Annotated in this window: 36 protein-coding genes (2 of these 36 running past the window's edge); 17 read left to right on the top strand and 19 right to left on the bottom strand. The window is 69.3% G+C overall.

Annotated elements, in window-relative coordinates; all coding sequences use genetic code 11:
- Positions 1 to 204 carry the final stretch of a ParB/RepB/Spo0J family partition protein gene (locus tag B7P44_RS32940; protein ID WP_084910231.1) on the top strand. Its footprint begins 831 nt before the window's first position, so the window shows 204 of its 1,035 coding nt (coding positions 832–1,035); its start codon lies beyond the left edge, outside the window; it ends in the stop codon at positions 202 to 204.
- A 46-nt stretch (positions 205 to 250) separates the two neighbouring features.
- Here the strand turns inward: B7P44_RS32940 and B7P44_RS32945 are convergent, their stop codons facing one another.
- Positions 251 to 1,573, bottom strand: coding sequence for a replication initiation protein (locus B7P44_RS32945; protein WP_084910232.1), 1,323 nt, complete (start codon positions 1,571 to 1,573; stop codon positions 251 to 253).
- Positions 1,574 to 3,554: 1,981 nt separating this feature from the next.
- Here B7P44_RS32945 and B7P44_RS32950 point away from each other — a divergent pair.
- On the top strand, positions 3,555 to 3,878 hold the full coding sequence (locus B7P44_RS32950; protein WP_084910233.1) for a hypothetical protein: 324 nt from the start codon (positions 3,555 to 3,557) through the stop codon (positions 3,876 to 3,878).
- Positions 3,879 to 3,960: 82 nt separating this feature from the next.
- Here B7P44_RS32950 and gcvA read toward each other — a convergent pair whose 3' ends face one another.
- Complete coding sequence (gene gcvA, locus B7P44_RS32955; RefSeq protein WP_084910234.1) at positions 3,961 to 4,863, bottom strand: transcriptional regulator GcvA; 903 nt, start codon at positions 4,861 to 4,863, stop codon at positions 3,961 to 3,963.
- A gap of 140 nt (positions 4,864 to 5,003) precedes the next feature.
- Between gcvA and B7P44_RS32960 the strand changes: the two genes are divergently transcribed.
- Entirely contained in the window at positions 5,004 to 6,302 is a 1,299-nt protein-coding gene (locus B7P44_RS32960; protein ID WP_084910235.1) for an adenylosuccinate synthase, read from the top strand.
- Between the two features lie 310 nt (positions 6,303 to 6,612).
- Positions 6,613 to 7,554 (top strand): LysR family transcriptional regulator, encoded by a 942-nt coding sequence (locus B7P44_RS32965; protein WP_084910236.1) that lies wholly within the window; start codon positions 6,613 to 6,615, stop codon positions 7,552 to 7,554.
- Between the two features lie 158 nt (positions 7,555 to 7,712).
- On the opposite strand, the gene B7P44_RS32970 is transcribed toward B7P44_RS32965, so the two are convergent.
- Entirely contained in the window at positions 7,713 to 8,429 is a 717-nt protein-coding gene (locus tag B7P44_RS32970) for a dienelactone hydrolase family protein (protein WP_084910237.1), read from the bottom strand.
- Between B7P44_RS32970 and B7P44_RS36930 the strand changes: the two genes are divergently transcribed.
- Positions 8,428 to 8,598, top strand: coding sequence for a hypothetical protein (locus tag B7P44_RS36930; protein WP_157721133.1), 171 nt, complete (start codon positions 8,428 to 8,430; stop codon positions 8,596 to 8,598). The genes B7P44_RS32970 and B7P44_RS36930 overlap by 2 nt on opposite strands.
- Before the next feature lie 189 nt (positions 8,599 to 8,787).
- Here B7P44_RS36930 and B7P44_RS32975 read toward each other — a convergent pair whose 3' ends face one another.
- Positions 8,788 to 9,096, bottom strand: a complete 309-nt coding sequence (locus B7P44_RS32975) for a DUF4148 domain-containing protein (protein ID WP_084910238.1) — start codon at positions 9,094 to 9,096, stop codon at positions 8,788 to 8,790.
- A 307-nt stretch (positions 9,097 to 9,403) separates the two neighbouring features.
- Here B7P44_RS32975 and parS point away from each other — a divergent pair, with 307 nt between their 5' ends.
- The 5 genes from parS (at position 9,404) to B7P44_RS33000 (ending at position 15,731) form a co-directional block, all read left to right on the top strand.
- Positions 9,404 to 9,859 (top strand): Xre family toxin-antitoxin system antitoxin, encoded by a 456-nt coding sequence (gene parS / locus B7P44_RS32980; protein WP_084910239.1) that lies wholly within the window; start codon positions 9,404 to 9,406, stop codon positions 9,857 to 9,859.
- On the top strand, positions 9,856 to 10,335 hold the full coding sequence (locus B7P44_RS32985; RefSeq protein ID WP_084910240.1) for an RES family NAD+ phosphorylase: 480 nt from the start codon (positions 9,856 to 9,858) through the stop codon (positions 10,333 to 10,335). Before parS ends, B7P44_RS32985 begins: the two co-directional genes overlap by 4 nt.
- A gap of 198 nt (positions 10,336 to 10,533) precedes the next feature.
- The gene (locus B7P44_RS32990) at positions 10,534 to 13,968 is read left to right on the top strand and encodes an adenylate/guanylate cyclase domain-containing protein (protein ID WP_084910241.1); all 3,435 of its coding nucleotides are present in this window, start codon (positions 10,534 to 10,536) and stop codon (positions 13,966 to 13,968) included.
- 73 nt (positions 13,969 to 14,041) lie between these two features.
- Positions 14,042 to 15,091, top strand: coding sequence for a patatin-like phospholipase family protein (locus B7P44_RS32995; RefSeq protein WP_084910667.1), 1,050 nt, complete (start codon positions 14,042 to 14,044; stop codon positions 15,089 to 15,091).
- Between the two features lie 28 nt (positions 15,092 to 15,119).
- Entirely contained in the window at positions 15,120 to 15,731 is a 612-nt protein-coding gene (locus B7P44_RS33000) for an HD domain-containing protein (protein WP_084910669.1), read from the top strand.
- 35 nt (positions 15,732 to 15,766) lie between these two features.
- Here B7P44_RS33000 and B7P44_RS33005 read toward each other — a convergent pair whose 3' ends face one another.
- A complete protein-coding gene (locus B7P44_RS33005) occupies positions 15,767 to 17,152 on the bottom strand; it encodes a GSCFA domain-containing protein (protein ID WP_231716870.1) in 1,386 nt (461 codons plus the stop codon).
- A gap of 336 nt (positions 17,153 to 17,488) precedes the next feature.
- Between B7P44_RS33005 and B7P44_RS33010 the strand changes: the two genes are divergently transcribed.
- The 7 genes from B7P44_RS33010 to B7P44_RS33040 all read left to right on the top strand — a co-directional run bounded on the left by B7P44_RS33010 (position 17,489) and on the right by B7P44_RS33040 (position 25,372).
- Positions 17,489 to 18,253 (top strand): hypothetical protein, encoded by a 765-nt coding sequence (locus B7P44_RS33010; protein WP_084910243.1) that lies wholly within the window; start codon positions 17,489 to 17,491, stop codon positions 18,251 to 18,253.
- A 22-nt stretch (positions 18,254 to 18,275) separates the two neighbouring features.
- Entirely contained in the window at positions 18,276 to 18,539 is a 264-nt protein-coding gene (locus tag B7P44_RS33015; protein WP_084910671.1) for a CbrC family protein, read from the top strand.
- A gap of 120 nt (positions 18,540 to 18,659) precedes the next feature.
- Positions 18,660 to 19,910: a metallophosphoesterase family protein gene (locus B7P44_RS33020; RefSeq protein WP_084910244.1), complete on the top strand. Its 1,251-nt coding sequence runs from the start codon at positions 18,660 to 18,662 to the stop codon at positions 19,908 to 19,910.
- A 3-nt stretch (positions 19,911 to 19,913) separates the two neighbouring features.
- A complete protein-coding gene (locus B7P44_RS33025; RefSeq protein ID WP_084910245.1) occupies positions 19,914 to 23,384 on the top strand; it encodes a YhaN family protein in 3,471 nt (1,156 codons plus the stop codon).
- An 85-nt stretch (positions 23,385 to 23,469) separates the two neighbouring features.
- Positions 23,470 to 23,994 (top strand): HD domain-containing protein, encoded by a 525-nt coding sequence (locus tag B7P44_RS33030; RefSeq protein WP_084910246.1) that lies wholly within the window; start codon positions 23,470 to 23,472, stop codon positions 23,992 to 23,994.
- Complete coding sequence (locus tag B7P44_RS33035) at positions 23,991 to 24,641, top strand: DUF429 domain-containing protein (protein ID WP_084910247.1); 651 nt, start codon at positions 23,991 to 23,993, stop codon at positions 24,639 to 24,641. Before B7P44_RS33030 ends, B7P44_RS33035 begins: the two co-directional genes overlap by 4 nt.
- A gap of 92 nt (positions 24,642 to 24,733) precedes the next feature.
- A complete protein-coding gene (locus tag B7P44_RS33040) occupies positions 24,734 to 25,372 on the top strand; it encodes a LuxR C-terminal-related transcriptional regulator (RefSeq protein ID WP_162296940.1) in 639 nt (212 codons plus the stop codon).
- 11 nt (positions 25,373 to 25,383) lie between these two features.
- On the opposite strand, the gene B7P44_RS33045 is transcribed toward B7P44_RS33040, so the two are convergent.
- The 14 genes from B7P44_RS33045 to B7P44_RS33110 all read right to left on the bottom strand — a co-directional run.
- Positions 25,384 to 26,277: an AEC family transporter gene (locus tag B7P44_RS33045; protein ID WP_084910249.1), complete on the bottom strand. Its 894-nt coding sequence runs from the start codon at positions 26,275 to 26,277 to the stop codon at positions 25,384 to 25,386.
- A gap of 158 nt (positions 26,278 to 26,435) precedes the next feature.
- Complete coding sequence (locus B7P44_RS33050) at positions 26,436 to 28,274, bottom strand: fatty acyl-AMP ligase (protein WP_084910250.1); 1,839 nt, start codon at positions 28,272 to 28,274, stop codon at positions 26,436 to 26,438.
- A gap of 16 nt (positions 28,275 to 28,290) precedes the next feature.
- Positions 28,291 to 29,181: an ACP S-malonyltransferase gene (fabD, locus tag B7P44_RS33055; protein WP_084910251.1), complete on the bottom strand. Its 891-nt coding sequence runs from the start codon at positions 29,179 to 29,181 to the stop codon at positions 28,291 to 28,293.
- Positions 29,182 to 29,616 (bottom strand): hypothetical protein, encoded by a 435-nt coding sequence (locus tag B7P44_RS33060; RefSeq protein ID WP_084910252.1) that lies wholly within the window; start codon positions 29,614 to 29,616, stop codon positions 29,182 to 29,184.
- A gap of 10 nt (positions 29,617 to 29,626) precedes the next feature.
- Positions 29,627 to 31,516, bottom strand: a complete 1,890-nt coding sequence (locus B7P44_RS33065) for an AMP-binding protein (protein ID WP_084910253.1) — start codon at positions 31,514 to 31,516, stop codon at positions 29,627 to 29,629.
- Between the two features lie 29 nt (positions 31,517 to 31,545).
- Positions 31,546 to 32,802 (bottom strand): type III PLP-dependent enzyme domain-containing protein, encoded by a 1,257-nt coding sequence (locus tag B7P44_RS33070; protein ID WP_084910254.1) that lies wholly within the window; start codon positions 32,800 to 32,802, stop codon positions 31,546 to 31,548.
- Positions 32,799 to 34,055 (bottom strand): fkbH domain protein, encoded by a 1,257-nt coding sequence (locus B7P44_RS33075; protein WP_084910255.1) that lies wholly within the window; start codon positions 34,053 to 34,055, stop codon positions 32,799 to 32,801. Before B7P44_RS33075 ends, B7P44_RS33070 begins: the two co-directional genes overlap by 4 nt.
- Positions 34,052 to 35,113 (bottom strand): NAD(P)-binding domain-containing protein, encoded by a 1,062-nt coding sequence (locus B7P44_RS33080; RefSeq protein ID WP_084910256.1) that lies wholly within the window; start codon positions 35,111 to 35,113, stop codon positions 34,052 to 34,054. Before B7P44_RS33080 ends, B7P44_RS33075 begins: the two co-directional genes overlap by 4 nt.
- A 5-nt stretch (positions 35,114 to 35,118) precedes the next feature.
- The gene (locus tag B7P44_RS33085) at positions 35,119 to 46,842 is read right to left on the bottom strand and encodes a thioester reductase domain-containing protein (protein ID WP_084910257.1); all 11,724 of its coding nucleotides are present in this window, start codon (positions 46,840 to 46,842) and stop codon (positions 35,119 to 35,121) included.
- A gap of 56 nt (positions 46,843 to 46,898) precedes the next feature.
- Positions 46,899 to 48,311, bottom strand: a complete 1,413-nt coding sequence (locus tag B7P44_RS33090; protein ID WP_084910258.1) for a gamma-aminobutyraldehyde dehydrogenase — start codon at positions 48,309 to 48,311, stop codon at positions 46,899 to 46,901.
- Positions 48,305 to 49,726, bottom strand: a complete 1,422-nt coding sequence (locus B7P44_RS33095; RefSeq protein ID WP_084910259.1) for an aminotransferase — start codon at positions 49,724 to 49,726, stop codon at positions 48,305 to 48,307. Before B7P44_RS33095 ends, B7P44_RS33090 begins: the two co-directional genes overlap by 7 nt.
- 8 nt (positions 49,727 to 49,734) lie before the next feature.
- A complete protein-coding gene (locus B7P44_RS33100; RefSeq protein WP_084910260.1) occupies positions 49,735 to 50,760 on the bottom strand; it encodes a TauD/TfdA family dioxygenase in 1,026 nt (341 codons plus the stop codon).
- Positions 50,761 to 50,810: 50 nt separating this feature from the next.
- Positions 50,811 to 51,329: an SET domain-containing protein-lysine N-methyltransferase gene (locus B7P44_RS33105; RefSeq protein ID WP_084910261.1), complete on the bottom strand. Its 519-nt coding sequence runs from the start codon at positions 51,327 to 51,329 to the stop codon at positions 50,811 to 50,813.
- 98 nt (positions 51,330 to 51,427) lie between these two features.
- Positions 51,428 to 57,671, bottom strand: partial view of a type I polyketide synthase gene (locus B7P44_RS33110; RefSeq protein WP_084910262.1) — the 3' portion only. It continues 1,769 nt past the right edge of the window; 6,244 of the gene's 8,013 nt are visible here — the last part of the coding sequence; its start codon lies off the right edge, out of view; it ends in the stop codon at positions 51,428 to 51,430.

A 57,671-nucleotide genomic window follows, 5' to 3' on the forward strand; every position in this document is an offset into this window, starting at 1 on the left:
AAGAAGGCGGGACGGACGCGGTACAGCGTGCGCCACGATTTCGCGGTCGAATCGCGAGCGATCGGGCAGTTGAAGACCTATCCCGACGGACGTGTCGACCTGCAGCTCAAGGGCGTCGACACCACTCATCAGGAAGCGCTCGCCGACAAGCTCAAGGCCGTCATCGACGCCTACGTCGCCGAGCTGTCCACCGCACAAAAGTAAGCTGCCCAAATAAAAAGACCTCGCAGTGAAGCTGCGAGGTCTTTTATCAGTTTGCTGCGAGGCTGCTTCTGAGCAGGAACTCCAGCAGGTCGTCCGAAGTCGGTTCGCCCCAGGTATCCAGCGCCAGCCATCTGAAGAAGCTGGTTTGCGCAAGCTTGCTCGCCTTCTTCTTCGGCGACAACGTCAGATCCTTCGAGCCGGTCACCGTCTCGTTGTAGCGCTCGATGAGCTTGGTCTGGTCGTCGATTTCCAGCTCGCGGAAGTATGCGCCCGCCTCGTCGATCTTGGCGGCAAGATACTTGTCGCGGATCTGCTCCTGCTTGCTCTGCGCCGTCTCTTTCGCCGACGTCGCCGTCGCCGTCTCCGTCGCCTGGCCGTCCGACAACGTATAGCCGTGCGTCAGCGCCTTGCGGAAATACGCGCCGACGTTGTCGATCGGCGCCGCATTCTTTTTCGTAGTCCGATTGAGCGTGTAGGCAATCGCGGCCTTGATGCGCTGCACGCCGTACTGGGAAATCAACCGGCGAGCCTCCGAGCGCGGAACGCCGAATTTGGCAACTTCCTCGACGAGCGCTTCGTTCTTGACGTCGCCGTCCTCCACGGTATCCGCGCTCGGCTTGCGCGTCACCTTGAACTGGACCGCCTCCACACTGCGTCCGGACTTGTGCTCGATCAGCTCGAGCGTGTGGTCCGATACTTCGTTGACCTCCTGAATGCACGGCACCAGGACCTTGCTCTTGAACAGCTTGTATTCCTTGTACGACTGCGACGCCTTGTCCTGCCCCAGGATGAGATCCCGGAATTTCGGCAACGGGATCTTCGCGGTGATGCCGATCCCTTCGTAGCGCACCGTGTTTTCCCACAGCGCGAGCGAATGCGAGCGCCGGAACTCGCGCGCGATCCGCATATCGATGAGCGCGTAGATCTCGGGATTGAGCAGTTCGCTGCGAATCTGGTCCGAGAAGCTGTACTTCAGCACCGATTGCTCGAGTTCCGCACCGGCCAGCAGGCCCGACGCCTTCCAGACGGTCGAGCGGTCCCCGGCCAGATAGTCCCAGTTGACGACGGTGCTGATGAGCGAGTTCACCGTGTCCTTCACGTACTTCGTGTTGTTGCTGTTCAGTCCGCTTTCGTGCGAGAGCGCGGCGATCGAGATCGAGAAGCTCGTGCGGCCCGGCTCGAACGCTTCCTGCCGAAGCGCGTTCTTGATCAGCGAGCTGAACATCTTCCGCTGCTGCAGACCGATCTTTCCCGACTTGGGTGCGATGTGAATCGCTTGAACCGCCTTGCGCAGCAAGTCGGGAGGCTCGGGCGTCTGGAACAGCGAGACCTGTTTGTCGGAGCCTTTGCTTGCTGGCTTTCGCGGCATCGTGGTGTCCGGATAAGGTGACCTTGTTGAGGCCGGAATTTATACCTTTTCGCCGCCGCCGGCAACGTCCCTGCTCGCAGGTCACTTGCACAATCGTGGCTAACCTTGCGAGCACAAAGGATTTTTTTCACGAGGCAGTGTTCCGCGGCCCCCATAAGCATCTACCTTGCTGCAGAAACCCCTCCCAAAAGCAGCTACCTGTCGCTTGCTGCGACCGAATCGTGCCCGGCCTGGGCCTCGCCGAAGGTTACCCTTTATGGGAATCAAACGACCTGAACCACGATCGGACGCCGGATTCGTGATGCCATGCAGCAGCGCTTCGTATTAGTCCCATATCTTGCTACCTTGACAGTTCCCCATGAATGGGTACCTTTCGATTCACGTGCGTGTCTATGATCGCGCGGCTCAGGTCGAAACGTACCCGGATCGATCCCATAACTGGCAACCTTTGAAATTCCCCACAAAAGGTTACCTTTCCGTCGAACCGATCCTTTTTATGGGAACGCCGGACTCGCCCGGCATCCGAACCCTGCTCGGCACACGTCGCCGTCACTCCCATAAACGGATACCTTCAAAACGTCCCATAAACGGCTACCGAAGATCATCCTTGTGGACATCCATCGCGCGACAGCGTGTCCAGATCCCCCATAAGTAGCTACCATCTTGGCTTCCCATAGACGGCTACCCATTGCGTTCCACCGCCAAATTCCCATAACCGGGCACCCTCACACCATATCCACAACCCTGATTCCCCATTCCGTGGTACCCAAATCCCCAAATCCACAGACCTGAGACCCCAAACCCTTCTACCTTCGCTCCCATAAATGGGTACCGAACACCGGTCAAACCCTTGTCAGGCAAGCCTGTGGAGCGTCTAAAAGTAGTTAAAGAAGTAAACGTTGCTTTCTAAAGATGTAAACACACTGTGTGCTTCCGGAAAAAACCACCCCCCATAACCCGCTACCAGACGACCTTCAACCGTGCACGCACGTGAATTCCTTCGAAGGTTCGTACCGATCAGACACGCGCATCGCACCGTCTGGCAAGCCTTCCAGCACAGAAGAGGTCATTTCGACGTGAGCACGTACTTACATGCATCGAAACGTATAAAGCTATGGGACAGAATCAGAAGAAAACGCCGTTTTCTGTCGATAGGTTCCCGTCTATGGTGCGCTGTGCCGTAAGCCAACGGAGACACTTCGACGTCCGCCTCAGTCTGCCGGCCCCTGTGTCGATGCCCTGTGGAAGTGCGAGCGATTCCACGGAACGTCGCCCCCGGCAACCTGACGACACCGAGCGATCTGTGGATAAGGCGGCACGACGATGCTCACCCACGACGATCCGCCGACGAGGGCCGAGGGTACCGCGCCTTCGATCCGCGATTACGTCACCGCAATTTTCTACCTTTGTGCCACTGGAATCCGTTGCGCGATGCGGGGCGTTCTACGTGACTATCGGTTCGTGACTACGCTCGACGCGACGCGTCCATCAACGAGCCGGGAAATGCGGTCTAACGTGAACACAAAGGCGCTTCCTTGACTCACCGCAGTCGATCCAGCAGGTGGCTCCCGAAAAGGCTCACCACTTCTGTGCCCTGGATCCCGTAAAAGCTCACCATTTTCGCGATACGGACGGACAGGCCAGCCACGTTTGCACTGTGACTGCGATGCAGAAGACGGGACGAGAGCCTCAGCGCGAGGTGTACTCGAAGACGAGCAACCGTCGCAAGGCGTTGGGTGGTCGTTTATGGGAAGACGTCAATCGCAGGAACGTGTCCATGATCATCGTCCCCGGACGCTGCCGACGACAAACGATGCCGTTCCACCCTGCACGGTGCGCCATTCAGCGGTATCCATATCGCCACTGGCGCAGCGACACGGTTATGATGCACAAGCCCCGAGCGACGTATCCCCGCTTCGGAGGCAGGGGTGGTATCTCGACGTACTTCAATCTGTAATCAATCAGAAGAAGGAGTTCACTGATGCATATCCAAACCAGAAGGTTCACGCTCGTCGCTGCCGCTGCAGCGCTCCTGATCGGCGGCACGGCACCGGCGTTTGCCCAGGCGTCGGCCAGCGAACCCGCGGCGCAAGCACAGGATGCCAAGGCAGCGAAGGCACAGGCGCGCAAGGAAGCCCGTGCGAAACACAAGGCCGAGCGCAAGGCCGCGCGCGCGAAGAACAACGCCGAGCTGAAGAAACTCGAAGACGCGGGATACAAGCCTTCAGCCAATGATCCGAATTATCCGCAGAACCTGCAGGACGCAGAGAAGAAGGCAGGGGCTGCTGCCGGCGCAAGCCAGTAAACGTTCTCCCGGCGTGTGCGCCGTGCGATGACGGCGTGGCGCACCGCTTGTCCTCACCATGTGAGATGGGAGCGTCTCTCCGTCACGCGTCGCGCGAAGCCGACGCACTGCCAGCCAGTTTCAGCCAATCCATGAATGCACGCACCGCGCGGTCTTCCGCGCGCGCCGCGGCCACATAAATGAAATAGCGCCACGGCGGCAGCACGGGCGCATCGAACGGCTGCACGAGCCGGCCTTCGGCGATATCGTCCGCGACGAGCGCGATCGGGCCCATCGCGACGCCGAGCCCGTCGAGCGCGCCCTGCAACGTCAGGTAGAAGTGCTCGAGCGTAAGCGAATGCCGCGGCACGAGATGCGGGTGCCCTGCCGCCGCGAGCCATTCCGGCCACATGCCCGGATAGGTCGCCGAATGCAGCAGCGTGAAGTGCGCGAGATCCGCGGGTTTCCTGAGCGGCTTTTTCTCGAGGAGCCGTGGCGCACAGACGGGCAGGCGAACCTCGGAGAGAAACTCCTCGGCCACATAGCCTTCGATCGACTGCGGGCCGCCGCGAATGATCACGTCCACGACGTCGCGGAGCTTGTCGATCGGCTCGTTCGACGTCGAAAGCCGCACCTCGATGTGCGGATGGGCGACCTGGAACGACGACAGCCTCGGCACCAGCCAGCGCAGCGAGAAGGTGGCCGGCGCGCTGACGCGCAGCACGCCCTGGTGTCCTCGCTGAAGCTGCTGCGCGGTCGCGAGCGCGATACGGTCGAACGACGCGCCGACTTCGGCCAGGTAGACCCGCCCGGCCTCCGTCAATTCGACCCGCCGGTTGTACCGCTCGAACAGCGCCTGCCCCAGCCACGCCTCCAGTTGCTGCACGTGCCGGCTGATCGCGCCGTGCGTGACGCACAGCTCGTCGGCGGCCAGCGTAAAGCTGCCGAGCCGGGCGGCGGCTTCGAACGCCCGCAGCGAGTTCAGAGGAGGGAGGGTTCGGCGCATCGCATCGTTTCGCGTGAATTTATATCACGCGATATCTCAGGTTTAATCGTTTGATCGTCAAAAGTAGCTGCGCCAATATGCCATACGAGCGGCTCGTGGAGTCCGCCAAGTGTCGAAATTTCTCACATGGAGATCGAAGCATGCCGAATGTCGTGGTGGTGGGCGCGCAGTGGGGCGACGAGGGCAAGGGGCGTCTGGTGGACTGGCTCGCGGGGCAGGCCGACATCGTCGCGCGGTACAACGGCGGCCACAACGCGGGACATACGCTGGTCGTCGACGGGAAGACCTACAAGCTCGCGCTGTTGCCGAGCGGGCTGGTGCGCGGCAAGCCGGGCGTGATCGGCAACGGCGTCGCGCTCGATCCTGAAGCGCTGCTCGCCGAGATTGCGCGCATGGCGGAACTCGGGGTCGCGGTGACGCCGGACAACCTGTCGATCGCCGAGAACGCCACGCTGGTCCTGCCGATTCACCGGGCCGTCGACCGCGCACAGGAGCAGTTGCGCCGCGAACCGATCGGCACGACGCTGCGCGGGATCGGCCCCGCCTACGAAGACAAGGTTGGTCGCCGGGGGCTGCGGGTTTGCGACCTGGCCGATCCGGACGGACTCGCACGCAAGCTCGACGCGCTGCTCGATCATCACAATGCGTGGTTCCGCGGCCTGGGCCTCGACACATGGTCGCGCGACGCGATGCTGCCGATGCTCGCCGACCTCGCGCCCAAGGTGCTGCCGTTCGTGCGGCCCGTATGGGCCGATCTCAACGACGCGCACGACCAGGGCAGGAAGATCCTGTTCGAAGGCTCGCAAGCCGTGATGCTGGACATCGACTGGGGCACGTATCCGTTCGTGACGTCATCAGGCACGGTCGCGTCGGCGGCCGCCGCCGGCACCGGTCTCGGCGCATCGAAGCTCGGCCGCGTGCTGGGCGTGACCAAGGCCTATGCGACCCGCGTCGGCGGCGGACCATTCGTCACCGAGCTTGCCGACGAGATCGGCGAGCGGCTGCGGGAACGCGGGCGCGAGTACGGCGTCAATACCGGCCGGCCGCGCCGCTGCGGATGGCTCGACGCCGTCCAGCTGCGCCAGGCCGTCAAGGTGTCCGGCATCGATTCGCTGGCGCTGACCAAGCTCGACGTGCTGGACGGGTTCGACGCGATCCGGCTCGGCGTCGGATACGAGCTCGACGGAACGCGCATCGATCATCTGCCCGCGAGCCTCGCTGCGCAGTCCCGCGCGAAGCCGATCTACGAGCAGTTCGACGGGTGGACCGGCACGGTCGCCGGCAAGCGGCGGCTCGGCGATCTGCCGGAAGCGGCGCGCCGCTTCGTCGAACGCGTCGAGGCGCTCGTCGGCGTGCCCGTTTCGCTGATCACGACCGGACCGGAGCGCGACGACACCATCGTGTTGCGGAGCCCGTTCGATTCGTCCGCGCGCGCATAGCCGCCGCAGGCAACCCGGTCGCCCTCGCCGGTCACACCATCAGGAGTCCGTCCGAGCGGGCGTATGTCGACATCGACGATGCGTCGTCCGGAAGCGTCGGGTTGACCGCCGCGGTCGGGATCATGCCGAACTGGACACGCCCTTGGCGCTGCTGTACTGTTCCGCACCATTCGTGCCGAAGCGGAGCGACGCCGTCATCAGCTTGCGTTGCAAGGCTCGCGCCGAGACGATACAGGCACGGTCCCGGCCTCGCGCTTCGCGATGGCCAGGGCCGCATGGCGCGAGGCGATCTCATTCCCGGGGGCTGTCGATGGACACGCTGCAGATGATGCGCATTTTTGTCCGCGTCGCGGAGGAGGGCAGCTTCACGAGCGCCGCCCAGCGCCTGGACATCACGACGGCCTACGCATCGCGTTCGGTTGCGCAACTGGAAACGCATCTGCGCACGCGCCTCCTCAATCGCAGCACGCGCCGCATCGCGCTCACCGATGCGGGGCAGCGCTACCTGGATCGCTGCCAGCGGGTGCTCGCATACATCGACGAGGCCGAGGCGGAAGCGGCGGACGCGCAGGCCAAGCCGTCGGGCCGGCTGCACGTGCACGCGACGACGAGCTTCGGCCAGGCGTACGTGGTGCCGGCGGTCGTGCGCTACCGCGAGCGCTATCCGTCGGTGGCGGTCGAGCTGACGCTGTCGCAGCACGTGCCCGACATCATCGACGAAGGCTACGACGTGTCGCTGCAATTGAGCACGACGGAGCTGCCCGATTCCGGGCTTGTGTCGCAGCGGCTCGGCACCGTGCACAGCGTGCTGTGCGCGTCGCCCGCGTACCTGCGCGAACACGGCACGCCGCAGACGATCAGGGACCTCGAGGCGCACGCCTGCCTGCAGATCGTCACGCCGGTGTTTCCGCGCGACCGCTGGCATCTCGACGGCCCCGACGGCCGCGAGACCTTCGAGCTTCCGCTACCCGACTTTCAGGTGAATGTTGCCGATGCGCTCGGCGCCGCGCTGCGCGCCGGTCTCGGCATCGGCTCGCTGCCGATGTCGACCGCGGTGCCCGCGCTGCGCAGCGGCGCGCTGGTCCGCGTGCTGCCCGAATACCGGCTGCAGAAGCTGACGGTCTATACGCTGTATCCGTCGCGGCAGTACCTCGACGCGAAGATCCGGACCTTCGTCGAGTTCCTGCGGGAATGCGTGCCCGAGATGCTGGCCGCCGACGAGGCGGCGCTGTGCGGTTCCGGTCAATCGTGAGTTGGCGCGGCGTCGCCGTGACGGCGTAACGCGCGCTTCTGTTGCACCGTTCGTTGCGAACGGATGGCGACCGGCACGATACCTTCGAGACCCCGACCATCATCCGCCGGCCGCATGCTCCCGGCCGGCAGACGACGATCACGCGTATCGCAACGCGCTTACTTCGGCTCGGTCGTCCACAGCGTGCGGCCGAGGAACGTGAGCGTCCGGTCCCATGCGATCTGCGACCATGCCGGATCGTACTGCGTGCCCGGCAGGCGGCCGGTGCCGACGGCGGTCTCGTTCGCGAATGCGTGATGCGCGAGGTAGCGATGGAACGTGAAGTCGACGTTCGCGGCGCTCAGCTTCTTTTCCAGCGCGTCCACCTGATCGATCGTAAAGAACGCATCCTGCGTCGCCCAGTGGCCCATCACGGGCGCCTTGATCTTCGACGCGTCGATGTAGTCGAGCGGGGGCAGGCCGTACCACGCGACGCCGGCCGTCACGTCGGCGTTCTGCAACGCGAGCAGGGTCAGTGCGCCACCCATGCAGAAGCCGGTGACGGCGATGCGCCCGGCGTGCGTCTTCAGGTACTGCACTGCGCCGGGAATGTCTTGAGACGCCGCGTCGCCGAAGTCGAGCGCGCTCATCAGGTGGTGCGCTTCTTCCGCCTCGACCGTTGATTTCCCGCGGTACAGGTCGGGAACGAGCGCGAAGTACCCGGCCCGGGCGAGCCGGTCCGCGACGCCGCGGATCTGGTCATTCAGGCCCCACCATTCCTGGATGACGACGACCGCGGGCGCGCCGTCGGTTTTTTCCGGCGTAGCCAGATAGGCCTGCAGTTCCTGGCCGTCCGGGCGGCGAAAGGTGATCATGGATCCGGATGCTTGAGACATGAAACCGCTCCTTTTGAAAAATGCGCATGGGTACCGCTTCAGAACAGCCGGCGAACGCGGCAGCGACCGGGATGTTCCCGGCGGTCTTCACGACCTGCGCGCGGCCGCGTCGGCCGGCTCCGTACTCGCCGGAATTCTATGCTCAAACGTGCCGGGTTTGCGCTCGTGATGATGGAGGTCGGCCGGCCCGGAACGTGGACGTCGTCGGGGCGCAAGGTGCGGACGCGCCCGATATTCAAGTATTCCTGATTATTTTCAGGGGGAAGTGCCCGAATGTGAAAACACCACGCCCCCGACGGTCGGGGGCGTGGTGTTCAGTCGTTCGATTGCGCTCGCGATGCGCGAGCGACGGGCCGGCTTAATGACCGAAGTAGACCGAGCCGGGGCCGCTCTGTGTGACCGACACGGCGTGGCCCGCGCGAACGCCGGCCGCTGACTGCGCGCCATAGCCGGTTTCGTCGGCGTTCGTGACGCGCATCTGCGCGGCCTGCAGCGCCTGCGGGTAATGGACGTCGGACACTTCCGGCTTGTACCCGGCCTGCTCGAGCTGGACCAGTTCCGCGCGAACCTGCGCGCGCGTCGGCGTCGGCTGGCTCGATTGGGCGAATGCGCCATACGACGTCGACAGGGCAGTGGCTGCGACCACGGCGTAGACGAACGATTTCATGTTGACCTCCGATTTCCTTGATTTCGCGCTTCACTGGTTGTGCTGAGCGGTTGATTGCATCGTAGCGATGGCGATACCGGTCGGAAATACCGGTTCCAGCGAAAAATTATTGCAATGGGGTTAACGATCCACGGTCGATTCCATGTCTTGTCTGATGATTGGTCGGGCGTGGATTGATCGAAGGGGAACTCCCCATTCGTATGTTCGCGCTTTGAAGAGTTGTTACGTGACAAAGCCAGGATATCCCGCATCGCCAATGGATCGGCAAAACGCCTATAATGGTTGGGCAAATTGCCGAGGAGGGCTCATGGCAACCATCGCTTTCCATCCGTCCGGCGTCGCGCATCCGCGCCAGGCCGAGTTCGCGATTCTCGAACAGCTGCTGGCAACCCGCGTCCGGTCGGGCGCGGATCTCGCCGAGCTGGCGAACGCGCGCGTCGACGTCGCGGTCATCGACCGGCTGTCGGAGCGCGGGCTCAAGTCGGACGAACTGGCGTTCATCATTCCGCGCCGGACGCTGAGCCACCGTCGCCAGGCACATGAACGCCTGTCTCCCGAAGAGTCCGACAAGGCGATCCGCCTTGCGCGGATCGTCGCGCAGGCGACCGCCACCTTCGGCGACCCGGACAAGGCGATGACGTGGTTGCGCAGCGGGCTCCAGCGCTTCGGCGGCCGGACCTCGCTCGACATGGCAAGCACCGAGCACGGCGCGCGGCTCGTCGAAGAGGCGCTCACGCAGATCGACGAAGGGTACTTCGCTTGACGACGCTGTGGCGAATCAGCAATTACGCCGACCTGAAGGGCATCGGCGGGTTGCGCGCCGGCGGCCGCTGGCACTTTGCGGGGCAGCCGGTCGTGTATCTCGCCGAGCACCCGGCGCTGGCGCTGCTCGAGACGCTCGTTCATCTGGAGATCGCCTCCGTAGCGCAACTGCCGAACGGCTACCAGCTGCTGCGCGTCGAGGTGCCCGACTCGGTTGCGGTGGCCGAGATCGTCGAGCACGACGCGCCGGCCGACTGGCGGACGAATCCCGACTGGACGAAGGGCGCGGGCACCGAGTGGCTGCAGACGAAGCCGAGCGCGTTGCTGCGCGTGCCGAGCGCGGTCGTCCCGCATGCGCACAACTTCCTGCTCAATCCTCTGCACCCGGCCACCGCCGAGATCCGCATCGCGGAGATCTTGCAAGCGCCGTACGACAGCCGGATCCTGCGGCTTATCCAGCCGAAGCCGCAGGCGTGAACAGGCCCTGGCCGCGCGGCATGCCCGCCGGCTCGCGTGAAACCGGCATCGCACCGGCAGGACGATCGACGCTGCGCGCACGACGCATATGACCGTCGGCCGGAACCGAGGGAATGCCATATCCCGATCGCCGCTTGCCGCACGCAGGTGCGGCACTAGAATGGGTAAGAGCAGGTTCCGGGCAGGGGAAGCGATCGTATGCGCTGCGCACATTGCGGATTCGACAACCCCGCCGGGGCCGGCTTCTGTGAGACCTGCGGGGCCGCGTTGACGCGCATCTGCCCACGCTGCGGCCACGAGTCGGGCGCCTCCGCGAAGTTCTGCAGCGAATGCGGCGCGCCGCTGACCGATGCGCATGACGGCCCGCGGCCGGCCGCCGGACCCGCCGGCCCGTCCCCGGCGCCGATCCATTACACGCCGCAGCACCTCGCCGAGCGCATCCTCGCCGAACAGGCGGCGATGGAAGCGCGCGGCGGAACCGCCGGCGAGCGCAAGACCGTCACCGCGCTGTTCGCGGACATGGCCGGCTCCACCGCATTGATCCACGATCTCGACCCGGAAGAGGCGCATCGGCTGATCGAGCCCGTCGTCGCGCTGATGATGGAAGCCGTCCACTACTACGAAGGCTACGTCGCGAAATCGCTCGGCGACGGCATTCTCGCGCTGTTCGGCGCGCCGATCGCCCATGAAGACCATCCGCAGCGCGCGCTGTTCGCGGCGTTGCGCATGCAGCAGGCGATGCGCCGTCACAGCGACCGGATTCGTCTGGAGAAAGGCATCCCGCTGCAGATTCGCGTCGGCGTGCATACCGGCGAAGTCGTCGTGCGCTCGATCCGCACCGACGACCTGCACACCGATTACGATCCGGTCGGGCACACGATCCATATCGCATCGCGCATGGAAGGCATCGCGACGCCGTCGTCGATCCTCGTGAGCGAGTCGACCCATCGGCTGGCCGAAGGCTATTTCGAGTTCAAGGCGCTGGGCGCTACCCAGGTCAAAGGCATTCCCGAGCCGCTGTCGGTGTACGAGGTGCTGGGTCTCGGCGCATTGCGCACGCGGTTGCAGCTGGCCGCGCATCGCGGCCTCGCGCGCTTCGTCGGCCGCGACGCCGAACTCGAGCACCTGCACGGCGCGCTGCGGCAGGCCGGCGCGGGCCGCGGGCAGGTCGTCGCGGTGGTCGGCGAGGCCGGCGTCGGCAAATCGCGGCTGTTCCTCGAGTTCAAGGAGCGTTCGCGGCGCGGCTGCCTCGTGCTGGAAACGTTCTCGGTGTCGCACGGCAAGGCCTTCGCGTACCTGCCGCTGATCGAGCTGCTGAAGAACTATTTCCAGATCGCCGCGCAGGACGACGAGCGGCGCTGCCGCGAGAAGGTGATGGGCAAGGTGCTGACGCTCGAGCGCAGTTTCGAGGAGCTGGTGCCTTACCTGCTTTATCTGCTGGGCGTCGGCGACGGCGAACCGGCGCTCGCGGAAATGGACCCGCAGATCCGGCGCGATCGCACGTTCGACGCGATCATCCGGCTGCTGGCGCGCGAGAGCCGCGACCAGCCGGTCGAGCTGCTGTTCGAGGACCTGCAATGGCTCGATCTGGAGACCGAAGCATTTCTCGCCTGCCTGATCGAGCGCGTCGAGCGCACGCGGATCCTGCTCCTCGTGAACTACCGGCCCGAATATCCGCCGGTCTGGGAACGCGCAGCGCATCGCACGCAATTGCGGCTCGAACCGCTGGGCCCGGCCGAGGCCCAGGGGCTGCTCGCCGCGCTGCTCGGCGACGATCCCACCCTCGCGCCCCTCAAGCAGCTGATCCTCGAAAACACGGAGGGCAATCCGTTCTTCATGGAGGAAGTGGTTCAGACGCTCGTCGAGGAACATGCGCTGCTCGGCGAACCGGCGCACTACCGGATCGAGCGGATTCCGGCTGCGCTGCACATTCCGACGACCGTGCAGGGCGTGCTGGCCGCCCGCATCGACCGGCTCGCGATCGATGAGAAGGAGCTGCTGCAGACGCTCGCGGTGATCGGCAAGGAGTTTCCGTTCAGCCTGATCCGCTGCATCTGCGACGGCCAGGCCGCGCGGACGGACGACGATCTGCGCCGTCTGCTGGCGCGGCTGGAGACCGCGGAATTCATTTACGAGCGGCCCGCGTTCCCCGAGGTCGAGTATTCGTTCAAGCACGCGCTGACGCAGGAAGTCGCCGGGCACTCGCTGCTCAACGAGCGGCGCAGCGCGCTGCACGAGCGCACCGCGCAGGCGATCGAGGCGCTGTTCCCGACTCGCATCGCGGACTACTGCAGCGAACTCGCGCACCACTACCGGCTGAGCGGCAACGTGCCGAAAGCCGTCGAGTACCTGTACCGCACCGGGCAACAGGCGCTCCAGCATTCCGCGCAGCCGGACGCGATGCGCCACCTCGGCGCGGCGCTGGAGCTGCTCGAGCGCCTGCCCGACACGCCCGAGCGCGCGCATCGGGAACTCGCTCTGCGAATCGCGCTGGGACCGGCGTTGATGGCGGTCCGCGGCTACGGCGCGCCGGACGTCGCGGCGAACTATACGCGCGCGCTGGCGCTGTGCGAGCAGATCGGCGAGATCTCCCAGCTCTTTTTGGTGCAGCTCGGGCTGAGGACGCATTACCACTTGCGCGCGGAGTACGCGACTGCCCGCGAGATCGGCAACAGGATGTTGCGCATGGCGCGCCAGGCGCAGCATCCTGGGCTGCTCGTGGAGGCGCATCTCGCGCTGTCGGCCAGCCTGTTCTTCGAAGGCGATCTCGTGCGCGCACTGGCTCACGGGGAGCGGGCGCTGGCGCTGCTCGACGCCGAACCGCGCCCCGGGCCAGCGTTCGCCGGCACGATCGATCCGGGCATCCGCTGCCTGAATTTCCTCGCGTGGACCCTGTGGCATCTGGGCTGCGCGGATCAGGCGAACCTGCGCTGCCAGCAGGCGCTCGCGCGGGCCCGGCAGGTCGCCCACGTCCCGACGCTGGCGCTGACGCTCGCGTACGCGGCGCAGTTTCGTCAGTTCCGGCGCGAAGCCGGCGCGGCGCGCGAGCACGCCGAGGCGCTGATGACGCTTGCGACCGAGCAGGGGCTGCCGTTCTGGCATGCGTGGGGCGCGGTCCTGCGGGGCTGGGCGCTGAGCGAGCAGGGCGACCTCGCGGACGGGATCGCGCAGATGCGCGCGGGCCTCGACGGCTACCGCGCGACCGGCGCCGCGATGGGCTGCACGTACTTTCTCGCGCTGCTCGCGGAACATTGCGCACGCGCCGGCGATCCGGCGGCGGGCCTCGGTGCGATCGACGAAGCGATGGCGTTGGCGGCGCGCACCGGCGAGCACTGCTACGAGGCCGAGCTGCATCGACTCAAGGCGTCGCTGCTGCTTGGCGCGGCGGGCGGCGCGGACGAGGCGGAAGGCTGTCTGCGCCAGGCGATCGACGTCGCGCGCCGCCAGCGCGCCCGGTCGTTCGAGCTGCGCGCGGTACTGAGCCTTGCGCGCGTGTGGCAAGGCCAGGGCCGGGCGGCCGATGCGCGGCGGATGCTGTCCGAGGTGTACGGCAACTTTGCGGAAGGTTTCGATACGGCCGACCTGCGCGATGCCGCCGCGCTGCTCGACCGGCTGGCATCGAACGGCGGGTGAGCCGCATGCGCTGAAGCGCATCGGCGACGCGCGTGCGGCCAACGCGAACCGGCATCATGACGGGAGACCGAAGATGGCCACGAAGAGCGAAAGGCATCGTGGACGCGACGCACGCAAGCCGGTCGCGCTGGCGTTGCAGGGCGGCGGCATGCACGGCGCGTTCACGTGGGGCGTGCTGGATCGCCTGCTTGAGGACGGCCGGCTGTCCATCGAGGGCGTCAGCGCGACCAGCGCCGGCGCGATGAATGCCACGGTGCTCGCGCATGGCCTGCTGCAGGGCGGCGAGGCCGCCGCTCGCGGCGCGCTGCACGACTTCTGGCGCGCGGTCGCGGCGTCGGCCGAGCAATACAATCCGCTGCGCTGGATGCCCTGGCTGAAGGGCACGCACAGCTTCGGGCTCGACCACTCGCCGCTGTATGCGTTCGCGGACATGGTGCTGCGGATCTTCTCGCCGTACCAGTTCAATCCGCACAACCTGAACCCGCTGCGCGAGGTGCTGGAGCATCACGTCGATTTCGACGGGCTGAGGAAGCGCTGCCCGATCGGCCTCTACCTGAGCGCGACCAACGTCGAGACGGGCAAGATCCGGATCTTCTCGGGCGACGACGTCTGCGCGGAAGCCGTGCTGGCGTCGGCCTGCGTGCCGACCCTGTTCCATGCGATCACGATCGACGGCCAGCACTACTGGGACGGCGGCTACATGGGCAATCCCGCGATCTTTCCGCTGATCTACCACTGCGACACGCGGGACGTCGTGATCGTGCACATCAACCCGCTGGTTCGCCCGGGCGTGCCCGTGACGGCGGCGGACATCCTCAACCGCATCAACGAGATCAGCTTCAATTCGTCGCTGATGCGCGAGATGCGCGCGATCGCGTTCGTCACCGAACTGATCCAGCAAGGCAAGCTCGCCCGCGACGAGATGAAGGAAATGCGGATTCACTCGATCCGCTCCGACGAAGCGATGTGCGCGCTCAGCGTCTCCAGCAAGTACAACGCGGACTGGGATTTCCTGTGCGGGCTGCGCGACAACGGGCGGCGCGAGGCTGACGCGTGGCTCGCGGAGAACTACCGGCATATCGGCGAGCGGTCGAGCATCGACATCCGCAAGGAATTTTTTTGAGCGCCGCGGCGAACGCAAGGGAATGGGGATGAGCCAGACGCAGGCGCGCTTCGTCGCCTTATGGACCCGCAGCGGCGGCCTCGACGCCGAAGCCGTCTACGCGGACCTTGCCCGGCGCTATGGCGAAGCGGCGCGTCACTATCACACGCTGCGCCATATCCGCCGCTGCCTGCGCGATCTCGACCGGGCGCGCGGCGTGGTGCCGCATCCCGACTCGGTGGAGCTCGCGCTGTGGTGCCACGACGTGATCTATCGGCCCGGCGCCGGCGACAACGAGGCGCGCAGCGCCGACTGGTTCCGGCAATGGGCGGCGGGGCGCATCGCAGCGGGCGAGCGCATTCGCGACATGATCCTGGCGACGCAGCACCGCGTCGTGCCGGCGGACCCGGATGTCCGCTTCGTGGTCGACATCGATCTCGCGGTGCTGGGCGCGACGCGCAGCCGTTTTCGCGAAGACGGCCTGCGGCTGCGCGCCGAGCGCACGGACCTCGACGATCACGCGTACGACCGCCATGTCCGCACGATCCTCGGCGAGCTGCTGGCGCGTCCGCGGCTCTACCACACCGATCTGTTCCACGCGCGCTGCGAAGCGCGCGCGCGCCGCAACCTGGCGTGGCGGCTCGGCTGGCTGCCGCTCTGAGGCTTCGAGCCCGCCGGGCGGCGCGCCGGACCCGGTCAGGAATAGTGTTCGATGAACAGGTCGGTGATGGCCTTGACCACGTCGTCGCCGACGTGAAGGGCGGCATCGTCGTCGTTGCCGTAGAACGGCCCGACGTGCCCGCCGAGCCAGCGCACGACCTCGAAGCTCGGCCAGTAGACGACGTCCGGATGCTTCGTGACGAACTCGTGCGCGACGACGCGCAGCGTCGACTTCGAAATGCAGTCCGCCTGCATCGCCGACTTGAATTCGAACGTGGTTTTCAGCGGCACCGGGCTCACGGTAATCATGATCTTCACGTTCGGGTTCAACGTGCGCATGTACGACGCGATGTACTCGAGATTCTCCAGGTTCTCCTGCACCGTCGTGGTCCGGAAGTCGTACATTTCCGCGAAGGCGCGCGACGCGAACGTCGAGCTCGACGGCATCACGAACTCGCCGGACTGCCTGTCGAAGAAGGCAGGCGCCACGCCGAGCGTGTAGATGAACACGTTCGCCGCGGCCCAGCGCGCCCGCAGTCCGTCCGGCGTGATCTTCAGGGATGCGAACAGCTCGTCGAGACGCTCGCGGCTCTGGCCCTGGCACTTGCCCTGCGCCCAGTCGACCATGCTCCGGTTCGCGAAGCTCGAATTGATGTGCTCGACGACTTCGAAGAAGTCGGCCTGATAGCCGCGCTCGATCAAGCGCGTGGCGATCTCGCGCGCGAAGCACGAGCCGAGCGTGAAGAACCGCGTGTCCCCGCTGATGAAGCGCTGTTTCGGCAAATCCTTGAGCAGGGTGGAACGGATGGCGCTCGTGAGGTCACCGCGCATTTCCTTCGTGGTCGGGTATTTCGCGCGGGCGATCGGTGCGCGCCGCTCGCCGGCCGACAGCACCTTGCGCGACAGCGCGAGGTCGTTGCGATTCGCGCTGTTCGGGCTGAGCGACTGCGCCTTGTCCAGCAGCGCGGCGGCTTCGTCCAGGTCGTCATCGGCGCGGATCTGCGAAAGATTCGCGTAATGCCCGGCATTGCCGGGATCGATCCGGATCAGCCAGCGATACGCGAACTCCGCATCTTCCTGCGGGCCGACGTAGCTGGCGGCCGTCGCGAGCATGTCGAGGCAAAGCTTGAGCTGCGGCCATTGCGCCGCGTCCGGCGAATTTTCGACCAGGCCGAGCGCCTGCCTGGCGTGGTCGCGCCGGACCGCCCAGCTCTTGTGGAAGCCCGGAATCTGCAGCGCGCGAAAGCAGCCGAGGAAGAAGATCGTGTCCGGATTGCGCGGATTGTGCGACGCGGACCTGTCCAGGAACTTGACCGCGTTGCCGAGATCGCGCGCCTGCCCGTAGAGGATGCCGAGGAGCATGTTGGCTTCCCAGTCCGTCTCGTCGGGTTCGCGCTCCAGCAGCGCGATGGCCTCGTGCATGCCGCCTGTCCCGGCGAGGGTTCGCTGGGCATGTTCCTTCCAATTTGTAATGTCCATGGGGATCCGGTGTCGCTTGGTGTACAAGACTTGCCGGGGCTTAACGGCAGCCCGCGCGTCGAACTTTAGGGCGGTCGCTGTCACGCGGCGGTCACGTCGCGACGGTTCGCGCCGCACGCGCCATGCTTAAATAGCGGAGCCGATCCCAACCGGCGGCCGGCTGTGCTGCGCCGGTTGCCGATGGCGGCCCCGTCCGATCGACGTCGTGACGGCAATTGACACGAAAGTGCCGCGCCCGGGCCCCGGCGCGGACCGATAACATTCCGAGAATCGATGACCATGACCGTCCTGTTCCGTCTGCTTGCGCTTGTCTGCGCGCTCTGGCTTGCTGCCTGCAGTTCGTCGCTCCCGCCGCCCGCCGGCACCGCCTCTTCCGCCGCGCCGGACGCCGGCGAGCGTCGCGGGCTCGGCACCGCGTGGGGCGAGGCGGTGCGCTCCGAGACGCGCCAGGTCGATTTCGAGCGCGCGAGCCCGACGACGCCGACCGACGTGACGTCGGTCTATTACAACGACGCGTTGCCCGGACGTCCGGCCGCCGCGACGGTGCACACGCTGCCGACGCGGGTCGCGCTCGCGAACGGCGACGTCGCGCTGTCCTTCGCGGACGAGGGCGGCGCGCCGCTGCGCCTCGCGCATACCGACGGCCGCTGGCACATGGCGGGCGTCAAGGGCGCGCGCTACGTGATCGTGCTGCGCAACCAGGGGCGCCGCACGTTCGAGGTCGTGTCGACGGTCGACGGGCTCGACGTGCTGTCCGGGCGCCCGGGCAGCTACGGGAACGGCGGCTACGTGCTCTACCCGGGCCGCACGCTGACGATCGAAGGCTTCCGCAAGAGCCGGGACGAGGTGGCGGCCTTCCGTTTCGCGTCGGTGCCGGACAGCTATGTCGCGAACGCGAAGTTCGGCGATACGGCGAACGTCGGCGTGATCGGCGTCGCGCTGTTCGCGCAGAAGCATGACGAAGACGCATTGCGCCGCAACGCGAATCCTTTCCCGGGCAACGACGATCGCTATGCGCCGCCGCCCGCGCCGCGCGGCGAATGACGACACGCCAGCGGAGTACCGCATGACGTTGCCGACTTTCCGGTATCACCCCGATCCGCTCGGGACGGGCAGCGTCGTCGAATCGGATGCGCGTTGCGTCTGTTGCGGCGTGGCGCGCGGCTACCGCTATGCCGGTCCGGTCTACGCGATCGGCGAGTTCGACCGGATTGCCGGAAGGGCCGGAATGGGATCGCTTCCTTGCCGCGCTCGACAGGGATGGGTCGCCGACGGCGTATGGGTTCCGGTGCAGGCATTGCGGCGAGCCGGGCGGCTATCAGGAGTGTGACTGACGGTGCGGCGGGCGGATTGGCCACTACAATCTGCCCGTTGACGCCGGTTCGGCGCGACGCCGCACCCGGCGGCAGCGCGCACCGGCCACTCCCCGCTACGTATCTAAGGAATCGTCGTGAAGTTCATCCACGCGGCAGACATACACCTGGACAGCCCGCTGCACGGCCTGAGCGCCTATCCCGACGCGCCGGCCGCGCAGCTGCGCAACGCGTCCCGCGACGCGCTGCGCCAGCTCGTGGATCGCGCGATCGAGGAGGAGGTGGCCTTTCTCGTCATCGCCGGCGATCTCTACGATGGCGACTGGAAGGATCACAACACCGGCATCTTCTTCGGCCAGCAGATGGGGCGCCTGCGCAAGGCGGGCATCCGCGCGTACGTGCTGTGGGGCAACCACGACGCCGAGAGCGAGATGACCAGGAAGCTCACGCTGCCGGACAACGTCACGGTGTTCAGCCACCGCAAGCCGGAAGTGCATCGCCTGCCCGAATTCAACGTGGCGCTGCACGGACAGAGCTTCAAGGACAAGGCGGTCGTCGAGAATCTCGCGCTCGGCTATCCGGAACCCGTGCCCGGCTGCTACAACATCGGCGTGCTGCATACGGCGCTCGAGGGCTACACGGCGCACGCGAGCTACGCGCCCTGCACGCTCGCGGAGCTGCACGCGAAAGGCTACGACTACTGGGCGCTCGGGCACGTCCACGAGTTCCAGCAATGGTCGGGGCCGTCGACGATCGTGTTTCCGGGGAACCTGCAGGGCCGGCACATCCGCGAGACGGGCCGGCGTGGCGCGGTGCTCGTGACGGTCGAGGGCGGCGCGACGCGCGTCGAGCGCCTGTATCTCGACGTGCTGCGCTGGGAGGCCGTCGCGGTCGATGCGGCCGATTGCGTCACGATCGCCGACCTCGCGCGGAAGATCGGGCAGTCGCTGGAAGCGCTGCTGACGGTCGACGGCCACGTGCCGCGCGCGGTGCGCGTGACGGTCACGGGCCGCACGCCCGCGCACGGGCTGTTCTTCGGCCGCGCGACGCAGCTGCGCGCGGAAGTGCTGAACCAGATCGGCATCATCGGCAACGAGCGGCTGTGGCTCGAGAAGGTCAAGGTCGCGACATCCGCGATGGACCTGTCGCATGGCGAGGCCGAGCAGCTCGAAGCGCTCGAGGACCTGAAGCAGATCCTCGCGGACGCCGCGCACGATCCGGAATTTCTCGCGCTGCTCGAACGCGACCTGAAGCCGTTCGTCGGCAAGGTGCGCAGCGAGGTGAAGGAAGAGGTGCCGCTGCTGTCGCTGGCGCGCTCCGGCGAGCTGACCGAAATGGTGCAGCAGGTCGGCCCCGCGTTGCTGGCGCGTCTGGCCCAGGGGGAATGAACGATGCGTATCAAGCGACTCGACCTGATCAAGTACGGCAAGTTCACCGACGCGGCGCTCGGCTTTCCGCGCGCGGACCATGATTTTCATGTGATCGTCGGGCCCAACGAGGCCGGCAAGTCGACGATCCGGACGGCCGTGTCGGAACTGCTGTTCGGGATGAAGCTGCAGACGCCGCTCGACTTCCTCCACAGCACGCCGGAGCTGCGGATCGGCGGCGTGCTCGAAGGCGCGGCCGGCGAGATGGCGTTCCATCGCGCGAGGGGCCGCACGCCGCTGCGCACGCCGGCCGACGAGCGGCTGCCGGACGACTATCTGGCGGCGGTCCTCGACGGCGCGAGCAAGGAATTCTTCGAGCAGATGTTCGGACTCGATCACGGGCGGCTGGTCGAGGGCGGCAGGAGCATTCTCGACGCGTCCGACAAGCTCGGCCAGGTGCTGTTCGAATCGGCGGCGGGCGTCGGCAGTCTCGGGCCGGTGCGCGAGGAGCTGGAAGCGCGCTCGGGCGAGCTGTGGGCGCCGCGGCGCAGCGGCAGCGCGTTCGCGGTGGCCGAGGCGTCCTTCAACGAAGCGGTGGGCGAACTGAAGGCGGTGCAGGTGCGCACGCGGGACTGGGTCGATCGCAAGGAGGCCCGCGAGGCCGTCGATCACGAGATCGAACAGGCGCGCGCCGACCAGCGCCGGCTCGAATCGCTGCGCTCGAAGCTCGAGCGCGTGCGGCGGCTCGCGCCGTATCTGAAGGAGCTGACGGTCAAGGACGCCGCGCTGGTCGAGCTCGGCCCGGTCGTCGAGCTGCCGCCGACCGCCCAGGCGGATCTGCTGAAGGCGCAGGGCGATCTCGCGGCGGAACGCAAGGTGCTGGAGGAGCGGCGCACCGATCTCGCCGGCAAGCGGCACGCGCGCGAAGCGATCGTCGCGGACGGCGACGCGCTCGCGCTGGCCGCCGACATCGACGCGCTCGACCGGCTGCGCAGCGCATGCGCGAATCATCCGCAGGACCTGCTGTTGCGCGACGCGGAAGTCGAGCGCCATTTGTCCGCCGCGTTCGGCGCCGCGGCGCAGCTCGGCTGGCCCGCGGACGAAGCGGCGTTGCGCGCGGCGCTGCCGAAGGCGCTGTCGCTGAAGACGGTCACCAACCTGCTGCGCGAACACGGCGCGCTGCATCAGGCGCTGATCGGCGCGCGCGAAGCGCTCGACGAGAAGGTGCGCGAGCTTGCGGAACTGAAGGACCAGCTCGACCGGCTGTCGACCGTCGAGGTGCCTGAAGCGCTGCGCACGGCGCTCGCCGACGCGCAGGCCTTCAGGAACAGCGCAGCGCGGGAGCAGGCGCTCGAGCGCGAGGTCACGTTGGCGGAACGCGCGCTGACGGACGCGCTCGATGGGCTCGGGCAGTGGCGCCAGCCCGTGGCGGCGCTGCGCACGCTCGACCTGCCGTCGACGGCGCGGCTCGTCGCGTGGCAAAAGGACGACAACGAGCATGCGGGCGCGGTCGCGGCGGCGCGCGACGCGCTGGATCATGCGCGCGAGGAGCTCGAGCGGCTCGAATTGCAGGAAAAGCATTTCGCGGAAAACCACAAGGTCGTCACGACCGCGGACGTCCTGGCGGCGCGGGTGCGCCGCGACGGCGCGTGGGACGACATCAAGCGCGGCGCGGTCGGTCTCGAAGCCGGCGCGCCGGCGGTCGACGACGCGATCCGGCTCGCGGACGAACTCGTCGATTCGCGGCTCGGCACGACGCAGGCGGCGGCGACGCTGCAGTCGCTGCGTCAGCAGGTCGAGTCCGCGCGCGCCGGCGTGACGCGCAGGCAGGCCGCGCTGGGCGAACGCGAGCAGGAACTGTCCGCGCACCGGGACGCGTGGACGCGGCTCGCGACGGCCGCCGGCGTGCCGGGCATGCCGCTCGCCGACATGAACGACTGGCTCGCGAAGCGCGAGATGGTGTTCGCCGCGCAAGCCGAGTACGAGCGTCAGGCGCACGAGTTCGAGTCGACGCGCGCCGCGCGCGTGGCGGCGCAGGCGGCGCTGCTGTCCGCATTGCGGGCGGTGTCGCGCGGGAGCGAGGCCGACGGGCTCGCGGCGCTCGTCGCTGCCGCGGAGTCGTTCGTGCAGTCGGCGGAGAAATCGAGCGCGCAGCAGGGCAGCCTGGAGGATCAGCTGCGTCAGGTCGAGCGCGCGCGTGCGGGCGCGCAGGCGAAAGCCGATCACGCGCAGGTGGCCTATGACGCGTGGCAGGCGCAATGGCGGGAGGCGCTGGCGGACGCGCGGCTCACCACGAGCGCGGTGACGCTTGCGGCGGCTGAGGGCGCGGTCGAGCTGGCGAACGCCGTCGCCGCCGAACTGGCCGCCGCGGATGCGCCGCGCAGCCGCATCGCCGCGATCCGCGCCGACCTGGCCGCGCTGGAACGCGACGCGCGCCGGCTCGCCGAAGCGCTCGATCCCGAGCTGCTGGCCGCCGGCAACTGGCCGGAAGTCGCGCGCCGGCTGACGGCGCGGCTCGCGGCCGCCACGGAAACCGCGAAAGCGATCGAACGCGCCGATGACGCGATCCGGCACGCCGAGGGCAAGGTGGCGGATGCCGTTGCCGCGGTCGCGGGCGCGGACGCCAGGATTCAGCCGCTCCTCGAGATGGCCGGCGTGGCGGCGATCGACGCGGCGCTGCCGCTCGCCGAGCGTTCCGACCGGCATCGCCAGCTGCGGCAGTCGGTCGATGCGGCGCGGGAGGCGCTCGTGCGGGATGGCGACGGACTCTCGCAGGACGCGATCGAGGCCGAGATCGCGGAGCAGGACCTCGCCGACGTGCCGGCGCGGCTCGAATCGGTGAAGCAGGAACTGGGCGATGTCGGCAAGCGCCTGAACGTGCTTGCGCAGCAACAGGTGGTCGCGGAGCAGGCGTTCGGCGTGATCGACGGCCAGGCGAATGCGGCCGTCGCCGAGGCGAAGCGGCAGGAAGCGCTGGCCGCGATGGGCGATGCCGCCGAACAGTATCTGGAGGCCGCGACGGCAAGCCGGCTGCTGAAGTGGGCGACGGATCGCTATCGCGACCAGAAGCAGGGGCCGATGCTCAAGCGCGCCGGGGAAATCTTCGCGGGGCTCACGCTGGGCGAGTTTGCGCGGCTGACGGTCGACACCGAGCGCACGCCGCCCGCGCTCCATGCGAAGCGGACGAAGGGCACGGCGGTCGAGGTGACCGGCATGAGCGAGGGGACGCGCGACCAGCTGTTCCTGGCGCTGCGGATCGCCGCGCTCGAACTGCAGCTGCGCAACCGGACCGCGCTGCCGTTCGTCGCCGACGACCTGTTCATCAACTTCGACGACGCGCGGGCGAAGGCGGGCCTCGAGGCGCTGCGCGACCTGTCGACGCGCACGCAGGTGCTGTTCCTCACGCACCACGACCATCTGCTGCCGCTGGTGAAGGCGGTGTTCGGCGAACGGGTCAACGTGGTGGCGCTGCAGCGCGAGCCGGCGCTCGCGTAGGTTCGCGCGCGAATTTAGCAAGCATGCACGAGGTTACGAATGGCCGGCGCGCTTCGCGCGTCCGGCGACTTGGGGAAGGGCAATCATGAACAAGCTGGTGGCAGCCATCGCGTTCGCGGCGGACAAGCATCGCAATCAGCGGCGCAAGGACGACGAAGCGTCGCCGTACATCAATCACCCGATCGCACTGGCCGACGTGCTGGCCAACGAGGCCGGCATCGAGGACGAGCGCGTGATCGTCGCGGCGGTGCTGCACGATACGGTCGAGGACACGGAGACGACCGAGCAGGAATTGCTGCGCCTGTTCGGCAAGGACGTCGCGGATATCGTGATGGAGGTGACGGACGACAAGTCGTTGTCGAAGGACGAGCGCAAGCGTCGGCAGATCGAACACGCGGCGCACATCAGCCGTCGCGCGAAGCTGGTCAAGCTGGCCGACAAGATCTGCAACGTGCGCGATGTCGCGCGGCATCCGCCGGCGGACTGGCCGCTCGAACGCAGGCAGGCGTATTTCGACTGGGCCAAGGCCGTCGTCGATCGGATGCGCGGCGTGCATCCGGGGCTCGAGGCGATCTTCGACGCCGCGTATGACGCGCGGCCGTCGGCGTGACCGTGCACGCGAAGCGATCCGCTTGCGTCGCCGGCGTCGACGTGGGCGGGAACCGGAAGCAATGCGATCTCGTGATCCTTCGCGGCACGTCGGTCGTGTATCGTGCCGACGGCGTTGCGCCGGAAGCGCTGCCGCCGTTGTGCGTCGAGCACGATGTCGTGGCCGTCGGCGTCGATTCGCCGTGCCGATGGTGGGCCGGGGAAGGCCATCGGCCGGCCGAGCGTGCGCTGGTGCGCGAACGGATTTCGTTGTTCTCGACTCCGGCGCGCGAGCGGGCGCTGGCCAACACCACCGGCTTCTATGACTGGATGTTCGTCGGCGAACGGGTCTATCGGGCGCTTGCCGGCGCGTACCCGCTGTTGACCGCGCCGCATTACACGGGTGGGCGCGTCAGCTTCGAGACCTATCCGCATGCGATCACGTGCGCGCTGCTGGGCAAGGACGTTGCATCCGCGAAGCAGAAGCGCGTTCAGCGCAGGCAACTGCTGGAAACGATGGGCATCGACGTCGCGACGCTGACTTCCGTCGATGCGAGAGATGCCGCGCTGTGCGCGTTGACTGCGGGATTCGTGATCGAAGGATGTGCCGACGTTTATGGGGATGCCGAAGGCGGATACATCCGGGTGCCCGCGGCGCGTGCGCCGTAGCGGCGCCGACTTCCGCGCGGGCGCGTTCGCTTCCGCGTACGCGGGTTCGCGTCGCGCGTTATCCCGCACCGGCGGCGGGTTATTTTTCCGGCATGACGCCAGACCTTATTGTTGCGGACGACCAGCCGATATTCGCGTTGGGTGTGGAGCGAGTGGTCGCGAGTCATGGCATCGGATGCGTGACGCATCGCGTGTCGGACAGCGCGACGCTGATCGCGATACTGCACGCGGACGCGTGTGACGTGCTGGTGACCAACTTCATGTTCGAAGGCGACAGGCAGGGCGGCGGATTGCGTACGCTAGGGTACGTTCGACGCAATTTCCCCGCACTTCCGATCGTGGTCTTCACCGCCGCGGAAAATTACGCGATCTATCGGGAGATCTGGCGCCTGGGCGTCGCCGCGCTAGTGAGCAAGGCCGACTCGCCAGATGAGCTGCTGTCGGCGATACGGTCGGCCACGTCGGGGCAGCGTTATCGCTCCTCGATGATCCGACGATGCCTCGAAAGCGCGCCCTGCCTTCGGGGCGCGAGCCACCTGTCGCCTCGCGAAGTGGAGATCCTGCTGCTCTTCGTGACGGGGTTGTCCGCTGCCGAGGTGGCCGAGCGCCTTAAGCGCAGCGTTAAAACGGTCAGTCGACACAAACGTTCCGGAATGGAAAAGCTCGGCGTGTCGACTGATTATGAATTGTTCAATTACATGAAGGAATTTGGTGGCGGGCGTGTCGATTGACGGCGGCCCGCTTACGTCAATTGAAACCATAGCCACGCGGCGGCGATCGACGCCGGCACGCCCAGCGTCATCAGCGCGCCCGCGAGCGGCGGATCGAGCTTCTTGTCGATGGCGATGAGTCCCGCGATGATCATCGGCGGCATCGCCGCCTGCACCAGCGCGACGGCGAGCGGTACGCCCCGCTGCGCGAACACGTAGAGCCCGCAGGCGAGCACGATCGCCGGCACGACGAGCAGCTTGAGGCCGATGCCGACCATGAAATTGCGTGCGGCGTCGCGCGCGCTGCGCAGGCTGAAGCTCGCGCCGACCGAGATCATCGCGATGGGCGTGAGGGTTGCGCCGAGCGCGGTCAGCACGTCCTCGACGACGGACGGGAACGGCACCGGCCGCAGCAGCAGCGCGAGCACCATCGCCTGAATCGGCCGGTAGCCGGCGAGCTGCCGCGCGACGCCGCGCCAGCTCATCGTGCCGCCTGCGTACAGGTCGGCGACGACGAGGCCCGCCGTGCACATCACGATGAAGTTCGCCTGGTCGACGACGAGCGCATGGCCGATCGCGGCGCTTCCGATCAGCGCCTGCACGACCGGCACGCCGACGATCGACGTGTTGCTCGTGCCGCAGACGAGCGTGAGGCAGCCGACCGTCGCCTTGTCGAGGCGCAGCAGCGCGCCCGCGGCGAGCGCGAGCGCGGCTGTCGCCGCGAACACGATCGCGGGCGTCGCGAACAGCCACAGCACGTCCGCGCCGAACGCGATCTTGTGCAGATGCTGCAGCACGAGCGCGGGCAACGAAATCTGGATCGCGAAGAAATTGAGGCTGGCCGGGAAGTTGGCCGGCAGGCGCTTGCTCCGCGCGAGCGCGGCGCCTGCGACGAGGCAGGCGAGAACGAGAATCAACGAAGCCATCGAGCGGCGTTTGAACGAATCGGATGCCGGAACGCCCGGCGGGCCACCCGTGCGGGTGGGTGTCGGAAGCCGGCGCGGGACCACGACGAAGGCGACGGACCGGGCGCGCGCCGCCGGACTATAACCCGGCAGCGCGCGCGATGCGAGGCGGCGCCGGATCAGCGTGCGGCCAACGCGCACTGTTCGACCACGGGCGCGAGCCATGCCTGCGCGGCGTCGTGCAGATACGCATCCTCGATCGTGTACGCGCCGTCCGCGAGCATCTTCGCGCAGGTCGCACGCTGGATCTTGCCGCTCGACGTCGTATGGATCTCGCCCTTCTTCACGCGGATGACGCCGCTCAGCGTCAACTGGCACGCGTCCCATACTTCGCGGCAGATTTCCGGCGCGAGCGCGGCGAGATCGAACTGGCCGATCGCCTCGAGCACGACGACGACGCCCGCCTGCTCGTCGCGCTCGACCATGATCGCAGCGAGCCGGTTCGGGCGAATCTGGTCGGACACGTTCAGCACCGCGCCTTCGATGTCCTGCGGATAGTAGTTCACGCCGTTCAGGATAAGCAGATCCTTGATCCGCCCGGCGATGAACAGGTGGCCGCGGTCGTCGACGAAGCCGAGGTCGCCCGTGCGCAGCATGCCGTTCGGAAACGCGTCGGAGCGGTATGCGCGGAACGTCGCGTCGGTCGCGTCCGGGCGGCCGAAGTAGCCGTGGCAGACGCTGTCGCTCGCGAAGCAGATCTCGCCGATCCTGGCCGCAGGCTGCGTATCGCCCGTCGACGGATCGACGATGCGCAACGTCTGGTACGCATCCGCGAGCGCGCCGACCGACACGACGTCGATCGACCTGCCGTCGCCTCCGTGCGGCTCGAAGCGTCCGTCGGCGAGCGCCGCGCAGTCCGCGCGGCGGATCACGACGGGTGCGTCGATCTGCGTCGACGTCGCGACGAGCGTCAGTTCCGCGAGACCGTAGCACGGCGCGAAAGCGTCGTAGCGAAACCCGGCGGACGCGAACGCGTCGGCAAATTTGCGCATGATCCGTGGCTGTACCGGCTCCGCACCGTTGAAAGCGCACGCCCACGTAGAGAGGTCGAGCGAGCCGACATCCATGCGATCCGCGCGTCGTTGGCAAAGGTCGTACGCAAAGCTCGGTGCGCCGCTGCAGGTCGCGCCGTATTCGGACACCGCATGCAGCCAGCGCGTGGGCCGTTGCAGGAAATCCTGCGGCGACATGAATACCGCGGGCCGCCCCGCATAGATCGGCTGCAGGATTCCGAGGATCAGCCCCATGTCGTGATAGTGCGGCAGCCACGACACGCCCAGCCAGCGCTCGCGGTCGCCGCCGAAATGCCGGTACAGCAGCCGTGAATTCGCGAGCAGGTTGTCGTGGCCGACCATCACGCCCTTCGGATCGGACGTCGAGCCGGACGTGTACTGGAGGAACGCGATGCTGTCGGGCGCGACGGCGGGCAGCGCGGGCGCGGCGTCGCCGAGGCCGCCGTTGCAGTCGGAAATCGCGCCGACTTCACGGCACGGCGGCGCGACGACGCCCGCCGCGCTCAGCTCGGCGCGCACGGGGTCCATCTCGCCGTTGCCGCAGATCGCGAACGACGGCGCGCAGTCGCGCGCGATCGAGATCAGCCGGCGGCGCTCCTTCTCGGTGCGCGGCGGTAGCGCCGGCACGGCCATGCGGCCCGCGTACAGGCAGCCGAAGAACGCTTCGATGAAGTCGGCGGCGGACGGGAAGATCAGCAGCACGGGATCGCCGGGACGGCCGTGCGCGACGATCTCGCGCGCGATCGCGCACGCGCGGCGATGAATGTTGCCGTAGCGCATCACGCGATCGGGCATGCGGCCGAAGCCGAGGTAGCCGTACGCGAACTCGTCGGGCGTCGTCTCGGCGCGAAAGCGCAGCACGTCGGCGAAATTCGCCGCCGGCGCGAGCGGCGGCGGCGCGGTCAGCGAGCGGCAGGCGGCGAGGGCGGACTGGATGGATGACATGTCGGATCGAGCCTCTTCAAAGGGGTGCGGGTTGCAACGCGGCGGGCCGCCCGGATGGTTCGCGCCGGATCGCGTCGACCAGGCGCGTGAGAATCCGGCGGCCGGGGCCGAGCTCGACCCATTCGTCGACGCCCGAGCGCAGCATGGTGCGGACGCTGTCGCGCCAGCGCACCGGCTGGTCGAGCTGCTCGACGAGATAGTCGGCGGGCGTGCCGGGCGACTGGTAGGGGTGCGCGGTCACGTTCGACACGACGGGCCGCGCGGGCTGAGCGAGCGCGAAGCGCGCGACGAACGCTTCGAACGCCGGCTTGAGCGGCGTCATGCAGCGCGAGTGAAAGGCGCCGCTCACCTTCAACGGAAGTACGGTGACGTCGCCGCATGCGTCGAGCCTGCGCGCGGCGGCGTCGACCGACGCGGCCGGACCCGCGATCACGGTCTGCTCGGCGCTGTTGAAGTTCGCGAGATCGACGTCGTCGAGGCCGGCGGCGCGCAACCGGCGGCCGAGCTCGGCGGCGGTGATGCCGACGATGGCCGCCATCGCACCGCCATTCACCGATGCGAACAGCTCGCCGCGCCGCTTGACGATCTCGAGCCCGGTGCGGAAGTCGAACGCACCTGCGGCGAGGAGCGCGCTGTATTCGCCGAGGCTGTGTCCGGCGAGCCAGACGTCGGCGTCGTCGTGCGCGTCGCGCCATGCGGCGAAGTGCAGCGCGTTGACGACGAAGATCGCGGGCTGCGCATAGCGGGTGTCGGCGAGCAGGCCGTCCGGATTCTCGATGCAAAGCCGCTCGACCGACAGGCCCATCACGTCGTCGGCCGTTTCGACGAGCGCCGGATAACGCTCGAAGAGGCCCTCGCCCATGCCCGCCGCCTGCGCGCCCTGGCCGGGAAAAATCAATGCCTTCATTTATTGGGCTCCCGCGAACATGTAGCCGCCGATGCCGAGCGCGACGAGCATCGCAACCGCGACGATCCCGCCGAGCTTGTGCTGCACGCGATCGATGCGCTCCCACGCGGCATAGTCGTCGCGCGCCGCGTAGTGCCGGCGCCGCACGACGATCCACACGCACACTGCGTTCAACGCGATCGCGAGCGTGCCGAACGCGACCTTCGTCAGCAACAGCGGCGTCGGCGCGCGATGCGCGAGCAGGATCGCACCCGTGACGAGCACGATCGTGAATGCCGGAATCTCGACGTACTTGTCGGTGGCCCAGTGCAGGTTCGAGATGAACGTACGCTGCGCCGGACTTCGATCGATCGCGTGTTCGAAGATGCCTTCGACGATCACGCAGCTCATCCAGGCGGCGACGAAAACCAGATGCAGGAACAGTACGAGCTTCATGGCGCCTCCTTCATGGCCGGACCGCGTCGCTGGACGACGCATGCTCCCGTTCGCGCAGCGTCGCGAAATGCTCCAGCAGCTTGCGGCGGAGAATCTTGCGCGTCGGGCCCTTCGGCAGCTCGGGCAGATCGTCGAGCCCGTTCAGCAGCACGACGTGCCGCGGGCACTTGTAATGCGCGATGCGGCCTTCGCACAGGCGGCGAACGTCGTCACGGCCAAGCGTCGACGACGCGCGCAGCTTCACGTACACGCACACGTCCTGCCCGAGGATCGGATCGGGCACGCCGAGCGCTGCGCATTCGACGACGTCGTCGCAGCCGTGCAGCACGTTCTCGATCTCGGCCGGGTAGATGTTCTCGCCGCCCTTGATGATGAGGTCGTCGACGCGCGTCGCGAAGAAGTAGTTGCCTGCGTCGTCGCAATAGCCGTAGTCGCCGGTATGCAGCCAGCCGTCGCGAAAGCGCTCGGCGCTCAGCTCGGCGCGCGCGTGGTAGCGCGTCGCGACGTTGTCGCCGCGAATCAGGATCTCGCCCGTTTCGCCCGCCGCAGCCTCGCGGCCGTCCGCATCGACGATCCGCAGCGTGTTGCACGGCAGCGCGACGCCGATCGAGCCGAAGCGGCGGCGCTCGGCCGGATGGCGGTTCATCGTCGCGAACGACGTCGTCTCGGTGAGCCCGAAGCCTTCGAACACCGGCACGCGGTATTCGCTCTCGAAGCGGTTGCGCACCTCGTCGAGCAATACCTGGCCGCCGCAGACGATGCCGCGCAGCGTGTCGTCGGTGCGCTTCAGCCCGTATTCGAGGAACGCGGACAGGAACGCGGGCATCACGCTTGTCCAGTTCACGCGATACGTGTCGACCAGCTTCCAGAACGACGGCAGCGCCGACTTGCCTTCGAGGATCACCGAGCTGCCGCCCGCGATCAGCGGCGACAGCAGCGTGATCACCTGGCCGTTGTTGTGGAACAGCGGCAGGATGCACATCGTCCGCGTGCCGGGCTCGAACGCGAACCAGTCGACGAGCGCGCGCGCGTCGGACAGGAGGTTGCGGTGCGACAGCACGACGCCCTTCGGGTGGCCCGTCGTGCCGGATGTGTAGAGGATGCTCGCGTCGTCGTCGGCCGCGAGATCGGGATCGGGCGAGATCGACGCATGCGCGGCCGCGAGCGCTTCGAGACCGAAGCCGGAGGCGTCGTCCGCGCTGGCGACGCGCGCGACGTTATCGCCGCCGTTGCTGCTGCCGAGCTCGGCGCGCACCGCGTCGCGCAGATGCGTCATGCGCCGGTCGAACACGACAAGCTTCGCGCCGCTGTTGTGGACGATGTACGCGCACTCGGCCGCGCTCAACGCCGGATTGACCGGCACCGACACGACGCCGAGCAGATGTGCGCCGAAGTAGTACGCGAGGAACTCGGGGCCGTTCGGCAACACGACCGACAGGCGGTCGCCGCGCCGCAGCCCGTGCTCGCGCAGCGTTTCGGCGGCCGCGCGCGCGAGTCCGTAAAACGCGCGATACGTGTAGCTGCGATCGTCGGCGGGGAAGAACAGGAACGGCTGGTCGGGCAGCGTGTCGGCGCGCGCGCGCAGCAGCGCGCCGATCGTGTCGGGCTCGGTGCCGGCCAGGCCGGCCGCCGCGTCCGGCGTCGCGGATGCCTGCGGGGCGTCGCCGCCCGGCCCGCGTTGCCGCTCGATGTATTGCAGCAGCCGCTCGAAGCTGTCGAGCCGATAGGCTTCTTCGATGTCGATGTCGACGCCGAACTCGGCGGCGACCTTGCCGAGCAGCTGGACGTGCGCGAGCGACGACCACTCGGCGAGATTCTGCATCGACACGCCGGGGCCGAACGGCGCGCTCGTGAAGATCCGGCTGCCGAGCGCGCTCAATTGTGTGGATAACGAGGACACGCTGGGGTTCCTTGTCGTTGGGGTTGAGATCAGTGCGGCGCGGCGTCGAACAGCGCGAGCTCTCGAAACTGTCCGCGCAGGCAATGGTTCGAGCTCATCGACGACGCATAGCCGCCCGCGTTCAGCAGCGCGACGAAGTCGCCCGGCTCGACGGGCGGCAGGCTCACGTCGTTGCTCCACAGATCGAGCGCTTCGTTGATGTTGCCGGCGAGACACACCGATTGCGCGGCGCCCGGCCGGCGCACGCACGGGACGGGTTCGCACGGCAGGTCGTAGAACGCCGGCTCGATCGCGAGATTGAAGCCGCCGTTCAGGCCGACGAAGCGGCGGTCGCGCTTGAGCTCGACGTAGGCGACGCGCAGCACGAGCATGCCGCCGTCCTTCGCGATGAAGTCGCCGGGCTCGATCGCGAGCGCGAGCGGCCGGGCGCCGAAGCGCGCGTGCACGGCCGCGCGCCAGCGTTCGAGGTCGAGCGGCCGGTCGGTCGCGCGATGCGGCAGGCCGAGCCCGCCGCCGAGATTGATGCCGCGCAGCCCCGGCACGCGCGTGACGAACGCGTCGAGCGCATCGAGCACGCGCTCGAACGATGCGAGCTGCGGATCGAGATAGCCGCAGCCCGCGTGGCAATGCAGCCACGTCACGGTCAGGCCGTGCCGCGCGGCGAGCGCGAGCGCCGCGCCGAACTGCTCCGCATAGATGCCGAACTTCGTGACGGTCGCGCCCGCATAGCTCAGGCGCTCGCTGTCGCCGTAGCCGATGCCGACGCCGGGGTTCACGCGAAGGCCGATCTCGCGTCCGGGCGAGCGGCTGCCGAGCAGCGCGATCGCGCTCAGCGTGTCGCAGTTCACGTGCACGTCCGGCAGCGCGGCGAGGAGCTCGGCTTCGTCCGGCATCATCCCGTGCGCGGTGTACGAGATGCGCGCCGGCGCGAAGCCGCACGCGAGCGCCTCGCGCAGCTCCTCGGGCGAACACACGTCGATGCCGAACATCGGCGAGCGCCGCAGCTCCGACAGCAGCGGGCGGAAGCGATTCGCCTTCATCGCGTAATGGATGCGGAAGTCGCCGCGTTGCAGGCCGCCGAGTGCGCATTGCAGGTGCGCGACGTTGTCGACCGCGCGCTGCGGGTCGTACAGGAACACCGGTTCGGCGAACGCGGCCGCGAGCTCGGCGACGTTGCGGCCGCAGAAGTGCAGCACGTCGTCGCGATAGTGCAGCCGGTCGCGCGCCCACCAGTCGGCGGTCGGCGCGGCGCCGGCGGGCGTGAAGGCGTCGAGGTTTGCGTTCATCGATGGGTGGCCAGGGAAGCGGTTGAGCGGGAGAAGAGCGGCGCCAGATCGAGTGCCTGCGCGGTCGCCGCGAGCGCTTGCGGCGCCTTGGCGCAAGCGAGCACCGCATCGGCGAGCGCGGACGGCGCGATGCGCAGCCGCGCGCGCGGGCCGCTTCGATCGATGGCGACGCCAGCTTGCGCGGCGATCGCGTCGATGAAGTCGACGGCAGGCTGGTTGCCGTCCGTGCGGATCGTGTCGAGCGCGACGGCCGGCAGCGCGGCGCGTTGCGCCGCATGCGCGAGCGCGAGCAGCACGCCGTGCTCGACCTGCTTGCCGAGCACCGTGCAGCTCAGCACGAATTCGGCGAGGACGGGCAGGCCAGCGTCGCTGCGCACGAGCAGGAAGCCGCTGCAGCCGTATTGGCCGAAGCGGTCGGCGACGGTCAGCGCAAGTCCGCACGCGTCGCGCGAAGTCGCATCGAGCAGGTCGGCTTCGAGATACGGGTGGCCGCTCAGGTGGAATGTCGCGGCCGTATGGCTCAGGCGCGCGCTTTTCGCGAGCGCCGCCTCGTCGTCGAGCGGGACGCTCGCGATGCGCAGTTGCAGGCGCTCGAAGAAGCGGGCGAGCGAAGGCGCGGGCGCTGTGGTACCGGGCGCCGCGGCGCCGGTCGGTGCGCCGGTCGGTGCGCCGGTCGACGCGCCGACCGTACCGGCTTCGCTATGCAGACGCTCGGCGAGCCAGCGCGCGAACGCCGCGAAGCCGTCGATCGTCAGCGGCACGTGGCCGAGCCTGTCCGCGACCGGGTCGAACGGCTGCGCGATCGCGCTCGACGCGACGAAGTCGGTCCAATCGAACGCGTGCAGGCCGGGCAGGTCGTGCAGCGCGTGTTCGAGCCGCCGGCACGTGTCGGCGAGCGCCGCACCGTGCGCGTCGAGCGCGGGCGACGGCAGCACGACGATGCGAGGCGGCGTCGCGCGGCCGGCGGCGAACGACGTGAGCGCATCGAGCCACGCATCCGCGCGTTGCGCGAGCAGTGCGGCGAGCGCGTCCGGCGATTGCGCGCGGTCGCTCACTTCGTGCCGCACGAAGTCGGCAAGCCGCACGAGCAGCAGCGTCGCGTCGTCCGCGTGCTGCGGATCGGGCGCGAGCAACGCTTGCAGCAGCTGGCCGTAACGCGTGAACGCAACCTCGTCGAAACCCTGCGCGCGCAGCAGCGGATCGAGCGGCGACGCGGTGAACGTCGCGCCGACGTAGAGACGCCGGGCGCTCATCGCGCGATCTCCGGTTCGGTGTCGGCGGCCTCGGTCGGCGCCTGGTAGAGCCCGTTCGCGGCCTCGGTCGGGAACCGGAACGCCGCGCGGACTTCCGCGTGCGCGACGTTGAGCGGCCGCTTCAGCACCGCGCGGCGCGCCTCGTCGAGCGACGCGTAGTCGTTCGCCGCGTGCTCCTTCAGGTATGTGGAAAAGTCGCCGCTGTCGATCTGGTCGAGCACGCGCGCGGCGAGCTCGCGCACGGCGGCGGGCAGCGTGCGGCCGCGCCAGCGGTGATAGCCGACCTGGCAGGTCGGCGAGCCTTGCAGCGCGACGACTTCGTCGAGCCCGATGTCCGCGCCGTCGAGCATCATCTTGCCCATCTCGCCCGAGCCGTAGACTTCGAGCAGCGCGGCCTTCGGGTTGAAGCCGCGCTCGACGAGCACCTGGAAGCCCGTCTCGACGAGATCGACGAGCGCGGGCGCGAGGAACTGCTCCTGGAACAGGTCGAGGAACGTCTCCTGCCGGTAGCTCAGCGCCATCACGCCCGCGCGCGTGAAGCCGACCGCGCGCGCGATCGCGAGCACCTTGTCGCGCGCGCGGCCGGTGTGATCCGCGACGATGTCGAAATACGCGGGCGCGCCCTGCCCGGCGAGGTAGTAGCGGCGGATCGGGTCGCCGTACATGCGCGGCGCGAGCATCGCGAGGTCGCGTCCGGCGAGCGGGCGCACTTCGCCTTGCACGAGCGAGTGCCCGTGCGCGACGCACAGCAGCGCGCCTTCGCGCAGGTTCGGCGCGATGTCGGCGTCGAACACCCCGCCGTGCGCTTCGTCCGGGATCAGCAGCAGCACGATGTCCGCGTGCGCGACCGCTTCCGCGATGCTCGTCACGCGATGGCCTTCCGCACGCGCGAGCTCGAAGTAATGGTCGTCGATGTTGCCGACGCGCACGGAGATGCCGCTGTCGCGCAGGTTCGCGGCGAACGCGCGGCCCTGGATGCCGTAGCCGATCACGCTCACGGTGAGACCTTCGAGCGGCTGCAGCGATGCATGTTCGTCTTGATAGATGAGATCGTTCATGGTTGTCACGTGTGGGAGTGAAGGGGAGAAACGCGCTCGCCGTCCGGCCGGGCGGCGGGCGCGCGCAGGTCCGCGTCGTCGTCGAACATGCCGCGCAGGTAGCGCTGCAGCAGTGCGTCGTCGAACACGGGCACGACGATGCCGGCTTCCGCGAGCTCGCGATGCGTCGCCGTGCAGTCGTAGATGAACGTCGTTTCCTCGCGCTCGCGTGCGAGCTTCACGAGCTCCGCGTCGCTCATGTTCATCATCCATTGGACGACGGGCACGATCGATTGCACGTCGCCGCGCCGGTAGCGCACGCGCAGCTCGTCGATCCACGCGCGGTGCGTGAGCATGCGCATCGGCGTCGGCAGATGCGCGTTCATCATCTCGAACACCGTGCGCATCGGCGTGACCTGCATCGTGGACAGATGGAATACGCCGCCGCCGCGCGGATGCTTCGCGCCGAGATGCGCGAGCGCGCGCGCGACGTAGTCGACCGGCGTGATCACGAGGTCGTAACGGAAATCGTCGAACGCGGCGCCCATCAGCACGCAGCTCTTCAGCAGCCGGTAGTACGCCTGCTGCTCGTCGTAATGGCCGTGCCGCACGTCGCCCGTCACGAGGCCGAGACGGAACACGTTGCACGGCACGCCGCGCGCGGCCGCGAGATGCGTGAGCTGCTCGCCGACCCATTTGCTGGTCGTGTAGCCCTGGTCGGACGGGTGCATTTCGGCGTCGATCGATGCCGATTCGGCGAACACGTGCGTGCCGGTGCGCTCGCGCATGCTGAACACCGCGAGCGTCGACACGTAGTTGAACGTCTTCGGCCTGCCTTCAGTCGCGATCCGCAGCAGCTCGACCACGCCGTCGACGTTCGCCGCGCGCGCCATCTCGAACGATTCGAGATGGTTCATGCTGGTGCCGTTGTGATAGATCGCATCGACCTCGGCGACGAGCCGCGCGCGATCCGCCGCCGACAGGCCGATCCGCGGGCGGCCGAGATCGCCCGGCACCGCGACCACGCGCGCGTCGTCGCCGTCGCGCCACAGCGACCATCGTTCGAGTGTCGCGCGGATTCGCGCGAAGCCCTGCGCAGCGTCCGTCGCGCGCACGAGGCAGTAGATCGTCGCGTCGGTGCGGTCGATCAGTTCGCGCAGCAGATGGCGGCCGACGAAGCCCGTCGCGCCTGTCAGCAGCAGCGCGCGCGGCGTGTCGGCCGCCGGCGCGGGCAGCGGCGCGACGTCGTCGGGCAGCACGGCCGCGCTCGCGAGGTCGACGTACTCGGGGCCGTCCGGCGCGTCGCGCATCCGCTCGGCAAGGCGGCGCACGGTCGGCGCCATGAAGATGTCCGCGACCGACAGCGACGTGCCGAATGCCTCGTTGATCTGGTAGACGACGCCGATCGCGAGAATCGAGTGGCCGCCGCAGTCGAAGAAGTTGTCGTCGATGCCGAGCGCGTCGAGCTTCAGCGCGGTCGCGAAGATCGGCACGAGCGTCGCCTCCGCGTCGTTCGTCGGCGGCGCGTACGGCGCACGACGCTCGTGCGCGTCATCGGCTGGCGCGGCGAGCAGGTGCTCGGCATCGTCGCGGATGTGCGCGGCGAGCCGGTTCCATGCGTCGTCGAGCGGCACGGACGCGTGCTGGTACGCGACGCGCGCGATGTAGCTCGCGAGCGCCGCGTAGTACTCGCTCGTGAACGGCACGTGGCCCGCCGCGTCCGCGTGCGGATCGAACACGTCGGCGACCGGATAGATCGCGGCGACGTCGCGCCAGTGCGCAACCGTGATCGACGGCCGATCCGCGAGTGCGGCAGCGAGCGCGAGGTAGGGGGCGAGCGACGAGTCGATCGTGGAGTCGCCGTCGCGCTTGTCGGTGCGTTCATCGGTGCATTCATCGCGCGCAGCGAGCGACGCGGCATCGTCCGGCAGCACCAGCACGAGGACCGGCACCGCGAGCGACGGCGCCGCGTCGCTCAGCGCGTCGGCGAGCTCGTCGACATGGCGCGCGATCCGTCCGGCTGCCGCGCCTGCGTCGCCGGTGGCTTCGGCATCGTCCGCCTCGCCGTAGCGCAGCCAGTCGCGCGGTCGAACGAGCACGACGTTCATCCCATGACGATTCGCGTGGAACGGCGTCGACGGATCGTAGAGCGTCTGGAACAGCTGGCCGTACGGCGCGAAGTTCGGCTCGATCGGCTGGCCGGTCGCGGTGCCCCAGTAGCGCAGCGTGCCGGCGAGCGGGCGGTCGGTGAACGTCGAGGCGATTTCGATGCGCAGCGGCGGCATCGCGTCCGCGATCGTCCGTTCGCGCGCGAGCTCGGCGGGCAGCGCGAGGCCGGCGAGCGGCAGCGACGGATGCGCGAGCAGCGTGCGCAGCAGCTCGACGTAATACGTGGCGATCGCCTCGGCGGTCGTTCGATCGAAGAGGTCGGCGCTGAATTGCAGCACGCCCTCGATCGCGCGATCCGACGCGCGCAGCCGCACGAACAGGTCGTAGTCGAGCCAGCCGGAATCGACTTCGACGGGCTCGACGCCGTCGGGCAGCGCTGGCATCGGGATCATGTTGAACATGATCTGGTAGAGCGGATTCGCGCCGCCGTGCCGCGCCGGTTTCAGTGCCTCGACGAGTCGCGGATACGGGACGCCGAGATGGTCGAACGCGCCGTGCACGGTGCGCCGCACGAGCGAGAGGGCGTCGGCGAACGTCTCGGCCTCGCCGAGTCGCGTGCGCAGCACGAGCGCGTAGGCGAGGCTGCCGATCATGTCGGCCGTGTCATCGTCGGCGCGATTCGCGTAGGGGCTGCCGACGACGACGTCGTCGCGACCCGACAGCACGCGCAGCGCGACCTTGAACGCGGCGAGCATCACGACGAAGCGCGACAGCCGGTTCGCCTTGCAATACGCGTCGAGCTGCGCGGTCAGTTCCGGCGGGAACGCGAGCGGCACGCTCTGCCCGCGATAGCTCGGCACGGAGGGGCGCGCGCGGTCGCACGGCAGCGGCAATGGCGGCGGCACGTCGCGCAGGCGCTCGAGCCAGTACGGCAGTTCGCGCTCGACCGTCGCCGGCAACGCCTCGCGCTCGCGCGCGGCCCATTCCGCATATTGCGGCTGCGCGCCGTTCGGCGCGCACGCTTGCCCCGTCAGCGCGGCGCGCGCGAGCGCGTCGAGCAGCACGACGACGGATACCGCGTCGCCGACGATGTGATGCAGGTTCAGCAGGATCACATGGTCGTCGTCGCGCAATTCGAGCACCGTCAGCCGGCTCGGCTCGCCCTGGTCGAGCGCGAAGCCTTCGCGGCTCGATTCGGTCAGGCACTCGGCGATGCGTGCGGCCTGATGCTTCGGCAACAGCGCCGACAGATCGTGACGGCTGATCGTCGCCGCGCGGTGCGTAGCGACTTCCGCGCAGGGCTCGCCGCCGCGCACGACGAAGCGGGTGCGCAGCACGTCGTGCGAATCGACGAGCGCCTGATACGCGGCTTCGAGCGCGTCGTCATGCCATTCGCCGCGCACGCGCAGCGCGCCCGGCAGGTTGAACGCCGGGTTCGCCGGGTTCAGGCGGTCGAGGAAGAAGAACTGCTGCTGGTTCGACGACAGCGTGTGCACACGCGGGCGAGCGTCGCGCGGCGCGGGGGCCGGGCGCGGCTGCGGTGCGGATGCTCGCGGGGACGCGCCGGCGATCGGCATGCCGTTCGAAGACGCGCTGTCCGACGAGATGCCGGTCGCAGTCGAGCGTCCCTTCTCCGTCAGCAGCGCATCGATCGCTTGCGCGCATTCTGCGAGCGTCTGCGCTTCGAGCATCAGGCTGAACGGGATCTTCACGTCGAGCGATTGTTGCAGCAACCGGTGCACGCGCGCCGCGCGGATCGAGTCGCCGCCGAGCGACAGGAACGACTCGCTCATATCGACGTCCGGATAGCCGAGCAGCTGCGCGACCGTTCGGCGCACGAGCGTGGCGACATCGGACGTCGACGTGCCCGGCAGGGCGGCGGTTGCGCCGTGCGTTGCAGGCGCGCTATCGGTCGTCGATTCGCGCACGGGTTCGGCAGCGAGCGTCGTATCGTCGCGGAGCCAGTAGCGCGGGCCGTCGAACGGATACGTCGGCAGATGCACGCGCCGGCGCGCGCGGCCGCGATGCAGCGCCGACCAGTCGACGCCGAGCCCCTGGCACCAGAGCGCCGCGAGCCTGTCGAGCTTGCCGGTCGCGATGCATTGATCGACGAGCGACGCGCGCAGCTCGGGATCGGCGTCGAGCTCGGCGAGGCCGTGGCGGTCGCCGGCGAGCCGATGCGCGTGCCAGCCGCGCGATGTGTCGCCTTCGACGAACGCGGTGAGCGCCGCTTGCAGCTCGACGACGGAGCCGACGACGCAGCCGAAACGCGAAGGCATCGCGTCGCGCCCGGCCTGCAGCGTATAGGCGAGATCGTGCAGACAATCATCATCGACCTCGCCGTCGGCGAGCACCGCGTGCAATTGCTGCGCGCGGCGGTGCAGCGCGTCGTCGGTTGCGGCGGACAGCACGACGATCGCAGGTCCGGCGTGGTCGTCGCCGGTCGCGACGCGCGACTCGACGAACTCCTCGAGCACGACGTGCGCATTCGCGCCGCCCGCGCCGAACGACGACACGCCCGCGATTCGCGGCCATCCGGCGAGATCCGGCTTCGGCCACGGCGCGAGCGCGCGTTGCAGCACGAACGGCGATTGCGCGAAATCGATGTCGGGATTCGGCTCGTCCGCGTGCAGCGTCGGCACGAGCTCGCGATGCTTCATCTGCAGCAGCACCTTCGTGACGCCTGCGACGCCCGCCGCGCTTTCGCAATGGCCGATGTTCGACTTGACCGAGCCGAGCGCGCAAAAGCCGCGATCGGCGGTCGCGTCGGCAAATGCGCGCGTGAGGCCCGTGAACTCGATCGGATCGCCGAGCGCGGTGCCGGTGCCGTGCGCCTCGATGTAGCCGACCGCGCGCGCGGGCACGCCGCTGCGCGCGAGCGCGGCGCCGACGGCCGCCTGCTGCGCGCGCGGGTTCGGCACCGTGAGGCCGTGCGTCTTGCCGCCCGCGTTGATCATGCTGCCGCGGATGATGCCGTGGATCGCGTCGCCGTCGGCGAGCGCGCGCGACAGCGGCTTCAGCACGAGCACGCCGACGCCTTCGCCGTCGACGAAGCCGTCCGCGCCCGCGCCGAACGCGCGGCACGCGTCGCCTGCCGACAGCATCGTCAGCGACGACAGGCCGACCAGATGCCGTGGATGCTGAATCAGATTGACGCCGCCCACGAGCGCACAGTCGCAGGTGCCGCCGCGCAGGCTGTCTAGCGCGAGATGGATCGCGGTCAGCGACGACGAGCACGCGGTGTCGACGGCGAGGCTCGGGCCGTGCAGGTCGAGCGCGTGCGACACGCGGTTCGCGATGCTCCAGAACTGCGCGCCCGTCGGGTAGTCGCCGTTCATCACGCCGACGAACACGCCGACCTGGCGGCTCGCGCTGAGCGTCGCGGGCGTGTAGCCGGCGTCCTCGATCGCGGCCCACGACTCCTCGAGGAACAGGCGGCCTTGCGGATCGATGTGCTCCGCATCGCTCGGCGCAATCCGGAAGAACGCGGCGTCGAAGCGGTCGATCTGCTTCAGGAAGCCGCCCCAGCGGCTGTATGTGCGGCCGGGCGCGCCTTTTTCCGCGTCGAAGTGCGTGCGCCAGTCCCAGCGCTCGGCGGGCACTTCGGTGATGCAGTGGCGGCCCGCGCGGAGATTCGCCCAGAACTCGCGCAGGTTGTCCGCCAGCGCGTAGCGGCCGGACATGCCGATCACGGCGATGGCGGTGTCGTCGGCGCTCAAGGGTGTCGCGGGGCGCGCGTGCGGGAGCGTCGCGTCCGGCTGCACGACCGCGCGTTCCGCCGGCGACGCATTCGCGGCGGCCGTCGCGTCGCTGCCGAGCACGCGCTCGCATGCGACGCGATGCTCGGCGACGAAGAAGTCGGCGAGCGCGTTCAGCGTCGCGTGCTCGAACAGCGTTGCGTTCGACAGCGCGACGCCGAGCGATTCCCGCAGCGTCTTCGTCAGGCCGATCACGAGAATCGAGTCGACGCCATAATGGCCGAGCGGCTGATCCGGCGCGAGCTTGCCGGCCGGCATCTTCAGCGTTCGCGCGACGAGCTGCGCGAGCCATTGGACACAGCGCTCGCGCAGGTTCGCGCCGGCCGGCGATGCCGCGGGCGCGTGCGCCGCCGATTCGGCCGATTCGGCCGGCGCGGCCAAGTGCGCAGCGCTTGCGCGCGAGTCGGCATCGTCGCGTGCGTCGGCGATCGCGGGCTGCACGATCACGCCGTCGCTGACCGCGACGATCACGCCCTGGCCCGCCGGCGCAGCGTCGGCCGCGTCGCCGCCGAGCACCGCGAAGCCGGCTTCGCGCAACGCATGCGCCCAGCCGTCGCGCGACAGCAGCGGGCTGCCCGGCAGCCGGCGCGCGCTGTCGCGATGCCGCCACCAGCCCGGCAGCAGGCCGAACGTTGCGTGCGCGAAGCCGTGTGTGTCGAGCAGCTCGTTGACGATCAGGTGACCGCCCGTCTTCAGCAGCGCCTTCGCGTTGCGCAGCGTGATGCCGATGTCCTGCGTCGCGTGCAGCACGTTGGTGGCGATCACGATGTCGTAGCCGCCGGCGTCGAGCGCCTGCCCGGCGACGGGGCGCTCGACGTCGAACAGCCGGTAGCGCAGCACATCGCGGCCGCGGCCGAACGTCTGCTCGGCGTTCAGCAGGAACGCCTTCGAGATGTCGGTGAAGTCGTAGCGGCCGAGCTGCGCGCCGCTCGCGTCGAGCGCCGCGAGGAGCGGCACGGTCGTGCCGCCCGTGCCCGCGCCGATCTCCGCGAGCGTCGCCGGTTGCGTGGCCGGCGCGCGGCCGACCAGGTGCAGCACCGCATCGGCGAGCGCGCGATTGCAGCGGTCCGCCTGCTCGTTGCGCTGATAGACGGCTTCGACGCGGCTCAGGTCGCCGTCCGGGAACAGGATCGACGTCGCGGGTACGCTGCCCTGCAGGATCGCGGGCAGCGCGTCGAGCGTCGCGTCGGCGAGCGCGAGGTGGGCATCGAGCAGCGCGGTGCGTTCGAGCTCGGCGCGTGCGTCGGTCCATTCGGTGCGCGCGATCTCCGGCGATGGCGGAGCGTCGGCGATGCGACCCGTTCGACCGTCCCACGCGATGTGGCCGTGTTGCGCGATCAGCGTCAGCGCATGGGCGAGCCAGCGCCGGTACGCGGGCGCGATGCGGCCGGCGCGCAGCGCGGCCTCGAGGTCGAACCTGTGGTCGCCCGGCGCATCGCCGTCGCCGAACACGTGCAGCGCGCCGAGTTCCGCGAACAGGCGGCGCGCCATCGCACGATCGAGCAACGCGAGCGCGTGCTGCCATTGCGCGCCGTCGCCCGTTGCGTCGACGCGTGGCAGCGTCGTATCGACGAGCGCCTCCGTATGCGACGCGATGCGGGCGGCGAGCGCGGGCGCGAGCGTCGGCACCGCGGCGCGCGCGATCGTCTTCAGATAGCCGACCTGGTCGACGGGCGCGACGAGCAGCGCGTCTACGACCGCCATCGCGGCCGCCGGCTCGATCGAGCCAATGCCGAGCGCGGCCATGCGCCGGCGGTACGCGTCGGACGCGACGACGCCCGTTTGCCCCCAGTAGCCCCAGTTCACAACTTTGACCGCGCATCGCACCTGCGTGCGCAGCCAGTCGGCGAACGCGTCGCGGAACGCGCAGCCTGCCGCGTAATTGCTCTGGCCCGCCGCGACGAACGCGCTTTGCAGCGACGAGAAGAACAGGATGAAGTCGAGCGCGTCTTCGCCGAACACGCGCGCGAGGTTCGCGGTCGTCGCGACCTGCGCGTTCAGCGCCGCGCTGAACTGCGCGTCGTCGAGCAGCGCGAGGCCGCCGTCCTGCAGCACGATCGCCGTGTGCACGACGCCGTCGATCCGGCCGAAGCGCGCGAGCACAGCGTCGCGCGCGGCGCGCAGGCTGCCGGCGTCGCTCGCGTCGGCGCTCAGATACGACGGGCGCGGCCCGAGCGCGCCGAGCGCTTCGCAGTGCGCGTCGATCTGCGCGTCGAGCGGCCGTCGGCCGATCCATACGACTTGCGCGCCGCATGCGCGGATCGCGTGCTCGCTCCACACGCGGCCGATGCCGCCGGCACCGCCGATCGCGACGTAGACGCCGCCCGGTCGATACGGCGGCTCGGCGGGCGACGGTAACGCCGCGAGCGGCACGAGCCGGCGCGCGAACCATTGGCCGTGGCGGTGCAGCAGCAGCGGATGGCCGCCTTCGGCGTCCTGCGTGTGCCAGTCGGACGGCAGCGCGTCGGCGTCGGACAGATCGATGAGCCGCACCCGCCAATGCGGATATTCGTTCGCAAGCGATCCGCACAGTCCTGCGAGATCCGCGTGCGCGGGGAACGCGGGTGCGTCTCCCGGCATCGTCCACGAGCGGACGGTCAGCACCGTCAGTTCGAATGCGCGATCGCCGACGCCGAGCGCGAGCAGCCGCTTGACGAGACGGAAGCCGTCGAGGCCCGCGCAGCGCGCGAGCGGCGCGTTCGCGTCCGTGGGCGCGGGCGGCAGCCAGACCAGATGATCGATATGCGCGTCGAGTTCGGAGAGGTCGTCGATCAGGCGCGGCGTCGTCGGGTGCGTCGCCGCGAGCGCGGCGCGCTGGGCCGGCGTGCCACCGAGTACGGTCAACGTACCGTTGCGCCGGGAGGGCGAGGCGGTACTTGTCGCATTCGCCGTGGACGGCAGCCATTGCAGCGCGAGCAGATGGTCGCCCGGCTCCGAGAGGCACGGCGCTTCGCGCGAGGTCTGGCTTCGTGCCGACGCAAGTGCAAAGCCGCGCAGCGACGCGCACGATGCGCCGCTCGCGGTCACGAGATCGAGATCGAACGTGCGACGGTCGGTTTCGTTCGGTACTTCGCGGATCCAGGCGTGGCTGCTGTCTGCAACCGGCCCGGTCAATGCGATGCGCGCGAGCGCCGCGGGCAGGAGCGCGCCTTCGATGCGCCCCGCGTCCGCGAGTTGCAGGCCTGCAATCGCCTGGAACGCGCCGTCGAGCAGCGCGACGATGCGCGCGTCGCCCGCCGTGTTCGCGAGCGCCGCGGGGTCGAATTCGGCGAGCGCCTCGTCGCGGCCGACCGCGATCGCGCGAAGCGGGCGGAAGGTCGGTCCGTAATCGATGCCGATCGCGGCGAACGCGTCGTAGCACGTATCGGCCGAAATCGGTTGCGTGCAGCGCGCGCGGATCGCTTCGAGGTCGAGCGCGGATGCGCCGGCTGGCGCGCTTGCGATTTGTGTCGCGTATCCGTGGCCAAGCGGCGTATCGATGGCGGGGCAGACGGCGATTGCGAATCGTGCGTCGGCGTTGACCTGCTCGTCGCGAGCAAGCGTGACGCGCAGATCGGTCGGCGCGCCGACCGCGATCGGCGCGAGCCATTCGATGTCGTGAAGTGCGACGGTCGTGTTCGCGTCAATCGCGCCCGCTTCGAACGCGCGCCACGCGATCACGATCTGCGCGGCGGCGGCGAGCACGGGCTCGCCGGCGAGCCGATGGTCGGCGACGAGCGGCGCGTCGGGCGCGATCGACAGCCGGTACGCGCCGTCGCCGTCGGGGGCGAGCGCGAAGCGCGTCGGCGCGGCTTCGTCGATCGGCCAGTGCCGCTCGCCTTCGAACGGATAGACGGGCAACCGGATGCGCGGCGTTGCTTCGTTCCATGCGGCCGGCAGCGGCTCGGACCCGCCCGCGAGCCATGCCGCGTGCGCGCTCGCGTGCGGCTGCAGGCGAGCGTCGTCGCGCACGAGCGAATCGGCAGGGCCGCCCAGCGCGATCGCGAGCTGCGTGCGCAGCGCGTCGAGCGATGCGCACGTGATGCCGAAGCGGCATGCCATCGGATCGCGGCCGACCGACAGTGTTTTCGCGAGTGCAGGCAGCCACGCGTCGTCGGCACGCTCGGCATCGAGCCAGCTGGCGAGTTGCGCGGCGCGCGCGCGCAACGCCGTGCCGGTGCGCGCCGACAGCGGGATGAACCACGCGAGCGGGCCGGCCGCATCGGACGCGCTCGCCGGCGCGATCGGTCGGGCATCCGCGGATTGCAGCACGACGTGCGCGTTCGAGCCGCCGAAGCCGAACGAGCTGACGCCCGCGCGCAGCGGCGTCGGCGTCGCTGCGTCCGGCCACGGCGTCGGTTCCGTGACGATGTGGTAGCGGCTGTCGTCGAGCTTCAGATACGGATTCAGCGCGCGGCAATGCAGGCTCGGCGGCAGCATGCGCCGATTCATCGCAAGCACGACCTTGATGACGCCCGCGAGGCCCGCCGCCGCTTCGAGGTGCCCGATGTTGGTCTTGACCGAACCGAGGCCGCAGCGCGCCGGCGCGTGTGCATCGGCGCACTCGCGCGCGTACGCGTCGAAGCCCTGGCGCAGCGCCTGCACTTCGATCGGATCGCCGAGCGACGTGCCGGTGCCGTGTGCTTCAACGTACGAAACGGTTGCGGGGTCGACGCCCGCATCGCGATACGCGGCCGCGATCAGCGCGGCCTGCGCGTTCACGTCGGGTGCGGTCAGGAACGCCGCGCGGCCGCCGTGATTGACCGCGCTGCCCTTGATCACCGCGCGCACCGGATGCCCGCCGGCGCGTGCGCGCTCGAGCGGCATCAGCACGAGCGCCGCGACGCCTTCGCCGCGCACATAGCCGTTCGCCGATGCGTCGAACGTCTTGCAGCGTCCGTCGGGGCTCAGCATGCCGGCGGCGGCGAGCGCGCGATGCAGCCGCGTCGTCAGCATCACGTTGACGCCGCCGACGATCGCGACGCTGCTCTCGCCGCGCCGCAGCGCGCGCACCGCGCGGTGCAGCGCGACGAGCGAGCTCGAGCATGCGGTGTCGACGGCCTCGCTCGGTCCGTGCGTGCCGAGCAGGTGCGACAGCCGGTTCGGCAGCATCGCGTGCGCGTTGCCGACCGCGAGATGGCCGTCCGCGCCGGGCAGCAGCGCCATGTAGTCGGACGTGCTGACGCCGACGAACACCGCCGCGTCGCTGCCCGTCAGGTCGGACGGGCGGACCGCCGCGTCTTCGAGCGCGGCCCACGCGGTCTGCATCAGCAGGCGCTGCTGCGGGTCCATCTGCTCGGCTTCGCGCGGCGAGATGCCGAAGAACGCGGCGTCGAAATATTCGATCCGCGGAATGAAGCCGCCCCAGCGCGACGCGGGCTCGCCGTCGGCCGCGCGCCAGTCCCAGCGCGACGGCGGCGTTTCGGCGATCAGGTCGTCTCCCGCGGCGAGATGCCGCCAGAATGCGTCGAGGTCGGCCGATTGCGGGAAGATGCCCGCCATGCCGACGATCGCGACGTCGCCTTCGGTGTCGTCATGCGCATCGTCGATTTCGACGCGACTGCCGGGTGCAGCGGCGGATGCGCTGGCCGCCGCGTTCGCATCGCTCTCGATCTCGACGCCGTGCTTGCGTGCAAGCTCGGCCGCGTGCTGCGTGATCAGATGCGCGGCGATCGCGCGGGGGGCGTGCACCTTGAAGAACAGCGTCGGATCGAGATCGAGGCCGTAGTAATCGTTCAGACATCCGGACAATTCGACGAGCTGCACCGAGTCGAGGCCCAGCGTGTGCAGCGGACGCTCCGAGGCCGACGCGTCGAACGTGCGGCCGGCGACGTCGCCGGCGAGCGACAGGACGGCCGCTTCGACGGCCGCGGCGAGCTCGCGGGAAGGAAGGGATGGGGTCATGGGAATCGTCTGGGTCGGGTTCTGGAAGTCACGCGCCGCGCGATGCGCCGGGCGCGTCAATGCCGCCACATCACATGGCGCGGCTGCGTGTAGTCGGCAAGGCCGAGCATCGACAGATCGGAGCCATAGCCGGACTGCTTGGTCCCGCCGTGCGGCATGTCGGACGTGTAGGTGAAATGCGCGTTCACCCACGTGACGCCCGCCTCGATGCATGCGGCGAGCCGCATGCCGCGCGCCGCGTCGCGCGTCCACACCGACGACGCCAGCCCGTACTCGGAGTCGTTCGCCCACCGGAGCGCCTGCGATTCGGTGTCGAACGGCGTCAGCGTGACGACCGGGCCGAACGCTTCGCGGCGCATCGGCGCGTCTTCGTGCCGCACGCCGGCGATCACCGTCGGCGCGTAGTAGCAGCCGGGGCCGTCGAGCGGCGCGCCGCCGCACAGCACAGTTGCGTGCGGCAGCGCGGCCGCCTCCTGTACGAAGCGCTCCACGCGCGCGCGATGCGCGGCGCTGACGAGCGGTCCCATCTCGACGTCTGCGCGATCGGGTGCGCCGACGCGCAGCGTGAGCGCCGCGTCGGCGAGCCGCCGCGCGAGCGCGTCGTAGATGCCGCGCTGCGCGTAGATCCGCGTCGCGGCGGTGCAGTCCTGCCCGGCGTTGTAGAAGCCCGCGTAGCGGATGCCGGCGACGACTGCGTCGAGATCGGCGTCGTCGAACACGAGGACGGGCGCCTTGCCGCCGAGTTCGAGATGCGTGCGCTTGAGGTTGCCGGCTGCCGCTGCGAGCACGGACTTGCCTGCCTCGACCGAGCCCGTCAGCGAGATCATCCGCACGCGCGGATGTGCGGCGAGCGCGCGGCCCACCGTCGCGCCGTCGCCGGGCACGACGTTGACGACGCCCGCGGGAAAGAGGCGCGCGAGCGTCGCTTCGAGTGCGACGATCGACAGCGGCGTCCACTCCGACGGCTTGAACACGACCGTGTTGCCGGCCGCGAGCGCCGGCGCGAGCTTCCACGCAGCCATCATCAGCGGGTAGTTCCACGGCGCGATCTGCGCGACGACCCCGACGGGATCGCGCCGCACCATGCTTGTGTGGCCCGCGACGTACTCGCCCGCGGACGGCCCGCTCGCGGTGCGCGCCGCACCCGCATAGAAGCGGAAGCAGTCGGCGACGGCGGGCAGCTCGTCCTGCACGACGAGATGAAGCGGCTTGCCGGTGTTGCGGCTTTCGATGCGCGCGAGCGTGTCCGCCTGCCGCTCGATCTCGTCGGCGAGCGCGAGCAGCAGGCTCGCGCGCGTCTGCGGCGTCGTCGCGCGCCAGGCGGGGAATGCCGCTTCGGCTGCCGCGACGGCGCGCTCGACGTCGGCGACGCTCGCGGCGGCGGGCGACGCGAGCGGCTCGCCCGTGGCCGGATCGACGAGGGAGAGGGGCTCGCCGCTACCTTCGATGCAGATGCCGTCGATCAGCATGTCTCGCTTTCCTCGCGAACGGGTGTGCATTCCGCGAGCTCGCGCTGCGTGCGCTCGAGCGCCGTCGCGAGAATCGCGCAGATCTCGTCGATGTCGGCGCGGGTAACGGTGAGGGGCGGCGACAGGATGCACATGCTCTCGTACGGCCGCACGAGGAGGCCCATCTCTTCGCAATGGCGATCGACGCGCTGGGCGATCGCGATGTCCGCCGGCGTCGGCACCGCGCCCGTCGCGCCTGCGCCGCTCGTGCATTCGATGCATGCCATCAGGTGGTCGCCGCGCACGTCGCCGACGATGGGGAAGCGCCGCAACGTTTCGAGCTGGCGAATGAAGTACGGGCCGACGTCGCGCACGTGCTCGCAGATCCGTTCGCGCTCCATCAGCTCGATGTTCGCGAGCGCGGCCGCGCAGGCGACCGGATGGCCCGAATACGTGAAGCCGTTCGTGAACACGCCGTTGCCGTACGCGCGCTCGCCGGACACCGCAGCGACGAGCCGCTCCGAGATCAGCACCGCGCCGAGCGGCTGATAGCCGGACGTGAGCCCCTTCGCGACGACGATCATGTCGGGCTCGATGCCGAAATGCGCTTGCGACGCGAAGAAGTGGCCGACGCGGCCGAAGCCCGTGACGACTTCGTCGGAGATGTACAGGATGTCGTGCCGCCGGCAGCGCTCGCGCATCGCCGCGAGGTAGCCGGGCGGCGGCACGATCACGCCGCCCGACGCGAGGATCGGCTCGGCGATGAAGCAGGCGATGCGATCGGCGCCGAGCGTCGCGACCAGCGTATCGAACTCGTCGACGAGCATCGCGCAGAACGCGTCGACGCTCATGCCGGCCGGCCGCCGGTACGGATTCGGCGACGACAGGTGATGGACGATCGTGTCGTCATAGTGGAAGCACGTGCGGTCCCACGCCTTGCCGGACACCGACGCGGCGAGGTACGTGCTGCCGTGGTATGCGTCGCCGCGCGTGACGATGTGGCGCTTCTGCGGGCGGCCGGTCGCGCCGAAGTAGTAGTGCGCGAAGCGCAGCGCCGATTCGACCGCGGTCGAGCCGCAGGTGGTCAGGTGCACGCGCTTCAGGTCGCCGGGCGCGAGTTCGGCGAGCCGCGCGCCGAGCGCGGCGGCCGGCTCGTTCGTCATCGCGCCGAACGGCGTGTAGAACGGCATGCGCAGCGCCTGGTCGCGGATCGCGTCCGCGATCTCGCGCCGGCCGTAGCCGACCGTCACGCACCACATGCCGCCGATCGCGTCGAGATAGGTGCGGCCTTCGGCGTCGGTCACGCGCGTGCCGTGCGCGTCGACGACGACGGTCGGCGTCTCGCGGCCGAGCGCGGTCAGGTCGGCCCACGGGTGCAGCAGGTGGCGCGTGTCCTGCTGCGCGCTCGTGACGGGAGTATCGATTCGGTATGCCATCTGAAACCTCAGTCGGTCAGGCTGACGAGATGCAGCCGCGGCCCGGAGAACGCGAAGCGGCCGTGCTGCACGTAGATGTTGTCGAGCACGAGCACGTCGCCCGGCCGCATCGCGACCGCGCGCGACGTGCGCCACAGTGCCGCGCGCAGCTCGGTGACGAGCTCGGGGTCGATCGGCTCGCCGTCGCCGTACGTCGTCGTCGCCGGATAGCGCGCCTCGTCCCAATCGGACGGGAAGAGCGGATGGCTGCGCCAGTACGACGCGTTCAGCTCCGTCACCTGGTTGAACCACAGCGGCGCGCCGCCCGCGGGGTCGTCGAGGAACGCGTCGTGCACGTAGCCGTAGCCGAGGCCGGCGTCGTCGAGCCAGCGGTGGTCGTAGCCCTTGTCGCGCATCAGCGCGTCGACCGCGTCACGGTCGCGCACGCCGAACGTGTCCATCCAGCCGATTTGCGTCGGCGTCGATTCGCGCGGCAGATAACGGTGATAGCCGATCCGCCTGCGCTCGAACCTTGCGAGAATCTCGTCGGGGATCTGCCCGGCGGCGAGCCGGATGTCGTTGATCGGCACTTCGCCGCCCGCGTCCGCGGCGGCCGCGCAGAAGAAGAACACCTTGCGCGGCGGATTCGGCAGATAGGCCATTTCGTTGTGCGGCGCCATCGTGATGCGCGGATCCTCCTGGCTCGCGAGGAGTGCGTAGCCCGCGTCGCGCGCCCGCACCGCGATGCCGCCGTCGTAGCTGTGCGGCGCGTAGCCGAGCGCCTGCATGAACGCGTCGAAGCCGGCGCGGTCCGCGATCGGCAGCCCGCGGAACAGCAGCGCGCCCGTGTCGGGCAGGCGTGCGTCGATTGCGGCGCGGCAGAGCGCGGCCGCTTCGGCCGGCGTCTCGGCGGCGCGCGCGAGCCCGAGCGCCAGATCGTTCGCGATCGGAATCGTCACCGGCACGCGCGGGCTGTCGGCGCCGGCGAGATACGCGCGGCCACGGACAGGCACCTGGCGCGGGTCGTGTTCCTGCAGTTCGATGAAGCCATCCATAACGCGTTTCCCCATTCTGTTGATGAAGCGGGCGCGGTGGCGCGCGCCGCTCACACGAGCGTGTGCGTCTGCAATCCGGCCAGGAACACCTGCCCGGTTTCATTCGGCAGTTCCTTCGCGCCCGTGATCCAGCGCCGGCAGTTCGGCGCGCCGCAGTGGCATTCGAACTGGCGCATCAGCACGTCCTCGGTCGACGCGTAGTCCATCGTCAGCATCTCGCCCGCCGCGATGTCGCGCAGCGACCAGAGCTCGAAGCCGGCCATGTCGAGGCGCACGTTCGGATCGCACGAATGCAGCAGCAGCCCGCTGAAATGCGGGTCGTACAGGTGCGTGTGGGTGTTGATCTGCAGCGTGTGCAGCCGGCAGAACGCGGTGATTTGCCCGGACACGCGCGCCATCCGCCTTCCGCGCGCGACCGCCTTCAGCGCGCGGACGCCCGCGCCGCGGCCGTCCTGCGTCTGGATGATCTGGAACGCGTCGGTCGACGGATAGCCGTCTTCGATCATCAGGTCGGACGACGGGTAGATCCCCGTGCATTGCTGGACGGGTTCGATGAGGGTGATGCTCATGCTGCTCTCCTTGACTGGATTGGCGCGCCGGGCGGGAGCGCCCGGCGACCTCTTCTTTGCGGCCGCGTCTGAATGCGCGGTTGACGGGAAGGACGGATCTATTCGTCCGCGATACCGGCGACGTTCCGCATCCGGCGGGCCAGCTCGCCGATCTTCAGCGTCGGCGATGCGAGCGTCGAAAGCGGTATTTGCACACCGAATTTCTTGAAAAAGCCGTTGCGCATCTGCGCGAGATCGAGCGAATCGAGCCCGAGCGTCGCGAGATCGAGCCGCTCGTCCCAGCGGCTCACGTAGTCTTCGAGGAACGTGCGAACGGGGTCGCGTGAGCTTGCGGGGCGCGCGGATTCGTTCGCCGGCTGTATCGAGCGTGCCGGGTCCGGGCCGCCGTCGATGCGAATGGCGGCCGCCGTGCGCGGCGCGGGCGTGCTCGCCGTCGCGGCGACGGACGCATCGCCGCGCGCGATCTCGGCGACGATCGGCGCGTCGCGCCACGGCGAGCGCGGCCAGTCGACGTCGCACACCGCGAACTGGCGTCCGGCCGTCGCGCCGGCAAGCGCGTCGGCGAGCAGCGCGCCGAGCGCGGCGAAAGCGGCGTCGGGCGCGAGCGGGCGCTCACCGTCCTGAATTGCGCGACGCAGCGCCCGGTCGTTGCGCGCGCTCATCCCGACTTCGGCCCAACTGCCCCACTGGATGCTCAGCACGGGCGGCTGGCCGGCCGTTCCGGGCTGCGGGGGCTGCGGGGGCCAGCAGGCGAGCTGATCGAGCCACGCGTTCGCGGCCGCGTAATTCGCCTGGCCCGGCACGCCGAGCAGCGCGCTCGTCGACGAGAACGCGACCGTCCAGCGCGTGCGCCAGCGCGGTGCGTGCGCGAGCAGCGCGGCGAGGCTCTGCTTCGGCGCGAGCACGCGGCGCAGCCGCGCGTCGTCGAGATTCGCGATGAGGCCGTCGTCGAGCACGCCGGCGAGATGGAAGATGCCTTCGACTTCATCGATCGATTCAAGCGCGGCGTCGAGCGCGTGCGCGTCTTCGAGATCGACCGATACGGCGCGCACGCCGCGCGGCGCGGAGGCGGCGTCGCGGCACAGCGCGACGATCCGGCCCGGCGGCACCTGCTGCTCGTCGATCAGCCAGTCGACGAGCGCGCGGCCGACGCCGCCCGTTGCGCCGGTGACCAGATATGGGCCGCCTGCCGCGCCGAGCGCGCCTGCGGGCAACGTCGGCGCCGCGTGCGGCAGCAGGCGCGGCACGCAGATCCGGCCGGCGCGGCGCAGCAGCCACGGTTCGTTCGCAAGGTGCGCGGCGTCGCGCGCGAGTTCGGCGGCCCAGCGCGCATCGGCGGCGCGCGGCGCGAGATCCGGATGATCGTCGGCGAGCACGAGCCGCACGCGCAGCGCCTCATGCTCGGCGCTCGCGACGCGCGCTGCGCCGACGAGCGGGCCGCTTCGCGCGTCGGCCGGCAGCACGAGCGTCAGCGTGCCCGCGCATTCGCGCGCGGCGAGCGCCTGCCACAGCCTGACGACGCCCGCGCATTGCGCGACGCCGAGCGGATCGTCGGCCGCGCCGATGCACAGCAGCGCCGCGTGGCCGTCGCTCGTGCGCAGGCGCGGCGCGAGCCATTCGAACACGTCGGCTTCGCGGCCCGTCGTGTAGACCGCGCACTCGGGCAGCGGCGCAGTGTTCGTCGCATCCACGACGATCGGCGCGCTCGGCTGCCAGTGCAGCGCGAACGTCGGTGCGGGCGGCGTCGTGCGCGCATCGCGTTGCGGCCGCAACCAGGCGGCCACGCGTGCGACGATCTCGGCTTCGCATCGCATCATGAAGTCGTGGCCGCCCGGATACGCGTGCCGGCCCGCGAGCGGTGCGGACGAGATCCGCGCCCAGTCGCCGGCGAGCCGCCAGTCGAACGCCGGATCGCTTTCGCCGCCGTGAATCTGCAACGGGATCGTCAGCAGCGGCTGCCGGCCGCCGTCGCGCCAGCGCTGCGCGATCCGGTGCGCGGTGCGCGTATCGGCGTCGAGGTCGGCTTCGAGCACCGGCCGGAAGATTTCCTGCCACAACGGATCGTCGCGCAGCGCAGCGGGGACGAGCAGGAAGCTGTCCGCGGGCGCGTCGATCGCGGGCTGCTCGAGGAGCGGCGCACGGCCGACGACGACGAGCCCCTTCACCTGGCCGCTCGCCGCCCATGCGCGCAGCGGCCCGGCCAGCAGCTCGGTCGCGGCCGCGCCGCCGTAGCTCAGACCGCAGAACGCGACGGGCAGGTCGCCCGCATCCGCGACGATCGCGGCGGCGATCGCGTCGCGCGCGGCGAGGTCGTCGGTGTCGTCGTGCGCGGGCGATTCCTCGGCGCGCGCGTTGCGGCCGGGCCATTCGATCGCGACGATGTCGAGCCAGGCGGGCGCGGTGCGCGCCCAGCCGTCGAAGCTGCGGCTGCTGCCGCCCGCGTACGGGAAGCAGTACAGCTTCATGCGCGGCCGGCGGCGCGGCCTGGGTCGCGCGAGCCAGCGCGATGCGGGAGCGTGCGGCGGGTCGATGCGGGAAGCGCACGCGCATTCGCATTCGCTGGAGCATGTCCCCGTCGACGCTTCGGCCTCGACCGAAGCGGGCGCCGTGTCGACATAGATCGACGCTTCCGGCCTGGTCCAATAGCTGTCGGGTTCGAACGCATACGCGGGCAGCGGTGCGCGCGCGAGCGCGCGGCCGGGCGACGCGGCCTCGTGCGCGTGGTACGCGCGCCAGTCGATCGGCACGCCCGCGCTCCACAATTCGCCGATCATGTTGCAGAAGTGCTCGGCATCGTTCGTTTCGCTGCGCGCGGCGGGCAGCGCCGGCAGCACGCGCGGCGCGTGCGCTCCGATGTCGGCGCCCGCCGCGAGGTGCTTGCCGATCAGGCTGCACAGCACGGTACCGGGGCCGATTTCGAGCACGACGTCGGGCTGCCAGCGCAGCAGGGCGGCGACGTTGTCCGACCAGCGCACCGGCTCGAGCAGATGGCGCGCCCAGTAGTCGGCCGATGCGGCGTCGGCGCCGAGCCAACCGCCCGACACGTTGCACGTCATCGGAATCCGCGGCGTCGCACCGTCGATGCGCTGTGCGGCGAGCGCATCGGCGACGGGCTGCATCAGCGGCGTATGGAACGGGTGCGACACCGGCACCGGCCGGCATCGGCAATCGAGCGCGGCGAGCGCGCGTGCGGCGTCGGCAAGCGCCGGTTCGGCGCCTGCGAGCACGAGCGTGCCTGGCGCGTTGCGCACCGCGATCCAGAGATCGGCGCGCTGCGCGATCCACTGCTCGATGCGCGCTTCGTCGCCCGTCACGGCGAGCATGCCGCCGCGCGCGTGCGTGCCGTCGGCCGCGGCGAACCTCGTCAATGCGTCGGTCGCGCTCGCGCGCGCCGCGACGAGCGCGGCCGCCTGGTCGAGCGTGAGCGCCTCGGCGGCGACCGCGGCCGCGTACTGGCCGATGCTGTGTCCCGCGACCGCGACGGGCCGCACGCCGTACTCGCCGAGCACCGCCGCGAGCGCGTGCTCGACGGCGAACAGCCCGCATTGCGTGACGAGCGGACGGCGCATCGCATCGTCGTCGGCGTTCAGGATCGCGTCCGCGATCGGCGCGCCGAGCGCGCGTTCGAGCGCCGCGCACGCGGCGTCGAAGTGGTGGCGGAAGCGGCCGGCCTCCGCATTCGATCGATACAGCTCGCGCGCCATGCCCGGATGCTGCGAACCCTGGCCGGAGAAGCAGAACGCGATGGTCGCGCCGGGCTTGGCGCGAACCGCTGCGTCGGGCGCGTCGGCAAGCGCGCCGGCGCGTTCCCGGAGCGCGGCGGCCGCTTCAGCCGGCTGCGCGGGCACGGCGACCGCGACCCGCAGCGGATGCGCTTCGCGCGCGACGTGCAGCGTATACGCTGCGGATCCGAGCTCGGCCGCGTCCGTTGTCGCGACGCGCTCGGCGAGCGCGCGCAGGTTGCGTGCGAGTGCGCCCGGCGTGCGCGCGGACGCGGTTATCAGGTGGCGCGCACGCGGCACGCCGTCGGCAGGCGCGGTGGCGCGCGCGGGCGCTTCCTCGACGATCACGTGCGCATTCGTGCCGCCGATTCCGAAGCTCGACACGCCGGCGCGCCGCGGCAATTGCGTCGACGGATCGGCGACCGCCCAGTCGTCGACGTCACGTTGCACGACGAACGGCGACGCATCGTGCCCGACGAACGGCACGAGCTTCGGATTGAGCGTGTCGAAATGCACGGTCGGCACGCGCTGTCGGTGCTGAAGCTGCAACACGGTCTTGATGAGCCCGGTGATGCCGGCCGCGCAGTTCGCATGGCCGATGTTGCCTTTCACGCTGCCGATCGCGCAGCTGCCCGCGATGGGCGCGTCGTCGCCGCGCGTCTGCGCGAATGCGTCGGACAGTCCTTTCAGCTCGATCGCGTCGCCGATCAGCGTCGCGGTCGCATGGCACTCGACGTACGAGATCTGCTCGGAGCGCACGCCCGCCATGTCGAGCGCATCGACGATGCAGCGCCGCTGCGCGTCCGCATTCGGCGCGGTGTAGCCCGCCTTCATCCGGCCGTCGTTCGACAGCCCGACGCCCGAGATCACCGCGAGGATCGGATCGCCGTCCGCTTCGGCGAGATCGAGGCGCTTCAGCACGACCGCGCCGACGGCATCGCCAAACAGCGTGCCGCTCGCGCGCGTGTCGAGCGGCCGCACGTGGCCGTCGGCGCTGCCGACGAGGCCGTCCTCGTGGCAGAAGCCGAAGTTCGGGAACGACAGCGCGGACGCGCCAGCGATCGCCATCTCGCATTGGCCGGCGCGGATCGCCTGCACCGCCTGCGCGACCGCGACGAGCGCGCTGCTGCACGCGGCGCCGACCGACACCGCGGGCCCGCCGAGATCGAGCTGGTACGCGACGCGCGTCGCGATGTAGTCCTTCTCGTTGCCGATCTCGGTGAGCATCAGACGGCCCGGATCGAGCGGCGTGAGCAGACCGCCGCCTTGCAGGTGATGGACGAGATAGCCGTCGATCCCGCAGCTTGCGAACACGCCGGTGCGCGTGCGATAGCGGTTGTCGCTGCGGGCATAGCCCGCGTGTTCGAGCGCGGTCCACGCGACTTCCATGAAGAGCCGGTGCTGCGGGTCCATCAGCACCGCTTCGCGCGGGCCGATGCCGAAGAACAGCGCGTCGAACTTGTCCGCGTCGCCGACCACCTGCGCGGCCGACACCCAGTCCGGATGATCGAGCTGCGCGGCGTCGACGCCCTTCGCGAGCAACTGCTCGCGCGTGAAGCGCGACAGGCTGTCGACGCCTTCCGTCAGATTGCGCCAGAACGCGTCGACCGAGTTCGCGCCCGGGAAGCGTCCGGCCATGCCGACGATCGCGACTTTCGGCGCGTCTGCGGCCGCCGTCGCGCGCGCGGCGTGTGGCTTGCGGGTGTCGTCCGTGCGCGGGCGCGCGGCAGCGTCTCGCGAGCGGCGGCAGTAGTCGGCGAGATCCCGCAGCCGGCTGTGCTGATAGAGGTCGACGACGGCGAGTGTCAGCCCGAGCCGCTCGCCGAGCAGGCCGACCGCCTTCGCGGCGCTCAGTGAATTGCCGCCGAGCTCGAAGAAGTGATCGTCGCGAGCGACCGACGCGACGCCGAGCACGTCGCGCCAGACGTCCGCGAGTCGCGCCTCCAGCCCGTCGCCCGCGACCGGGGCCGCGGTGTCGTGCGAGGCGTTTGTCGCAGAAGTCGGCACAGGCAGCGCGTGCTTGTCGAGCTTGCGCGACGTGCCCGCGCGCAGCGGAAACGCGTCGAGGCCGATGAAATGCGCGGGCACCGCGTATTCGGGCAGCTTCGCGCGCGCTTGCTGGCGCAGCCGCGCGAGCGTCGTGTCGGACGGCGCGCCGTCGACGCCGACGACGTAGGCGGCGAGCGTCGCCGGTTGCCGCGTGTGCGGATCGTCGATCGGCACGACGAGCGACTTGCTGACGCCGTCGACCGCGTCGAGCACGTTTTCGATCGCGTGCAGCAGCACCTTGAAGCCGCGAATCTTCACCGTGTTGTCGATGCGGCCGAGGATCGCGATCTGGCCGTCCGGCAGCAGCCGCGCGCGGTCGCCCGTCCGGTAGACAGGCGCGTCGTGGCCGCGCTCGGCGAGCGCGCGCACGGACGGCAGGAATTTCTCGGCGGTGCGCGCCGCATCGTCGAGATAGCCGGGGCCGAGGCCGGGCGATGCGATGTAAAGCTCACCCGTCTCGCCGGCCGGCACCGCGCGCCCCGTTTCGTCGAGCACCGCGAGCGCACAGCCGGGCAGCGGCCGGCCGATCGGCACGCGCTGGCTGCCGGCGTCGGCGCGCGACGGCAGCAGG

Source organism: Burkholderia ubonensis subsp. mesacidophila, from assembly GCF_002097715.1.
Classification (GTDB): domain Bacteria; phylum Pseudomonadota; class Gammaproteobacteria; order Burkholderiales; family Burkholderiaceae; genus Burkholderia; species Burkholderia mesacidophila.

Coding starts and splice junctions, on each gene's coding strand:
- B7P44_RS32945 (WP_084910232.1), bottom strand. CDS start 1,573: ATGCCGCGAAAGCCAGCAAGCAAAGGCTCCGACAAACAGGTCTCGCTG.
- B7P44_RS32950 (WP_084910233.1), top strand. CDS start 3,555: ATGCATATCCAAACCAGAAGGTTCACGCTCGTCGCTGCCGCTGCAGCG.
- gcvA (WP_084910234.1), bottom strand. CDS start 4,863: ATGCGCCGAACCCTCCCTCCTCTGAACTCGCTGCGGGCGTTCGAAGCC.
- B7P44_RS32960 (WP_084910235.1), top strand. CDS start 5,004: ATGCCGAATGTCGTGGTGGTGGGCGCGCAGTGGGGCGACGAGGGCAAG.
- B7P44_RS32965 (WP_084910236.1), top strand. CDS start 6,613: ATGGACACGCTGCAGATGATGCGCATTTTTGTCCGCGTCGCGGAGGAG.
- B7P44_RS36930 (WP_157721133.1), top strand. CDS start 8,428: ATGAAACCGCTCCTTTTGAAAAATGCGCATGGGTACCGCTTCAGAACA.
- B7P44_RS32970 (WP_084910237.1), bottom strand. CDS start 8,429: ATGTCTCAAGCATCCGGATCCATGATCACCTTTCGCCGCCCGGACGGC.
- B7P44_RS32975 (WP_084910238.1), bottom strand. CDS start 9,096: ATGAAATCGTTCGTCTACGCCGTGGTCGCAGCCACTGCCCTGTCGACG.
- parS (WP_084910239.1), top strand. CDS start 9,404: ATGGCAACCATCGCTTTCCATCCGTCCGGCGTCGCGCATCCGCGCCAG.
- B7P44_RS32990 (WP_084910241.1), top strand. CDS start 10,534: ATGCGCTGCGCACATTGCGGATTCGACAACCCCGCCGGGGCCGGCTTC.
- B7P44_RS32995 (WP_084910667.1), top strand. CDS start 14,042: ATGGCCACGAAGAGCGAAAGGCATCGTGGACGCGACGCACGCAAGCCG.
- B7P44_RS33000 (WP_084910669.1), top strand. CDS start 15,120: ATGAGCCAGACGCAGGCGCGCTTCGTCGCCTTATGGACCCGCAGCGGC.
- B7P44_RS33005 (WP_231716870.1), bottom strand. CDS start 17,152: ATGCACGAGGCCATCGCGCTGCTGGAGCGCGAACCCGACGAGACGGAC.
- B7P44_RS33010 (WP_084910243.1), top strand. CDS start 17,489: ATGACCGTCCTGTTCCGTCTGCTTGCGCTTGTCTGCGCGCTCTGGCTT.
- B7P44_RS33015 (WP_084910671.1), top strand. CDS start 18,276: ATGACGTTGCCGACTTTCCGGTATCACCCCGATCCGCTCGGGACGGGC.
- B7P44_RS33025 (WP_084910245.1), top strand. CDS start 19,914: ATGCGTATCAAGCGACTCGACCTGATCAAGTACGGCAAGTTCACCGAC.
- B7P44_RS33030 (WP_084910246.1), top strand. CDS start 23,470: ATGAACAAGCTGGTGGCAGCCATCGCGTTCGCGGCGGACAAGCATCGC.
- B7P44_RS33040 (WP_162296940.1), top strand. CDS start 24,734: ATGACGCCAGACCTTATTGTTGCGGACGACCAGCCGATATTCGCGTTG.
- B7P44_RS33045 (WP_084910249.1), bottom strand. CDS start 26,277: ATGGCTTCGTTGATTCTCGTTCTCGCCTGCCTCGTCGCAGGCGCCGCG.
- B7P44_RS33050 (WP_084910250.1), bottom strand. CDS start 28,274: ATGTCATCCATCCAGTCCGCCCTCGCCGCCTGCCGCTCGCTGACCGCG.
- fabD (WP_084910251.1), bottom strand. CDS start 29,181: ATGAAGGCATTGATTTTTCCCGGCCAGGGCGCGCAGGCGGCGGGCATG.
- B7P44_RS33060 (WP_084910252.1), bottom strand. CDS start 29,616: ATGAAGCTCGTACTGTTCCTGCATCTGGTTTTCGTCGCCGCCTGGATG.
- B7P44_RS33070 (WP_084910254.1), bottom strand. CDS start 32,802: ATGAACGCAAACCTCGACGCCTTCACGCCCGCCGGCGCCGCGCCGACC.
- B7P44_RS33075 (WP_084910255.1), bottom strand. CDS start 34,055: ATGAGCGCCCGGCGTCTCTACGTCGGCGCGACGTTCACCGCGTCGCCG.
- B7P44_RS33080 (WP_084910256.1), bottom strand. CDS start 35,113: ATGAACGATCTCATCTATCAAGACGAACATGCATCGCTGCAGCCGCTC.
- B7P44_RS33085 (WP_084910257.1), bottom strand. CDS start 46,842: ATGACCCCATCCCTTCCTTCCCGCGAGCTCGCCGCGGCCGTCGAAGCG.
- B7P44_RS33090 (WP_084910258.1), bottom strand. CDS start 48,311: ATGCTGATCGACGGCATCTGCATCGAAGGTAGCGGCGAGCCCCTCTCC.
- B7P44_RS33095 (WP_084910259.1), bottom strand. CDS start 49,726: ATGGCATACCGAATCGATACTCCCGTCACGAGCGCGCAGCAGGACACG.
- B7P44_RS33100 (WP_084910260.1), bottom strand. CDS start 50,760: ATGGATGGCTTCATCGAACTGCAGGAACACGACCCGCGCCAGGTGCCT.
- B7P44_RS33105 (WP_084910261.1), bottom strand. CDS start 51,329: ATGAGCATCACCCTCATCGAACCCGTCCAGCAATGCACGGGGATCTAC.